This is a genomic window from Thermomicrobiales bacterium, from assembly GCA_041390825.1.
In the GTDB taxonomy this organism is placed as follows: domain Bacteria; phylum Chloroflexota; class Chloroflexia; order Thermomicrobiales; family UBA6265; genus JAMLHN01.
The window spans coordinates 57,672-115,342 of the sequence record JAWKPF010000007.1 but is presented as its reverse complement, the minus strand read 5'-3'; the positions used below and the strand labels follow the sequence as shown (position 1 = coordinate 115,342).

Sequence of the window (57,671 nt, the reverse complement as noted above, 5' to 3'; positions counted from 1 at the left end):
CGGATTCGAGGGAACCTACTTCCTCCCGAGCTACGCGCAGCTGGCCCCGGAAGAGATTTGGGAACTGAACCAGTACGGAGAGGTCTGTGGGCATTCGGTGAGCCACCAGTTCCTGGATCAGCTCAGCTGGGATGCGCAGTGGTACGAGGTCGCTGCGAACAAGGAGTGGCTGGACAGCATCCTGGGGACATCCACGACCTGCTTTGCCTATCCGTTTGGCTCCTATGGCGCCGCCACCACGGATATCGTGGCGAGCGCCGGCTATCAGATCGCCTTCGACGCAACGTACGGGGTTCAGTATTTCGATGGATCGCTCAACCGCTGGCATGTCGAGCGCATCGAGATCTCTGGCTTCCTCGATCTTCCGACCTTTGCCAGCATGGTCTCGTATTGATCTGCACCGGTCTACCTTGCTGGTGGCGGCATCAGCGAACGCGTGTACAGGTCCCGTTGCGTGTCGATCCCGATGGCTTCGTTGATTGCGTCCCAATCGTCCGCGGCCGCAGAGAGCACATCGCGCGATGTGCTGTCATCACCACCGAGGTAGGGGGTAGTCCGGTCATCGAGCGCCTGCAGGTAGCGCCGCGTTTCCGCGATACGAAGAGCGGGAAGCTGCACTGGTGACGCGTACGTATCGTGAATCGCTTGCAGCCATTCGGTCGTGATCCGAGTAGGCCAACCTCGATCGCCGAGAGCGGCAGCAAGGGCGTCGACGTCGTCGGCGCTGGCCGGAGCAGGAGTGACTCCGCTGGAGCTATCCGAGACGAGCTCGAACTGTGCTTCATGTTGTGCGAGGGTGCGGAGGAAATCGGTGACCTCTTCGGCGTCGGACGCATCCGCACCGGTCATCGTCACTCCGCCCCATGACGCGCCGGTGACATTGCCGGCCCGCGCGATCGTCCCGTCTGAACTCGCCACGCCCGGAAGCATGGCAACGCCCAGTACATCGACATTCGCGGCGCGATCGATCGCATAGGGAAGCAGATCGGCCGAGCCGATGACATAGGTAAGATCGCCTGCAAGGAAGGCGTTCCAGAGATCGCCGGTCGAACCGGAGCGGAGTTCGGGCGGCATCGTTTGGCTGAGGCGACGGTACTGCTCGAGGGCTCGCTGGTGCGCGGCGGAACCGATCGCTGGCGTCATCGTCTCGGGATCGAACCAGAACTCGTCAGGCTGTTCCTCAGCCAGCACAAAGGCCGCTGAGAAGGAAGCAAGGTGATCGACGACCTGTTGGGCATGCGATGTCGGTGTCCCGACTCCGCCGAGACCCATCTTGGTCAGGGCCTCACCTTGTTCGATCAAGGCGTCCCATGTCTGTGCCGGCTCGAAGCCGTGCGCATCGAGGAGATCGCGGCGGAAGAAGAGCAAATCGCAATCATGATCGAGATCGGTGGCGATCCATTCCCCGCCAAAGCTGCGCAACTGGGCGATCGGCGCCGGTATGGGTGTGGGTGGCGGCATCGCAGGGCGAATGAACGAATCACGCACCAGATCGGGAATGAGCCAATTTGGGACGATCGCCCCTGCAAATCGATCTGATCCTGAGCGCGCGTCCTCCAGCAGTGAGGCCGCTGCCGGTTCGGCGGGCACTACCGAGAGAAGAAGATCTGAGCCCTGGTTGCCCATTGCCCACTGATCGCGCAGTTCCTGGAGCCTCGAGACGAAGGCAAGATCTGGTGTCTGGATGCGAACAGGGATGGGGGGCGATGGCGCGCCCTTGGCAGCATGGTCGAGGCGAGCAAGTCCGGCAACAGATGCAACGGCGCCGGTTAGCAACCGGCGCCGATCGATTGACACTGAACTGCGCGCGAACGACAACCGGTTACCCCTTCACGGCTCCCAACGAGAGTCCGCGAACGATATACCGCTGAATGAGCAGCGACGCAAGCACCGGGATGGCCATCATGGCGATCATGCGTGTTCCGACGAACTGGAAATCCACCCCGCGTGTCTGTTCGGCTCCAACAAGCATGACCGACATGGGGCGGGCCTTGTCTTGCGTTGTGGAGAACGCGAAGAGGAACTCGTTCCAACTGAACGCCATCGCCAGAATCCAGGCCACCACGATGCCTGGCGCCACCAATGGCACCGCCATCCGCCAAAAGATCTCGAATCGGCTGGCGCCGTCGACCTGCGCGGCTTCTTCCAGCTCGCGCGGAATCTCACGGAACATCTGGGTCAGGATGATGACCGGAAAAATAAGATTGAACGTGGCGTTCAAAATGATCAGTCCCCAAACGGTGTCGAGCAGATTGAGCTCGCGCATGATGAGGAAGAAGGGGGTCACGAAGATGATGGGGGGCAGAATGCGCTGGGAGAGAAACCAGGTCGTCAGGCTGCCGTTCTTGGGTCGCACAAAGTCGAACCGGGCGATGCCATAGGCTGCCAGCGTTCCGAGAACCAGGGAGACCGTGGCTGCGCCGAACGAGATGAGCACGCTGTTCATGAGCGCGCGCCGGACTTCGCGCTGGCTCCACATTTCGCGCCATGGATCGAGCGTGGGCTCGAAGGTCAACCAGGGTAGCCAGTGATTGCCATAGTTGTCCGATGGATGCTTGATGGAGTTGATGAACGCCCAGTAGAAGGGGAAGAGCGACCAAAAGAGGACAATGGCAAGCAGCACCCAGACGAAGAGATGTCCGAAGCGCTCCGAAAAGCTGCGGTGCTTGTGGCCGGTGGTGCTGGCGGGTATCGTCGCGGACGCCATTAGCGCTCCTCCTCATACACACCGCGAATGCGGCCCCAGAGCACGGTGATCAAGATGGAAACGATGAGCAAAAGCAGGAATGACTGCGCCGCTGCATCGCCGTAGTTGAAGTTCTTTCGCGCGGTACGGTAGGTGAGATAGCTGTAGTACTCGGTTGCCCTGCCTGGCCCTCCCACGGTCATGGATGCGGCAATGTCGAACACCTTGAACGCATCGATGGTGCGCAAGAAGAGGATTAGCCAGAGAATCGGGGCCATGAGCGGCAGCGTGATCGTGCGGAACGACTGCCAGCTACGGGCTCCGTCGACCTGGGCCGCTTCCTGGATATCGATCGGGAGGCCTTGTAGTCCGGCAAGCGCGATCACGAACACAAATGGGGTCCAGAGCCACACATCCGCGATGATGGTCGAGATCTTCGACCAGAACGGATTCGAGAGCCAGGGAACGCCTGCGAAACCCAACGATCGAATCAACGCGTTGACCGGGCCACCTTCTTCGTAAAAGATCGTGCGTCCGAGATAGCCAATGCCCACAGGGGCGGCGAAAATGGGTAACAGGATGACGGCGCGATAGATGCCCCTGCCGCGGAGCTCGCGGTTCATCAGGAGCGCCAACCCGAAGCCGAGAATCATTTCGATCGTGACCGCGATCACTACGAAGAATGTGGTGATCTCGAACGCATTGTCGACTGGATCCCGCAGGAGTCCAGGCAGCGCCACGAAAATGAACACAGGGATGCAGAAAATCGCGAACAAGGAAATCGCCTTGTGCGCGTTGTCCCTGGTGAATGAGTGGTCGTCGAACCAGCCAGCAATCATGACAATCGCGAAGACGATTGCCGCCGCGATTGCCGCTGCAATGAGACCGTTCCAGATCGGCGTCCAGATCCATTCGCGCTCGAAGAGACGGCGATAGTTCTCCCATCCCACGAACCGGCTCACCAGCCCGTTTCGGAACTGATAGCGGCTGATCGTGATGGCGTAGGCCAGTGGGAACGCCGTCAGGAGCAGCAGCCACGCAACCGCCGGGAGAACGAAGAGCCACTTGGCGTAGTCGTTGCCCAGAAGCCGTTGTTCGCGATTGATGAAGAGCGTGATCCATGGAATGACCGCCGCAATGGCAAAGCAGATCAGTGCGCCAATCAGGCCTGGGCCGAGCTTGGATGCATCCTCGTCGACCAACGTGAGGTTTCGGTGAGTGAAGAGCGGAAACGCCATTGCCAGCAGAGCGCCGAAGGTGACACCCAGGCAGTGCACGATGCGCTCGGAATGCGGCAAGAGGAGCGCCGCCAGGATGGCGACGATGGCGCCAAACCACGAAAGCGTGAGCACCCAACCGTCACCCTTGAAGGTGAACTTGTTGCTCACCTCTTTGAGTGTGAGCGTGGATCCGTCCACCAGCTCGACCGCTGCAAGCGTGTATGCCAGCGCTCCGCCAATGACAATGGCGGCCACGGTCAAGAGGCGCGGAATCCAATATCGCGCGCCGCTGCCGTACAGAGATTTGTCTGCTGAGCGCAGCGGCGCCTCCCGGATCTCGGAATCAGCACCGAGCGGAATACTCTGGTTCACCATTGTTCACGGCCTTTGGCGATCTCGCGTGAGTCGATAGGGAACTGGGAGGGCGGCACTGCCGCCCTCCCTTGGGTTCGATCGAATTTCGACCGTGGATCTAGAGACCCAACGACGCCTTGTAGACCTCGAGCTGCAGATCGACGCCGAGACGATCGTTGATATCGCGGAAGTCGGTGGCGAGATTCGCCATGGCTTCCTCTGCGCTGCCAACCTGGCCAGTCACGAACTCGGAGAGCCGGATATCCAGGGCATTCCAGTACTCGGCCGTGCCAGGGATTCGCAGGTACGGCAGTTGGTTCGGGTTCTGGAAGGTGTCGTAGTACGCGCGGGTGTACTGGATCGCATCGGCTTCGGAGAAGCCTTGCGCGACGTAGTCGGCCAGCACACCGGTGCCGCCCTCGACCGCTTCCGGTGGCATCTGGGACATGCGGCCCGGGTCGACGCCATCGGATCCGCGAGTGGCGTAGAACTGCTGCTTCGGCTCGGTGGCCAGGAGCGCGAGCAGGTAGTACACCGCTTCAGGCGACTCCGAACCGCTCATGATCACGCCGGACCAGCTGCCGCCGGTCGTATTGCCCACCAGGTTCGGGGCCTCGGTCTCGTACGACTCGCCCGTGAGCGGGTTGGTGTACTTGAGCGTGCCAGGGAGCTGGGCGGTACCCACGTTGCCGTTCACCGGCGCGTTTTGCTCGACCGCGAGGGGAAGGACGTCGCCCCAGCTGAACGTGAAGACGGCGTTCCCTTGCAGGAAGTGATCCCACGCTTCACCGAGCGCCCATCCAGCCTGTGCTTCGGGCCCAAGATCGAAGAGCTTCTTGATCATGTTGGCCGCTTCGACGTGGCCGGCGCTCTCGACGAGCGGATCCATGGTCTCTGGATCGAACCAGTAGAGCACCGGGTTTTCGGGGCCGATGACATAGGGGGCCGACAGCGACATGTAGTGGAACATGCCCTGGCCGCCCACCTTCAGGTGCATGGAGATACCGTCGATGCCGGTGTCCTTGAAGTACGTCGCGATCTCATAGAGCTCGTCCCAAGTTGCCGGAACCGTCAGGTCCTTGCCTGTGAGCTCCTTGTAGGCCGCCATGTGATCCGGGTCCTCGAGCAGATCGCGCCGGTAATACAGCGTCTGGCCGTCCGCGTCGTAGGGAACCACGTACTTCTTGCCGTCGTACATGCGCAGCGCGCGCATGCCGGAGAACTCATCGTCGAAGTTGAACTGCGGGAACCCCGCAGCGGTGTCGTCGTAGTAGTCGTCATAGGAACGGACGAAGTTGCCGGCAACCAGGTCGCCGAGCCACCACATGCCGATGATCGAGCCGTCGATCGAGTTCGTTCCGGTGGCGGCATCTTCGAGCAGCTTCGCGAACGCCGTTTCGATCGGGTCAGCGACGATGTTGAGCTTGGCCCCGGTGGCGGATTCGTACTCCTCGCGGACTTCGTCCAGCGGCACCTTCACCGACGCATCGATCACCTGGATGGTGATCTCCTGACCGGCGAACATCGTTCCGTCGCCCTCGGCGACGACTGGCGGTGCGGTTGGAGCGTCTTGCGCACCAATGCTGGCCGCTCGCAAGAACATTCCGGCCGCAGACGCCGAAATGCCGAGCGCCGCTGCGCGACCCAGGAATTCGCGGCGGGAAAGCTGGCCGCGCACAAGCGCGCGGTACAACTCATGAACAGTCGTCTGGGACACTGAGATACCTCCTCGTACTCGGTGCTCCCGGCATCACGCCGGGGTGGCCTCGCCGGATCCGCGCGGATCCTTGCCGTGCAAGGCACGGAGCAGAACTCCCAAAGGTTGTCGGGGCGACGCTTCCATGCGTCACCAATCAAGCGAGTCGATCAACCTCCTCGCAATTGCGGATCAGATTCGTCTTTGGGAGATCGGTTTGCGCGGATGGCGAGTGTGATGCGACGGAGATGCCTTGCCTGAACAACTCGGATATCTCCATCGAAACCGACCGTTCCTCGATGTATACAAGCGAGTCATCGCATCTCTGGGCCGCACATGCACGCGAAGGAATGGCGATGTCGCTTGTTCGTTGGCATCATAGGCAGTGCCCGGCGATGCCGTCAACCTCGACCTGCACAAATGTGATTTGGGCGCGCCTCAGGAATTGGGCATCTGGCCCGATCTGCGGATTGATCTGGGTTGCTGCAGCACTGCAGGATCGAACCCGACGAGCGACGACTGGGAGCCGGATGATTGGGCGTAGCGCTCGACCTGCGTCGCGCCGCCCCGTCGCAATATGACCTCTGCCGCCTCGACGCGAGCCTGGGCGAAGACAAGAACGATCGGTCGGTCGAGCGCCGCCAGGCGAGTGACGGCCTCCTGGTCCAACCCGGCACGTCTGAGACGATCATGCGTGCGCCCGCGCTCGGGCCGGATGACCTGGGCGTTGTGGCCGAACCCTTCACGGTGGATCAGGGAGAGCACGTCTGAAAGCCGGTCTTCGGCGATCGCCGCTGCCGCGGAGTCGATGTTCGTTGGGTTCACGGTGAAAAGACTCCATGTCGGTCATCGTGTGACATGGAGTCATCATACGGCAGGGGCGCTACGACCGAACAGGTGAGGAGGGTCAGGCGATAGGGAGAATCGCCTTTGCGACCGTGAAATAGATGATGAGTCCGGTCGTGTCCACCAGACAACTGATGAATGGCGCTGACACCACAGCAGGGTCGACCCGGAGCCTGTTCAGCACGATTGGAAGAATCGAGCCGACCGTTGCCGCCCAAAGCCCAATCGAAAAGACCGTGATCGCCACCACCATGCCCACCTGTGCGTCGGCGCCATTCGTCATGAGCGCTCGAACGAACATGAGGACGGCCATGGTCAAGCCGAGCATCAATCCGGTGGAGGCTTCCTTGAGCAGCACGCGAATCGTGTGTTGCGGTCCGATTTCACCAATTGCCAACGCGCGAACGATGGTGGTGACGGTCTGCGAACCAATGTTTCCGCCGGTGCCAATGAGGATCGGGATGAAGAAACTCAGGACGGTCATGTCCGCGAGGAGTGAGTCGTACCGGCTGATGATGGAAACCGTCAGGAACTGCGCCATGAACAACACGAAGAGCCAGACGATTCGCTTGCGGTAGAGGAGGCGAGCGGGCGCGCGCAGATACGGCTCAGACAGCGGAGCCGAACCGCCGATCCGCTCGATGTCCTCGGTGACTTCCCGTTCGAGCACCTCGGTGATGTCGTCGACTGTGATGATGCCGAGAATCCGGTTTTCCGCGTCGACGACGGGAAGCGCGAGCAAGTCGTGTTCCGTGAGGATGCGGGCGGCAGCTTCCTGATCTTCACTCGCCTGGACGGTAATGGGGCGGGTGAACATCAGATCGCGCACGAGCGCATCCTGATTGGTGAGCACGAGGCGATGCAACGAGAGGACCCCGAGCAAATGGTCCTCGGAGTCGGTCACGTAAACATAGTTCACGGTCTCTGCGTTCTCGGCGACCTTGCGAAGCGCGGCGATCGCCTGGTCGGCGCGCAAAGTTGGCGCGATCGAAACGAACGCGGGGGTCATCAGTCCACCGGCAGTGTCCGGGGGATAGGCCAGCAGTTCCCGGAGCTCGGCGGCTTCCTCCGGCTCCATCTGCACGAGGATGACGTCGCTGTGTTCTGGTTCGAGCTCGCCAAAGATATCGGTGGCGTCGTCTGGATCGAGCTCTTCCAGCACATCAGCGGCATCGGGCGCCGGAATCTGCTCCAGTACGTCGGCCGCATGCTCGTCATCGAGCCGGACGATCAGCTCGGCGAACTCTTCGTCGCCTACGAGGTCAAAGAGCGCGCTCGTTTCGGAAGCGTCGAGCGCTTCAAAAATCGCCTCGGCGTCCTGATCGTCGACCCGATCGGCAAGCAGAACAGCACTGTCCCGGTCTCCGGAGGCCAACGCCTCGCGGAGCCGTGCGACAGTGTGTTCAGGGGAAAGCTCGGTCTCGTCCGGCGCCTGCCGGGGATCCAATGGGTGCGTCCTGAGCTAGGCTAGAACAATGCGAGATGCGCTTTTCGCAAAGCAGGGCGAATCCATCGGCTCTTGCCCTGGGGGAGTTCTTTCTTCTGCGGCTCGGTCTGTGGCGCCTCAGGCTGCGCAGCAGCCTGAACTGGCTCGCGCTGCACCACAAGCGCGACCGCGCGCACCACGGGCTGATTCTCGCCGTCGGCGATGTGATATCGCATGGACTTCTGCATGAAGTACCGTCCTTTCTGGTTCCAGAAACGAATATCGTCCTGGACCGCCCCCGGACTCTCCGGGGCGAACGGCACAAAATTTCAGATCAGGAAGATCGAAATCAGTGGGCTCGCATGCTCCGGGAGGCCGGGCTAGCAGGTCCAGGCTTTGTAGAACTGCCGGCGTCCAACGCCGCTCCCTTCACTGAGCCGAATGCAGACTGGGGGCGCGAAATGCGCGTCTGCATGACACGACCGCCAGCATGGCGGCCGAACTGAAGTCTAGTCGGTGCTTGTTGATTCCGTCAATTAATTGGGGCAGTAGATGAGAGCGAGAATCTGACCGCGCTCCCAAGTTCAGTCGAGCTCGGAAGCGTCCGTGGTCGGGTCTGGCCGGCGAATCGCCATCTCCACGACATGAAGTGGATCGCCATTGGGCGGGATGAACTCCGTGTGGGCGCCCGTGCGCTGAAAACCAACCTTCTTGTAGGCGGAAATTGCTCTCGGGTTGTGTCGAAAGACCTCCAGCTGCACCTCTTCGAGGCCCAGGGTCTCGAAAGCCTCGGCGATCACGAGCCGTGTGGCTTCGCTGCCGTAACCTCGATCCCACGCCCACTTCTCACCGATCACGATCCGGAAGAGCGCCGCGTTCGGATACTCCGATCCTGCGTCGGTAAGGGCGCTCGACCCGATGAGCGTCTCGCCGTCGATCGTATGGATCGCGAAGCAGTATCCCCGCAGAGAGAGCGGCATGATGATGGTGTCAAAGTACCCGCGTGACTGACGGTCGGATAGAGGAGCCAGATCATGCCGGAGGAGATAGGCGATCTCGGGGTCGGCGTACCAGCGTTGGAACGCAGCCCGGTTTGCGGTCACATGGCGGCGGAGCTGGACCTGTTCCCCCTCCCGCACCAGCGCGCCAAGGGTCGGTTGCGTGACGAGTGGGCCCTGTTCTTCGGCTTGTCCACGCCGGAAGAGCGAGCGCAGCCCGGTCCGCTTATTCTCTGGTGAATTGGCGGGTGATGTCATGACGAACCGCTAGAAATCCTGCGTTCCGACCAGTTATCCCCCGATCGCTGGAGCGGACGCCGAGCGCCAGCTAGTGTAGCGTGCGGTCAGGAACAGTGTCGGGTTCTCTCGTTGCCGGGAGCGATGACTCGATCTGCGTCACCTGGGAGCGGGGAAACAGTGGCACGCGGCGATAAGATGCCGGGTGCAAGGGGGTGCCGACGCCCATCCGGCCAGCGAAGATGGGCCTGAACCGATCATGTGGAACCACCGGCCCACCAACCCGTTCGATGGAAACACTGTCCAGACGAGAACCGCGGTCGGAATTGGCCGACCGCGGTCTGAAAGGCGATGAAGGGAGATCCGGGGCTAGTAGTCGGAATATCTCGGCTGCTGCTGGCCCCGCATCGTCTGGAAACAGTCCCGGCAGTAAACCGGTTTGTCCGTGCGCGGCAGGAATGGAACTTCCGTCTGCCGCCCGCAATTGGAACAAACGGCCGGATAGAGCTGTCGCGGGCCAGATGAGTAGCCGCTTCCTCCGTCGCCGCCGTTGCCACCATATCCGCTGTTGTCATATCCGCCGCCCGAGGCGTTGCGATCCGCTTTCCGTTTTGCGCGGCACGACTGGCACCGCATAGGCGGCGAGAACCCACGCTCTGCGTAGAACGCTTGCTCTCCCGCTGTGAACACAAACTGCTGTCCGCAATCGCGGCAGGTGAGTGTTTGATCACTCATTCCGCCAGAACTCTCCTACCGTGGCGATCCACGACTGATGGAAAAAGAACGCATGCGACGTTTCCGGCGAATCGAATCGGAAAAGGCTCGCCGAAAGGGCGTCTCCCACTCCTGGCACATTCGTTTGGATGCGTCGTCATTCTCTTATCGTATTGATCAGGAAAAGTCAACAAGTACGGAGCATTTCACGAATCATTGGACCGGAATTACCCCTTTTGGGCTATCTGGCGGGGGATCCTGGGGCATTGGAGCGAATCGAACCGGGGAGACATGCTTCGAGGAAGCGTTCGCTATTCCACTGATGAAGGTGAATCGGCAGATGAGCGACAAGCCTGTGTTAGGATGCTGGTCGTTTCTCTGTGCCGATCGCGCTGTCACCGGACGGGACGGTCAGGATTCGGCAGCGAACTGAGCGCGAGGTGCGTGACCAGGCATGAATGTTCACGAGTACCAGGCAGCAGACGTGCTGGCGTCCTATGGGATTCCAGTCAATGCCGGAGCAGTGGCAGCATCCCCCGGTGAGGCGAGAGCAATCGCGGAACGACTGGGGTCGGCTGTTGCTGTCAAAGCCCAGGTCCACACCGGTGGCCGTGGCAAAGCCGGCGGCATCAAGCTGGCAAAGTCGCCAGCCGAAGCCGAGGATGCCGCTGGGAAGATTCTTGGCATGGACATCAATGGACACACCGTCCTCAAGGTGCTCGTCGTGCCCGCGGTCGATATCCAGCGGGAGATCTATCTGGGTGTCATTCTCGACCGGGCGCGGCGTCAGATCTCATTGATGGCGAGCGCTGAGGGCGGCGTCGATATCGAGACTGTCGCGAGGGAGACGCCCGAAAAGATCGTCCGGGTGTTGGCCGATCCGTATCTCGGATTGCAGGCCTGGCAAGCACGCGAGGTTGGATTCGCGCTCGGTCTGGACGCCAAGCAGGTCGGTCAGTTTGCCGATATCGCGCTCAAGCTCTTCGAGGCATTCGTCGAGACCGATGCCACGCTTGCGGAGATCAATCCGCTCATCGTGACCGGCGCGGGTCAGGTTATGGCCCTCGACTCCAAGATGAGCTTCGACGACAACGCCCTTTTCCGCCACGCGGACATCGCAGAACTTCGCGACCTTGCGGAAGAAGAGCCAACCGAGATCGACGCCAAGGCGTCCGGCATCTCGTTCGTGAAACTCACCGGCAATATTGGCTGCATCGTCAATGGCGCCGGTTTGGCGATGGCGACCATGGACGCAGTCAAGCTGAGCGGTGGCGAACCCGCCAACTTCCTCGATGTTGGTGGCGGAGCGTCCGCCGATCAGGTGGCGAAGGCGTTTACGCTCGTCACCGCGGATCCGGCGGTGGAAGCCATTCTCATCAACATCTTCGGCGGTATCACCCGTGGCGATGTCGTGGCTCAAGGGATCCGAGAGGCGCTCGACCGAGTGACGGTCGAGGTGCCGATCGTGGTGCGCCTTTCCGGAACGAACGCGACCGAAGGACAAGCCATCCTGGCCGCAGCCGGAATAGCCGCGGTGGATTCGATGGATGAGGCCGCCCGGAAGGTGGTCGAGTCGGTCAGCCAGGCGGCCTGACGAGTCGTTCTCCAGACGAACAGGAGTAAGCGTTGAGCATTCTCGTCAATTCCGACTCTCGAATCCTGGTGCAGGGTATGACGGGCAAGGAAGGCTCGTTTCACACCACGCAGATGATCGAATATGGCTCGCCTATCGTCGGTGGCGTTACGCCAGGCGGGAAAGGCAAGAGCGTTGCCGGCGCGCCAGTGTTCGATACGGTCGCCGACGCGGTCGCCGAAGTGCAGCCGAATGTCTCGATCATCTTCGTTCCCGCCAAGTTCGCGCCGGATGCGATCTACGAGGCGGCAGACAATGGAATCCCGTTCATCATCTGCATCACCGAAGGCATTCCCATTCTCGACATGGTGCCGGTCTATCGGCATGTCAGGGATCGGGGTTTGCGTTTGCTCGGGCCGAACTGTCCTGGTGTGATCACACCAGGCGAAGCCAAGGTCGGCATCATGCCCGGATTCATTCACAAGAAGGGCCCCATCGGACTTGTATCGCGATCCGGCACCTTGACCTATGAGGTCGTGGACGCCCTGACGAAAGCCGGATTGGGCCAGTCGACCGCGGTCGGAATCGGTGGCGACCCGATCATTGGCACCTCGTTCATCGACACCCTGGCGCTCTTCGAGGCAGATCCGGAAACCGAAGCAATCGTGATGATCGGCGAGATCGGCGGCACCGACGAGGAGGAAGCCGCTGCCTACATTGCCGAGCACGTAACCAAGCCAGTCGTGGGATTCATTGCTGGGCGCACAGCGCCTCCAGGCAAGCGCATGGGGCACGCGGGCGCGATCATCTCGGGTGGGAGCGGCACTGCCGACGGCAAGATTGCTGCATTGAATGCAGCGGGCGTGAACGTCGCGGTGCGGCCATCAGAGGTTCCGGAACTGATTCGCGCAGCGCGTTAGCTTCAATCGATCCAACTGCAAACGCCCGGCGCGAAAAACCGCGCCGGGCGTTTTGATTTCACGGAAAATTCAGAAAACCATCAGTCTCACTTCAGTGCCGAACTTCAAACTCAACTCATTGAATGTGTGAGGTGCCGTTCTGTTGAGCGCGCGAAGGGTCGCGCCGCGAGAAGTTGCCGGCAGACATCAGGCATCGAGGGAGTAATGATGGATTTTCTTCACGACCGATCTACACGAGCAGCGCGCACTGGCTGGTCGCCCAAGCGAGTGCTCGCTGCCGGAATCTTGACCTTTGGATTGGCATTTGGTGTTGGCGCAGCCGGCACGATTCAGTCGATGGTGCAACCGGCTCAGGTGGCTGCCCAGGATGGAGCCACCGCGCAGCAGCGCAGCGTTGCTGATGTGTATGCCGAGGTCAATCCTGCTGTCGTTACGATCACGACCTTCGTCGATGCGTCCACGTTGCAGCAGGCGCAAGGACAGCAGCAGTTCCCGGGTATGCCGGGCGATGGTCAGCTGCCCGGTGAGGGTCAGCTGCCGGGTCAAGAGCAAGCTCCTGAAACAGACGACACCACTGGCAGTCTCGTCGAGTATGCCGCGGGCTCAGGGTTCATCGTTTCTGACGAAGGCTACGTGGTGACCAACAATCATGTGGTCGAAGGAGCGACCGCGTTCGAAGTTCGCTACGCGGATGGCGCCGTGAGAAATGCGACTCTGGTCGGTGCAGATCCGTTCCAGGACGTTGCCGTGCTCAAGATCGATCTCAGCGATGGCTCGAGTGTGCCTGGAACTGTTGCCTGGGGCGATTCTGCCGCGATGCGCCCTGGCGATGAAGTTGTCGCGATCGGCACTCCCTATGGCGAGTTCAACAACACCGTCAGCGATGGCATGATCGGCGCAGTCGACGGCGATCTCAACTCAGGAGGCGGCTACAGCCTGCCGAATCTGATCCAGCACGATGCGGCCATCTACCCTGGCAACTCTGGCGGACCGCTGCTGAACATGGAGGGCGAGGTCATCGGCATCAATGTCGCCAAGGCATATGGCGATGTCAACAGCTCCTCCGACGAGGGGTTCAACTTCGCGATCGAATCCAACGCTGCCAAGGTCATCGTGGATGAGATCATCCAGACCGGGAGCTACGCCCGTCCATATCTCGGCATCCAGGCCCAGGCAACACAACAAGGTGTTCAGGTGATGGAGATCGAGGCCGGCGGCCCTGCCTCGAGCGGTGGTTTGCAGGTCGGAGACATCATCGTCGGTGTCAATGGCGACGCTGAATCCGATCCGAGCGAAGCACTCGACACCATTCTCTTCGAGAAGAAGCCCGGCGACACGGTCACACTCGATGTGATCCGCAACGGGCAGTCCACAACGGTCGAAGTCACGCTCGGTGAGCGTCCGACCGCACTTCCTCAATAGGAGTCAATCGGGGCGGTTCCGCCTGACCGCCCCGACCAGCTCAAGCAACTCTGGCGCGGGAGGTGCCCCCGGTCGAACGATCGATCACCACCCGCGTCAGGTTGCGACAGTTGCACAAATCGACAGCCTGCGATAATCAACAGATTGGTGTAACCATGGCAAACACGCTGGAAATGGAACGGCTGATGACAGACACTCCAAACGGGGTGCGGCCAGTGCGGGTGTTGGTGGTGGAGGATGATCCCGGTGTAGCGAGTTTGCTGCGCCGTGGACTGGCATTCGAGGGCTACGAGGTTTCGCATGTTTCCGATGGGGGACAAGCGCTCGTGGCGATCCGAAACCAGGCTCCCGATCTCTTGATCCTCGATGTCATGCTTCCGGTACTGAGCGGGATCGAGGTCGCCAAGCGGATTCGCACCGCGGAGGCGCAGAGCGGCAGCAAGTCGTTGCCGATCCTGATGCTCACCGCACGAGACGGGGTACCCGACCGTATCGCTGGTCTCGATGCCGGCGCGGACGACTATCTCGTCAAGCCGTTTTCGCTCGATGAGCTCATGGCTCGTTTGCGGGCACTCCTTCGGCGAGGCGCCACGTCAGCAGACGACCGGCCCTACGAAGTGCTTTCGTTCGACGATATCCAGGTCGACCTCGGCACGCGCATCGCCACCCGCGGCTCGCGTGAGCTCCGCCTGACACCGAGAGAGTTCGATCTGTTGGTCTATTTCTTGCGAAATCCAAACTTCGTGCTCACCCGTGCCCAAATCATGCAGCGCGTCTGGGGTGACGATTTTTGGGGTGACTCGAACGTGCTGGAAGTCTTCGTTGCGAACCTGCGCAAGATGCTCGAAGCGGACGGTGAGTCTCGCGTGATCCAGACCGTGCGCGGGGTTGGCTATGTGATGCGCAAGTCCCCGGCATGACGGCAGGGCGCACCAGGTTCTTTCGGTCGATTCGCTTTCGGCTGACGGCTTGGTACGCCATCATTCTGTTCATCATCATCCTGCTCCTGGGGGCTGGGGTTGCGAAAGTGCTGGAGCGCGAACTCCGGCAAGATGTCGACGACCGGCTGCGCGCCACCGCAGTGGAGATGCTCGACCAGTTCAGATTCTCCATGGAGTTCGGCGGTCAGAACACCGTTCTTTACTCACAGTCCCCTGCGGTCTTTTCCTTCCCCAGCCAACTGATCCAGCTCGTCGACCTCGACGGCGGAATCATTTACTCCACTGACAACCTGGGGCAGCGCCGCCTTCCGACCATTCCTGCAGCGGACGGTCAGGATGCCTCCATCCGGTTCGACAACGCCGAGGTGGATGGCGCGACGCTGCGAGTGTTGACGTATCCCATCTATCTCCCGAATCGTGGTGTCATCGGCGCCATCAACGTGGCCGAGCCGCTCATCCAGATCGACTCGATGCTTTCAGATCTCCGTCGCCAGTTCCTCGCTGCGGCGCTGGCGGGGGCATTGCTCGCTGCGCTTGCGGGCTGGTTTCTGGCGGGACGCGCGCTCAAGCCGGTCGACCAGATGGTCAATCGCGCCCAGCAGATTGCCGACAGTCAAACGCAACGATTGGCGCTCGATCAACGCCTCGATGTGCCGCCCACGGAGGACGAGCTCGCCCGGCTGGCAACCACCTTCAATCATGTTCTCGGCAAGATGGAGGAATCGCTCTCCACGCAACGTCAGTTCGTGGCTGACGCATCGCACGAGCTCCGTACGCCGTTGACCGCTATCAGGGGGAATGTCGATCTGCTGGAGATGCAGCTTCGCCGTGGCAATGCCGCTGATGAGGAGATCGAGCAAACGATCCAGGATCTGAAACGTGAAAGCGGTCGCATGTCCCGTTTGACGGACGACCTCCTTACGCTGGCGCGGTCGGAAGCTCCGGGCGGTCTCGCGATCCAGTGCGGGCCTGTCGATCTCTCGGACGTTGCCAAGGACGTCGTTCGCACGGTACTTGCATCAGGCGCCCAGCCGGAGCTTTCGATCGAGGGTGACGAGCATGTGGTGGTGACCGGCGATCGAGATCGACTGGAACAGGTCATGCTCATCCTTTGCGACAACGCACGGCGATACACCCCGGCCGATGGCACGGTGACGCTGCGTGTCTCTGGCGGTCCAGCCGGCGCGCGGTTTTCCGTCATCGATACGGGCAGCGGCATCTCCGAAGAGGATCAGCAGCGTATCTTCACTCGCTTTTTCCGGGCTGATGCATCGCGCGAGCGTGCCAGCGGGGGCACCGGACTGGGGCTTGCGATCGCAAAGGCCATTGTGACCGCCCACGGCGGAGAAATCGTGGTCGCGAGCGAGTTGGGCGCTGGTTCGACGTTTACGGTGCTTCTGCCTTATGGCGGAACCTGTGAGGGAAACGCCTAGATGCGATACGCCCGGATGATGATGCGATCGGTGTACTCGGCGCCAGTCCAGACGCCCCCGCAGGTGATGAGCGTCAGCGCTTCATAGCCCACATCGTTGATGATCGTTTGCGGATCCACGGTGCGGGGAACGACCTCGATCGCGCCGACCACATAGGTCGCGCCAGCTCCATCGGCTCCAGTCAGGTAGATCTTGTCCCCTGGCTGCAGCCATCCAAGGTCCCAGAACACCACTGGGCCGTATCCCCACCAGTCGCGGTGTCCGGCGATGACGGTGTTGGTCCATTCCCCGGGGCGTGAGAAGGACTGGTACCACCCGGCTTTCCAGGGATCGACCGGGTTGGTCATCACGCCGTCCTGGACCGTCGTGATTTCGATCTGCGCGTCGACCTTGATTTTCGGAATCTGGAGACGCACCGGATCGAACGGTTCATCCTGGTTGGGGACGACTCCATCCCCGGTAAATGTCACGAAGCGCGACGGGTCGAAGAGCGGCAGATTGCCACGATCGGCCGGACCGGTCGGAAGATCGAGCTGAAGTGCAAGCTCGAGACCGACTTCGGCCAGCGTAGCTCCGTTGGTTCCGAGATCGATACGTCCGAACTCGAACCATTGCGAACGCAGTCGTCCATTCCGATACGCTGCGCTGATCGGCTCGCCCAACAGCACGCTCCCGTCCCATTGCTCCCAGTAGGGCAACAGCTCGGCGTCGACGGCAAGCAGCTGCCTCGAGCCGGTCTGGTTCGTTGTGGCGGTCGATTCCTCGGTCGGGATGCCCTGCACCGTGCGAGCACCGGGCGCTCTTCGACCCTCGATCAGCTTGGGATCGCCTTGCAAGATGCTGAGCAGCTCGGCTCCGCTTCGGGTGCGGCTGATAGCATCGTTTGCCTTGTGGACCAGCACTCCGTACTGGAACACCTGCGCCGCCCGGCCGTCGAACTCGACCACATCGGTCACTGGGAGTCCGAGCAGGCGCTCGCCATCGTTTTCGACCCAATAGCGAAGAAATGGGTCGGAAAGAATGTGCCCAGTCGATTCGACGTAGAACTGAGCCGGCGGCGAGGAAGCCGCACCGCTCCCAACCCCGAGCCCTGCCGTGACCAAGAGCACGGCGAGTACGAAGCGAGCGAGGCGAATCGAGTTGGGATGCGGCGCCTCATGCGGGGAATGAGGTTGCGCGTCCAAAATAGCGCCGGACCTCCGGTAGTGACGAGACTAGAGGTACTTCCAGATCAGAAATGCACCGAGGGCGCCAAGCCCGAAGACGATGGCGCCCGGAGCGAGAAAGCCCAGAAACGACGCCATGCTGAATCCGAAGGCATAGATGCCGGTACGCTCGCGCACGGCATCGTCGGGGCCGAAGTCCTTTTCGAGATAGCCGTTCGACTGTTCGCTCATGCGCCTCTCCAGAATCCGTTTGACCTGATCCGCGCCTGTTCGCGCGGTACGAACGATCGTTCCCTAGCGGCCACATTGTAGCGCACCAGATCATTCGCTCCCGGCGTCATCCGCTTCGCCGGGAGCCGACGGCAGGTTGCGCATGGCCGGAAAGAGGATGACGTCGCGTATCGTCGACTGATTGGCGAAAACCATGGCTGCCCGGTCGATCCCGATACCCAGTCCGCCGGTGGGCGGCATACCGTACATGAGCGCATTGATGAAGTCCATGTCGATCGGCATCGCGTCTTGATCGCCGGCATCCTTGTCCTTCTGCTGCTCGGTGAAACGCACCCATTGATCGATCGGGTCGTTAAGCTCGGTGAACGAGTTCGCTAGCTCAGCGCCCGCAATGTAGAGCTGAAAGCGTTCGGCATGTGTTGGATCGTCAGATTTCCGCTTCGCGAGAGGGGAGAGCTCGACCGGATAGTCCACGAGGAAGGTCGGCTGCACCAGGAACGGACGTACGAACTGCTTGAGCAGCTCGTCGACGATCCGTGGCCAAACGGTATCGCTCTCCACATTGGTCCCGGCCGCGCGCGCGGCGGCCAGGAGCGATGGTTGATCCGGATAGATGGCGTAATCGACACCTGAGCCATCGAGGATTGCCTGGCGCAGGCTCTTGCGCGGCCACTCTCCGCCGAGATCGATCAGATGACCCTGCGATTCGAATACGAGGCCGCCGAAGATCTTCTGCGCCGCGAGCTGAAGCATTCCCTGGATGCGGTCCATCATCGTGGTGTAGTCGGCGAATGCCTCGTAGAACTCGAGCATGGTGAACTCGGGCGAGTGGTTCTTGTCCACGCCTTCGTTGCGGAAGTCCTTGCTGATCTCGTACACCCGCTCGAAGCCACCAGCAATCAGGCGCTTGAGATAGAGCTCGTCTGCGATGCGAAGGTAGAACGTCTGGTCGAGCGCGTTGTGGTGCGTCGTGAAGGGACGTGCCGCCGCGCCGCCATAGAGCGGCTGGAGCACCGGAGTTTCCACTTCGAGATACCCATTGCTGTCCAGATACTCGCGGAACGCCGTGATCAACCTGGCACGGATCTCGAACACGCGCCGCACTTCGATGTTGGCGATCAGGTCGGCATAGCGCTGCCGGTAGCGCAGTTCGATGTCCTGCAAGCCGTGATACTTGTCGGGGGGGGCGTTGAGCGATTTCGCGAGCATCGTGACCGCGGAACTCCGCACGGAGATCTCGCCGGTCTTAGTGCGGAAGAGAGTGCCGGAGGCCTCCACCCAGTCGCCCAGGTCGAACCGATGCAGAAACGCGAGGAACGCGTCGTCGCCCATCTCGTCCTTGCGAAGATAGAGCTGAATGGTGCCGAATCCGTCGCGCAGTTGAACGAAAATGGTCTTGCCCATGTGCCGAATCGCGGCGATCCGACCACCGACCGTGACGTGGTGTTCCGCCGCTCCTTCGCCTTCGTCCGACTCGAACAGGTCGATCGCTTGCGCTGACGTGTGCGTGCGGCTCGATCGTGTTGGATACGGTTCCACACCGTCAGCGCGGAACTCATGCACCTTGTCCAGCCGGACGCGCTGCAACTCTGAAAGTTCTGGTTCCGCTGGGTTTGTTTCAGTCATTGCTCGTTCCATGGACAAAAAAATGCCGGGCGCTCTGGTTCAGGCACCCGGCAGCAATCACATCATGCGCGCCGCGGCCAGCTAGCTGACTTTCTTCACGGTGTAGGTAATGGCGCCACCGGGCGTTTCGACCGTGGTCGTGTCACCTTTCTTGCGACCGATCAACGCTGCACCGACGGGAGAGTCGGTCGAAATCGTGCCGACGCGGGTATCTGCTTCCTCCGGGCTCACCAGACGCCAGACTTCCGACTCCCCATCGTCGCTGACGATGGTCACCGTCGAACCAAGACCAATCGCACCACCGGTCGGCGGCTCGACGATCTCTGCGGTTTCGAGCAGATACTCGAGCTCGGTGATGCGCGCGTCGGTCAGCACCACTTCTTCCTTGAGATCTTCGTACTCGCTGTTGTCGGAGATATCTCCGTGCTCGTTAGCGTCCTGGATGCGGGCGGTGAGCTCGGGCATCTTCGTGTGACGAAGGTGCTCGAGTTCCTCGGCCAGGCGTTCTTTTCCTTCTGGAGTCAAGCGAACGACGTGATCGCGAACCATTGGGGGCCTCGTTTCCTGTTGAGCAGCCAGTCAAGCGGCGACCGGTCGCTGTTGCGTGGGATCACCATTGTCCCAGAAACTCGCGTTGAGACTGTGGCCCGAGAGCGGTTCAAGACGCTGATAGGAAGCGCAGGGTAAAAAAAGAACGCCATGGGGCGCTCGGGTGTCAGTCGAACGAAAACGCCAAGGGAAACATCCCTTAGCGTGTCGTGGACGTGATTATAGCGGACCACGCACCGAAACGCGTCGTTCCTGTTCTTGACGGTTCCGCCAAGCGTTCGATTCGTCTATCGACGGACATCAGGGGACGCCCTGGTTTTGGCCAACGATGAGGATGCAACGAACGTGCCGAGATACAGGCACGTTCGTCTCTCGAAAAACCGAGGGTGAACGTGCATTGACATTGCCAAGCTGCCGTGTCTACACTGACTGCGTTACCAGATCGGCGATCTTCCTCTCGATTCCCGTTGTCGGAGCGAGGATGCGGCGTGCCGATTTGGGAGGGGTGACATATCTGGGGGAGGGGAAATGTCCCAGAAGCCGGAATCTGTGGATCGCGTCGATCCACGAGACCTCGCGATTCGGCTTGCAACGTGTTTGTGTCTGATCCTTGGCGCGTTTACCGCGCTCATGCTGGTGTAGGAACAGACCAACACGGATTGCAACTCGAGAAACCAAAACGGCCGAGCCCAATCGCTCGGCCGTTTTTTCGTCTCTGGGGGAGCGGAAACTAGACGTGGGCGGCGAACTTCTGGCTGACGACTGCGATCGCCTGCTCGAGATCCCCGATCAAATCGTCGATGTGTTCGATGCCGACCGAGAGTCGCACCAGATTGTCAGCCACCGCGGCGCCGGTTCCAGCAACGCTCAAATGCGTCATCTGCCCCGGGTGCTCGATGAGCGATTCGACCCCGCCCAGGCTCTCGGCCAACTGGAAGACCCTGGTCGTCTCGACGAACGCCTTGGCGGCCTCGTATCCGCCTCTGGTCGTGAACGACACCATGCCAGAGAAATCGCGCATCTGCCGTGCGGCTACCTCGTGGCCAGGATGGCTCGCGAGTCCAGGATAGAAGACCTGCTCAATGATTTCCTGCTCCTGCAAGAACTCGGCAACTGCGCGCGCATTCGCGCAATGGCGGTCCATACGCACCCCGAGCGTCTTGATCCCTCGCAGGATGAGCCAGGTGTCGAACGGGGCAGGCACTGCTCCGGCGGCGTTTTGCAGGAACTTGAGCGTTCCGTAGGTCTCCTGGTCGTTCCCGATCACCGCCCCTCCGACCACGTCGGAGTGTCCGCCCAGGTACTTGGTGGCGCTGTGGAGCACGAAGTCGGCTCCGAGTGAGAGTGGCTGCTGCAGATAGGGCGACGCGAACGTGTTGTCCACCACCAGCCGCGCTCCGCCGTTATGGGCGAGCTCGGCAACTCCGGCAATATCGACGATCTTGAGATATGGATTTGTTGGAGTCTCGACCCAGACGAGCTTGGTGTTTGGCCGCATTGCGGCGCGCACCGCATCCAGGTCGCTCATCTCGACGAGGTCGAAATCGATGCCGTAGTTCGCGATCACCCGCGCCACGAGGCGATAGGTGCCTCCATACGCGTCGTTCGACAGCAGAATGTGATCGCCGGGACGCACCAGATAGAAGAGGTTCTGCGCGGCAGCGAGCCCGCTGGCGTACGAGAGCGCCCACGCGCCACCCTCGAGCGAGGCGAGCGCCGTCTGGAGCGCGGTTCGGGTCGGGTTGTCCGAACGGGCGTAGTCATATCCCTTGTGCTCGCCAACCGCCTCCTGCACGAAGGTCGAGGTTTGATAGATCGGGGTGATGATTGCCCCGGTCGCAGGATCGGGGTCTTGTCCAGCGTGGATCGCGCGCGTCTCGAATCGGGTGCCGTTCCAATCGTGTTCCGTCATTCCAAACCTCCGTATCTGCTACCAGTCTCTTCGTTTCGGTTGCCGGGCGGCGAATTCCAGCAAGTCTGAACGCGTCACGACGCCCACCAGTTTCCCCTCACGTTGCACGAGCACCGCGGGCGCGCCGCTGCCAAAAAGCGGGAAGACTCGCTCGATCTCCTCGCTCGCGTCGACCAGATTGAACGGGGCGTCCATGATGGTGCTCACGTGTTGCGTCACGATCTCCGGGTTCCGGAAGAGATGATCGAGCAGGGTGCGTTCCTGGATCGACCCGACGATCGACTGAATCTCAATTCCATCGGTTGGACGCGTTCGAACCACCGGCACCTGGCTGATCTCATGGAAGCGGAGCACTTCGATGGCATGCTCGATCGTGTCGTCACAGGCGACGGCGATGACATCTGGCATATCCGGGCTGAACCCCGGTATCAACTGGCCCAGCCGAGTCGGCCCGCTGAAACGCGAGAGGAAGCCGTTTTCGCGCATCCAGTCGTCGTTGTACAGCTTCGACAGGTATCCACGACCGCTGTCCGGCAGCAGAACGACCACGAGCGCGTCAGGGTCATCTATCTCGCGCGCGGCCTTCAACGCCGCCCAAACCGCCAGACCGCCCGATCCGCCGATCAGAATCCCTTCCTGGCGGGTAACCGCCCGCGCGGTCAGGAATGAGTCGCGATCGGAGACCTGAATCCACGTATCGACGCTGTTGCGGTCGAACGTGCCGGGCCAGAAGTCTTCACCGACGCCTTCGACCTTGTAGGTGTGCAACTGATCGGTGGTGTAGATCGATCCCTCGGGGTCTGCGCCAATGACCTGGACAGCCGCGTTCTGCTCCTTCAGGTAGCGGCTGATGCCGCTGATCGTTCCTCCGGTGCCGACGCCTGCCACGAAATGGGTCACCTTGCCGCCGGTTTGTTCCCAGATCTCCGGACCGGTCGATTCGTAGTGCGTCCTGGGATTCATCGGGTTGAAGTATTGGTTCGGCTGGAAGGCTCCCGGCACTTCGCGGGTGAGCCGGTCGGCCACCGAGTAGTAGCTCTCGGGCGAGTCACGCTCCACCGCGGTTGGAGTGGTGACAACCTCTGCGCCGTAGGCGCGCAGCAGAGCCACCTTTTCAGGGGCAACCTTGTCTGGCATGACAAAGATGCAGTGGTATCCGCGCACTGCCGCGGCCATCGCAAGCCCGACCCCGGTGTTGCCCGAGGTTGGTTCCACGATGGTTCCACCCGGCCGGAGCCAGCCTTTTCGTTCCGCTTCCTCGACCATGCGGATGCCAATGCGGTCTTTGACCGATCCGCCTGGATTGGTCATCTCAAGCTTGGCTGCGACCGGGGTGCGAATCCCGCGCGTGACCGCATTGAGGCGCACGATCGGCGTCCCGCCGAGCGCGGCAATCACATTCGGGAATATTTGATCGACTGCACGATTCGTCGTATCGAGCCGGTTGCCGTTTTCTTTCGTAACCACCGTCGGACTTGGTCCTTTCGTTGTGGAAGAGCCGGGTGGATCGCACGCTTCACTGGCGTGTTTGCCCGATGGTAGCACGCGTCTCGGACGCGAGTTCTTGCCGGAGATGTTGCTGCAATCGCAGCCATGCCCGCCGCATCGTGCGGGCGCTTGCGCCGCGCTGCGCCGCAATCCGTGAGAGCGGAATCCCATCGCGAACATGCAGGAGCAGGAGCTCCCGCTCGAACGGTGAGAGCCGAAGCGCAAGTTCCTCCAGAAGGAGAACCATGCCGGCGTCGCTTTGTGAGAGATCGACGTTCGCCGCGGCAACGGGACGGTCGCCCAACGGCCGATCGCGCGGGGCCAGTCTGCGAGCGGCGTCATAGAGCCGCCAGGGCACTGCGCCGTGCACATAGGCGGAGAACGAACCGGAACCCGACCAGTTGTCGAGCAGCTCGATGAAGATCAAGTAGAGCTCCTGCTCGAGGTCGTCCAGCTCGCAGCCAAACCCGGAGAGACTCCGATACCAGAGCCGAATCAGAATGTGGTGCAGCCGAGCGGCATAGGCATCGAACAATGCGTCCCGCAGGGCCGCATCGGAGGAGTCACGCGCACGGACGAGCGCGGACACGATGCGGTCGAGATCTGGTTCGATCAGCCCTCGAGCGGGAAGGACCGGCACGAGAGGTGGACGAACATTCGTGTGGATTGGATGATCTGCACGGGGCAGCATGAGCCATTCTCCCTGGTGAGCGAGCGCTGCCCACATGCGGGCAGCGCCAACTTGTCTGAAGGTCCCGCGGATGCGGGAGCGCGCTTCAGCGCTGGGGAGGCTCTTCGGAGCTCGAGCGTCGGGGATCAGGGGACTGGGGCAAAAAGCGCGTCGTCGGCTGGCAAGTCGAGAAAATGCTCTGCGCCGCACTTGGGGCAGACGGTGTGGACTGGACTGCTGACATTCCAGTAACGGTCACGCGCCTTGATATTGACGCGTCCGCTGCGATCGTAGGTGGCCAGAAGCACCGGTGGTTCCTGGCAGTGACATTCCCAGCGGGTAGGTTTCTCCCGCGGAGGCGAAAACTGCGGGGTTCGCCTCCTTGTTGGGCTGGACATTCCGTGGCCTCCCATCTTCTCGAGAAAAATAGAACACATGTTCTGTTTCGAAGTGTAGAGGGAGGCAAGGGCGATTGTCAATGCAGTTGAATCAACGTCAAAGTACGAGGAAGGTCGCAGCGACTACGCCGACCAGCGATCCAGAGACTCGTTGCGGCGTGTGAGTATCTGTGCGTGAGATGCCCGGTTGATCCGAGGAAAGGGCCGTGTGTCAGGCCGAGTACTCCCATGCGCCGATCGCGTCGCTGATAAGCGCAATCGCGTTCTGGATCGTGCGCTCTCCGCGGCGACCGCCACCCGGGTTGACGTTGCAGATCGTCCAGGTCACGACCTTGCCGGAACCGAGCGCGGTGCGCAGGGCGGCCGCAGTATCTTCCAGCGACGGCCCCTGTTCCGATGGCGTGGTCGAGCTCGGTACGAGATGGGGATCGAGCAGATCGATATCGAGATGCACCACGATCGCGTCGCAATCGTCCGCGAGGCGCTTCACCGCGCGCTCGAACTCTTCGCCACCGACAAGTTCTTTCGTCGTCATCAAGCGCACATCGGTTGCGCGGATCAGCGCTTCCTCTTGTTCGTCCAGCTCACGAACGCCCGCCAGCAGAATCCGGCTGGTCGGAATGGGCGCGGCCATGCGCGCGGCTCGACGCCAGTTTGGGCCTGAAAGTCCGGCAATGATGGATAGGGACATTCCGGCCAGGATGCCGCTGTAGCTGGTTTCGGGAGTGTTGAAATCACCATGCGCATCGAGCCAGATCACCCCGATGCGCGCATCGGCTCCCCTGGCCATCTGCACGCCAGATACAACGCCCACAGCGGCTGTGTCGTCGCCGGTTAGCACCAACGCAGGGCATTTGTCGTCGAGTGCCTGGCTGATCAGCGCAGCGGTCGAGGCCCCGAGGGTGCCGATGTTCACAGCGGTACGTCCTTCTTCGCGCGCCTCATCGGCGAGGTTGGCGGTGAGCGTCCCGCGCACGTTTGCGTTGCTGGCTCCGATTGCTCTCACCAGACCTGCGTCCAGCAGCGCGTCGGGGCCCGCTCCGAGTCCCTGGCGGGGTTGGTCATATCGATATGGAACCGAAACAATGTACAGGTCCACCCGCAACGCTCCCGCCGAAAATCCGCGTATTCCCACTTGTCATTTGATTGTACCCGGTAACAATGGCGCCTTCGACTGACGAACGCCGTCTAGAATTCCGGTCTGATGAACTGGACCGGCGTTCTTGAAGCAGATGGCAAACGCGACGACTGGACAACTCGATCACTACAAGTTGCTCGGAGTCTCCTATCAGGCGACTCCGGTGGAGATCAAGCGCGCCTATCGGGCAGCGATGAAGCGATCGCATCCAGACCGTCTCGCCGCTGATAAGCGTGTCGAAGCCGAAGCACACGCACGCGCGCTCAACGAGGCATATGCGGTGCTCTCCAAACCGGAGACCAAACTCCGCTATGACCAGCAGCTGAAATCGACGATGGTGCAGGATCAGATCATGAGCCGCTATGCCGGCGGACTCGGATCACCGGGTCAGGATCAGGATATCTACGCGCGAATTAGCGAGGCGAAACGTCTGGAGCAGCGGAAGCTGCAACGGCAAAGCGACCGGGAGGCGACCTCCAGCCTGCTGATCGTTTTCTTCGGGTTCGCCGTGATCGTACTTGCGTTGCTGATCCTGGGTTCGTTGATTGGATCAGCGTTCGGCTGGGTATTCTGACACGGACCCAGCACGACACCCGCGCTAGTCCTGGGCAAGGCCTGTGTGGCGGCCGGGACGTCGTCGCTGTCGCGGTGGCGGCGGAACGAACTCGGCAGCGAGTCTTGCCAGCAACTCCAGCTGCAAATCGGCACCCTGCAGAACAGTCCGCCGATCAGCATCCGAGAGCGGTCGGCGCTCGTCATGCGCGCGGACCAACAGGCGCCCGCACGACGGAATCGCATCGAGCGCAACCAGCCAGGGCAGGATCCGCCGCTGCACGGGTGAAATCGGACGTGCATCCACGTAACCAGTGAGCACCTGTTCGACCCGGTCGTCCGACCATGCCCCGTTCCGGCCGATGAGCTGAGCCAGATCGGTTGCAACTGGCGCGGCGCCGATCCTGGAGCAGTCCAGAAACGCATAACCGCCGTCTGGTTCGGAAACAATGTGCGCGCCCCAGAGATCCTGATGCGCGATCACCGGCTGCTCGGAGCGCAAGAAGTCCGCCTGCTCGATTGCGTGCTCGGCGTTCGCGAGCAGCGGCCGAGCAGAGGAGAGCCAACGTCGCGCGCGGGACTCCTTGCGAATCTCTCCTGCGAGCCGGCGCTCATCCAGATCGAGCGATCTGCGGGCGGCGGAGAGCGCATCCTTCAGCTTGAGATGAGGAACCCGGGCAAGAATCGACCCGTTCATGCCGGATTGGTGGAAGACTGCAAGTGCCGCAGCGATCGATCCGAGCTGTTCCAGATCGAGTGACGACGGGAGATGAATCGTCGCCCACTGGCCGTCGACGATGGCTTCGCCACAAGCGCTCCCCAGTGCCCAGGATCGAGCGTCGAAGGCGAGGGGTCCGATTCGATCACTGGCTACCAGGCGAGTCGCGTTCTGAAGCTCAGGCTGAAGCAGGAACTCCTGAATCAGCTCGACCCTGACAGCAGGAATCGCCGGATCGAGCTGCCGCACAGAAAAACGACCGGCATCCGTCGTGACGGTAGCGAGCCACGAGCGGTTGCCGATCGAATCAGGCTTGCCGCCGGGAAGGAGTCGTTCCGACGCCGCGACAACGGCTTCGCTTCCCGGCGCAAGCACTATTCCTCGTCCCCGGTGGACGCAGCAGATGACGTGCGAATCACCTCGACGACGGTCGTGTCCGCGAGTGTGGTCGTGTCGCCGAGCGGTCGGTTCTGGGCGATGTCGCGCAAGAGCCGGCGCATGATCTTTCCGCTGCGGGTCTTGGGCAGGTCGGGCGTGAACATCACGGACTTCGGACGCGCGATCGGGCCAATCACTTTGCCGACGTGCTGGCGCAGCTCGTTGCCGAGTTCCGGGTTGGCGTCGACGCCCGACTTGAGGATGACGAAGGAGAAGATCGCTTCACCAGTGAGATCGTCCGGAATTCCCACCACGGCGGCTTCCGCAACCGAAGGATGTGACACCAGGGCGCTTTCGATCTCGGTGGTGCTCAACCGATGCCCGGAGACGTTCATCACGTCGTCCACGCGGCCCATCAACCAGAAGTACCCTTCGTCGTCCCGCTTGGCGCCATCACCGGGGAAATAGGTCCCAGGGAAGCGCGACCAATACGTACGTTCGTACCGTTCCGGGTCGCCATAGATGCCGCGCAGCATGGCTGGCCACGGCTTGCGGATAACCAGATAGCCTCCGCCAGTGGGCACTGTCTCGCCGTTGTGATCGACGATATCAGCGTCGATTCCCGGGAATGGGAAGGTCGCGGAACCCGGTTTCGTGACTGTGAGTCCAGGAAGCGGCGTGATCATGATCATGCCAGTCTCGGTCTGCCACCAGGTATCGACGACGGGACAGCGCTCTTGCCCGATGTGCTTGTGGTACCAGATCCATGCTTCCGGATTGATCGGCTCGCCAACGGTGCCGAGCAGCCGCAACGAGGAGAGATCCTTCGATTCGGCGAACTGAGCGCCTTGTTTCATGTGCGCGCGGATCGCAGTTGGCGCGCAATAGAGAATGGTGACCTTGTACTTCTCGACGATGTCCCACCAGCGATCCCAGGAAGGAAAGTCGGGAGTGCCTTCGTAGATCACGCTGGTGGAGCAGTTCGCCAGCGGACCATAGACGATATAGGAATGCCCGGTGACCCAGCCGATATCGGCCGCGGCCCAGTAGATGTCGTCATCCTTGATGTCGAAGACGATTCGGTGCGTGGTCGCAACGCCAGCGAGATAGCCGCCGGTGGTGTGCAAGATGCCTTTCGGCTTGGCAGTGGTTCCGGAGGTGTACAAGAGGTAGAGCATGTCTTCGCTCTCCATCTGCTCCGGCTCACAGTCCGTCGATTGCTGCGGCACGATGTCGTGCCACCAGACATCACGCCCTTCGGACCAGTCCACCTCCTGACCAGTGCGTTGGACCACGAGCACCTTCTCGATGGTTGGGGTGGACTTCAACGCTTCGTCCACATTGACCTTGAGCCCAGAAGCAGCGCCGCGGCGATACCCTCCATCGGCTGTGATCACCGCCTTGGCCTCGGCATCGTTGATGCGATCGGAAAGCGCAGCAGACGAGAAGCCGCCGAACACCACCGTGTGGGGGGCGCCCAGGCGCGTGCAGGCCAGCATCGCCACGGCAAGCTCCGGAATCATGGGCATGTAAATGGCAACGCGGTCGCCGCGTCCGATACCAAGCTCCTTCAGGGCGTTCGCGCATCGGCAGACGTCGTCGAGCAGCTCCTTGTAAGTGATGACGCGGGTATCTCCCGGCTCACCTTCCCAGTAGTAGGCGATGCGATCACCCTTGCCGGCGTTGACGTGCCGGTCGAGACAGTTGTAGGAGATGTTGATCTTCCCGCCGTCGAACCACTTGGCGTAGGGCGCCTTCCAGTCGAGTACGGTGTCCCATGGCTCGAACCAGTCGAGCTTGGCTGCTTCCCGGGCCCAGAAACCTTCGAGGTCCTCGGCGGCCTCGGCGTAGATCGCCGAGGTGTTGACCTCCGCGGCGGCGGCGAAGCCGGCTGGAGGGGGGAAGTGCCGGTTTTCGGCCAGTAGCGCCTCGATTTCCTCGTGTCCCGTTTTCTGTTCTGTCATCTTCGCCAGTTCTCCGTACGACTGATCGAGGCGCAACCATGCGCGCGCCGGGACACGGTGTCTCCCGGCAATAGCTGAGAAAAACAGTATACAAAGGCCAACTGGCCACACCGAAAAAGCATGCGCAAGTTGCGCGGCTCTTCGTGAGCGTCAAGAATTACTGCCGTTACGGCATCGGGCGGACGGGTCCGCAAAACAAGGAGGAGCAAGCTGGCATGGTCGACTTCCACATGATCATTGGATTGGCGACGTTGGCGGCGTTCATCATTCTGACGATCGTCAACGGACTGCGAGCGTTCCGCGGCGCCGAGATGAGCTGGGCGCGTGGTCTCTCCTTCGCGGCCGCTGGCCTGCTGCTCCTCCAGTATGTGCTTGGATTTTCGTTGCTTGGCAGTGACCATAAGATCACTGCCACCCACTACATTCTGGCGCTGGTCGCGATCGTGCCCGTCGGCGCGGAACACATGATTGCCGCGCAGGAAACCGATCCGCAGCGATCCCGCCGCATCGCATTCATCTGCAACCTGGCGACCGTGATCATCCTGGTGGCGGTGTACGAAATCGGACAGCGCAACGCCTAACTGGTGCTAGACGACCGGGTTGCGGCGCGGTCGTCCCCGCTTGCGCGGAATGATGTTTCCGTTTTCGTCGTAATCGGGTCCACGCTTGCGCCGCGGCTGGGGTGTGTCGAACTCTGTCTGCGGGAGTACCCAGGCGGTCGTCGGTTTGATGATCCAGGGCATCACAAACGTCTCCGTGGAGCGAATGCCGTCGATGCCGGCGAGCCGCTGGAGGAGATTCACGAGGCCTTCCTGGTGCTCGACGACCACGTGGATCACGATATCGAAACTGCCGGTGACGAATGCCGCGAACGCAACCTCTTCCATAGCGCGCACAGTCGCAGCGATTGGCTCGAGCTCGCGGACATCCAGCTTGAGCCCGATGATCGCTCGCAGTTGGTAGCCGAGTTTGGCGGGGTCGGCGACCATCGAGAACTCGATGACGCCGATCTCCTGCAAGCGCTCCATGCGTCGCCGAATCGTCGATTCCGGTATGCCGGTCTTGCGGCTTAACTCCGCATAGGACGCGCGCGAGTTCTGTTGCAGAAGTCGAATAATCGCCCGGTCGGTGGGAGTGACGCTACGCGGCATGCCGTATCAGTCTCCATCGAGCGCACCAGGAGTGATGCGCGGGTAAATGCGAAAAAGCGGTGCGATCTGCTCGAAAATCTGCGGGCGGATCGTCCCAGCGGCAGATTCTAGCAAAGACCGCGGACAGATTTTCAAATGTCCCCATATTCGTGAAAGAAAGTTGACATCATGGTGACTTGCGGTCAACGTCGATGCCGCAGCACGTGAGGCGAAATTGCGATATCCGCAAGCGAGCTTCCTATGCTATTCTTCCTGCAATCGATAGTGAGCATTGGCGGCGTTTGCGCCGCCATCCGCAGTCTCGGTCCCGCACACATCTCGCGACCCCGCCTTCGCGCGCATGTGTTGACCAAACCTCGCGCAGGGGGTGCGCGAACGCTTTGGGAAGGCTATAGGGTGCATCAAATGAGGCGAACGCTACTGGCCGTCGTGATGGTCGTGTCTGTCCTGGGTATGGGCGGGTTCATGGCGCCGAAGGCGACGTTGGCTGCCACGCAAAGTGTCGACTCATGGATCGAGCTGTCGACTGGGAACCCGGCTCCGGGCTGCCCCATCGATGTTTCGGTCGAAGTTCGCTCACAGGGCGCTCCGGTGACCGGGGTGGCGGTCGAGCTGGCATTGCACCAGGACGGCAATCTGCTTACTGCGGTTCATGGCGTCACCAATGACGCAGGCATCGACTTTCTCACCCTCGACACGTCAGCGCTTTCGAGCGGCGTCGGCTATTGGCTCGACATCAATGTCGGCGGTGTCTATCTCACCGGGCAGTCCATCGTCACGGGTTCGACGGACTGTGGCGCGCCGAAGTCGATCAAGACATCTGGCACGATCTCGGTCGTGCCTGGGGCGTCTGGCTCGACAAGCGCCGAGGTCTCCGGCATGACCGGAACTGGCGCAGGCTCGAAGGTGTTCGTTCCGACCTATCAGCAGCAGCGTGGCCTGTCGTGCGAGTTTGCCTCGATGTATATCGCCACCAGCGCATTCGGTGACGGCGTTTCTGAGTACGCCTTCGATGACGTCGTTGGGCTTTCCCCGAATCCGCATCTCGGTTATCGCGGAAACATCACCGGAACCTGGGGCAACACCACCGACTACGGTGTCTATGCGCAGCCGCTGTCATGGGCGCTCGCGCAGTTCGGCTTCGTGGGCGATGCGTTCTACGGGGTCGGCGACGATTCGACGATCACCTCGCGCCTCGACAACGGCTGGCCGGTGGTGGTCTGGCTTGCGCTCTGGGGAGATCAGAGCTTCCGCACCGAATACGATGGACAGTCGTTCACCCTCGTTCCGGGTATGCATGTCATGGTCGCCTACGGATACGACAGCGACGGCATCTACCTGTCGGATCCGGGGTCCGGAACCTATCGGTTCTACGACTGGGCGACGTTCAATGCCATGTGGAGCGTTCTGGATGGCATGGCGATGGCAGTTCATCCTGCCTAGTTGAAATCGATCGACATGTGGGAACGCCGCTGGCCTCGGTCAGCGGCGTTTTTTCTATCAAGAAGGGGACAGGTACACGATGGGAATCACGACAACCAAGTCGGTTGGGCTGATCTTCGACGATCGCTACCTGGCGCACGATACCGGTTTGTCGTTGATCGAGGACCGGTTTTCCTATCCCTTTCCCAAACCGATCGACCATCCGTCGAGCCCGGAACTGGTTGGCCGCGCCAAGCAGTTGATGGACCTGGCTGGTGTGACCGATCTGATGACGCGGGTAGACCCATTCGAAGCAACCGATGACGATATCTTGCGCTTCCATACCCGCGACTATCTCGATCAGCTCTACAAGCTGGACAAGATCGGAGGCGACACTGGCTCAGGAGCGCCGATGGGAGTTGGCGGCTTGCGCATCGCGCGGCTTTCCGCCGGTGGTGTGATGGCGGCAGTCGACGCGCTCGTCGCCGGTTCTGTGCGCCAGGCGTATGCGCTCGTGCGGCCACCGGGCCATCACGCGATGGCCGACCGCGGAATGGGATTCTGCGTTCTCAGCAACGTCGCCCTCGCCGCAATGTACGCGCGCGCGGTCCATAAGGTCGACCGGATCGCCATTGTCGATTGGGATGTGCACCACGGAAACGGCACACAGAGCGCCTTCTCTGGAGACGCCGACACACTCTTCATTTCCTTGCATGAGGATTCGCTCTATCCATTTGGCTGGGGCACGGTCGACCAGGTGGGCGAGGACGAAGGCGCCGGCCGCACAATCAACATTCCGCTCCCCGCCGGAAGCGGAAATGCTGCCTACCGGGCGGCCTTCGAGCGGGTGGTCGTGCCGGTCATCCAGGAGTTCCAGCCGGAGTTGATCTTCGTTTCCGCTGGTCAGGACGCAAACGTCTCTGATCCGTTGGCGAGGATGACGCTCACGACGAGTGCCTATCGCGCGATGGCCGGAATCATGCTCGATCTGGCGGAGCGTATCTGTGACGGAAGACTCGTGGTGGCGCAGGAGGGTGGCTACGCACCGTACTACGCTCCTTATTGTTCTGCGGCGATCGCGGAGACCTTGACCGGGCGAGGCGAGGGTCCGTTGCCGCTTCTCGAGCCATTCAGGGAATACGACACCACCCTTCCCTCCAACACAAGGGTTGGCCTCGATGCCGAGCAGGCAATCAAGGCCGTCGAACAGGTCCAGTCCCAGTACTGGTCCTGCCTGAGGGGCTAGACACTCCCCACTGCCGAGCGATCGAGAGGTACGGATCGGCGCTCGACGTAAGCCGAGGCGCAGATTCGTCGTGCCCAAACCTCCATTTCCACAGCAATCACGCAGCGATCGGATTTCAGCGTACGTTCGGGTTGCGCACGCCAGTACGTCCATGCCGAAAGTCGAATACTCAGGAATTCTTTCAGTGATTCCCAGCCAGGTATGAGCTCAGCTCGTGATAGTGGCATCGGTCGATTCGTGACCGCCTGACAAATGACCCAAATGGTCCGGTGGTCCTCAGGGACCGACGGGGCATTCTCGATGGTGGCGGGCGCGCGTACGTTGGCATTGCAGTGCCGCGTAGGTCGCGTGGCCCAGCCCGCATCACGTTCATCCCGCTCGCAATCGAGGGAGGGGAACCCTATGTTCGTTCCGCAGGGAACGTCAGTAGCGCGTGCAGACGCCAGGACCACGGCGTCTGGACGATTGATCCTGCTGGCACTTGCTGGCGCGCTTCTCTTGGCATTGTTTTCCGTGTTCTCCCCGGCGGCGCAGGTTGCAGCTGCGTCCGACGGGTATGTCGACACGGACGTGCTCAACCTGCGTGATTCTCCGAGCACCGACGGGCAGATCATTACCCAGATGTGGCAAGGCGAGTACGTGGCTGTCATCGACGGACCGACCGGCGACGGCTGGTACCAGGTCGAATACGACGGCACAGTCGGTTGGGCCTACGGCGGTTATCTCTCGATCGATGGAGTCGGTGGCTGGGCCAGCGATGCCGGGGTGGGTGGCGTGTCATCCGCCTCGTCGGGCGAACGGTGGATCGATTTCAACCGGTCATCGCAGACAGTGACCCTCTATGAGGGGAGCGCACCCGTCGCTTCGTATTGGGGCGCCATTGGCTGGGACTCGTCGAGCGACGGATTCTATTCGACCGCGATCGGCACCTACTATGTCTATAGCAAGTACGCACCGATTGCCTGGACCGACTGGGGCCAGACCTACATCAAGTACTGGGTCGGGTTCGATCCCGGTCGTTCGAACGGGTTCCACAGCTACTCGCTCGACGCGAACGGCAATGTGCTGCCAAACGGCGCCGGCGCCACCGGTGGTTGTATCGCAACCGATCTGGGCGCGGCCGCAGCGATCTATGACTTCTCCGAGATTGGCATGCGGGTCGAGGTGCACTGGTAGGCTCGATCGCGCCACAACTCGACAGTGAACGCGAAACGCGGCCTGGACCTCCGGGCCGCGTTTTCCTGTTTGTCCCCGGGATGGTTCAGGTGTCCTGGAACGTGTCGCGCTCTGGATGGGCATAGTGCAGCCGGCGGCGGACGGATAGGGTGACGACTCCGGTCTGCGGGGCAAAGAGATAGGCAAGGATGAAGAAGGACGTCGCTACGAGCACGACGCTGGCGCCGCTCGCGAGCGAGAAGTGGTACGAGAGATAGAGGCCCAGCAATCCCGAGAGGCCGCCCAGTACCGCCGAAATCCCGATCATCGTGACAAGCCGGTCGGTCAGGAGTCGTGCCGTCGCCGCCGGTGTCACCAACAGCGCGAGCACCAGGATGTTCCCCACGGTCTGCAGCGAGATGACGATGGCCAGCGAGAGCATGATAAAGAAGAGTTGCTCATACAGCCTGACGTTGATGCCGTCGGCCTGCGAAAAGACCGGATCGAACGCAATCGACGTCAATTCTCTGCGTGTCAGTGCAACGACCAGGAGCACGATCGTGCCCACTCCTGCGGTCAGATAGAGATCCTCTCGGGAGACGCCCAGAATCGAGCCGACCAGGAACGAAGTCAGGTCGCGTGTGTACGTGCGCTGGGTGGAGATGAGCGCGATTCCGAGCGCGAACGCGCCGACGAAGAAAACCCCGATGGCTGTGTCGTTGTTGATATGCGTGTGGCTGCTGGCCATACCGATCAGGATCGAAACGACGATTGCCGCGATCATCGCGCCGATCAGGTAGTTCGCGCCGAACAGATAGGCGATCACGATTCCTGGGAAGATCGCGTGCGACAGTGCGTCGCCCATGAACGCGAGTCCCTTGAGCACGACGAAAACCCCGATGACCCCGCAGAGCAGTCCCACCAGCATTGCCGCCAGCAGGGCATTCTGCATGAACGGGTGTTCCCACGGTTGCGTGAGCCAGCTCACGGGTTGACGGCCTCTTTCCCGAGATCGATGAGATCGAAGATCGAAGACCGTCCTCCGAACGTCGCGCGCAGGTTCTCCTCCGTTGCTACCTGGCCGGGAGGGCCGTCGGCAATCACGGTGCGGTTGAGCAGGATCACACGATCCGATGATCTGAACGCTTGATAGAGATCGTGGGTGGCGTAGACGATCGTTTTTCCGCGCGCGGCAAGATCGTGCAGCACCCCGACCACAATGTCCTGGGTTGGAACGTCGACCCCGGTGAACGGCTCGTCGAGCAGATAGACGTCGCCGTCCTGAATCAACGCCCGGGCGAGAAAGACGCGCTGCTGCTGGCCACCCGAAAGCCGGCTGATCTGGACGGTCGCGAACCTCTCCATGCCGACCTGTCGGAGCGCTTCCCGAGCCGCGTCGCGATCGGCGTCGCCAAACGGCAATAGCCGGCTGCGCGCTTTCCTTTTCGCCAGCAAGACAACCTCGGTCACATCGATGGGAAATGTCCAGTCGACGGCCGATCGTTGCGGCACATAGATGATGCAGGGGCTGGGACCATGGCAGTCGACACCGTCGACCAATACCCGCCCATGTGACGGTGGCAGGATGCCCGCGAGCACGCGCATGAGCGTGCTTTTCCCGGCGCCATTCGGTCCGACCAACGCGACGATCTCCCCTGGTGCTAGAGACAGATCGATCGATTCCAGAGCCGAGCGGTGCTCAGTGAACGCTCAAGCCTTCGGTACGTATGCGAGCCATTTTGGCGGATACCAGCTCGTTCATGCGTCGCGCAGATTCTCGACGATGATCAGGGTGTCGGTTTGCATAAGGCCGATGTATGTGTCGGCTCCCGAACCCTCATCGCCCAGACTGTCGGTATAGAGATCTGGCGCAACTCGAATCCCCGTATCGGCCGCGAGTGACTCGGCCAGGGCCGGATCGACCGTGTTCTCAGCAAAAATCACCGAGACGCCGCTCTCTTCCACCCGCTCGATCAACGCGACGACGTCCTTGGCCGATGGCTCAGTACGCGAGTCGAGTCCTGGAATCACCGTGCCAACGATCGTCAGCCCATAGCGTTCGGCATAGTAGGCAAGCGCGTCGTGATTGGTCACCATGATGCGCCGGTCTTCCGGAATGAGCTCGATGCGCTCGCGAATGTCATGATCGAGACGATCGAGCTCCGCTGCGTAGGCTTCGTATCGTTCCTGGTATCCCGTCGCGCCATCCGGATCGAGCGCCGCGAGCCCGTCGCGAATGTTGGCAGCCATCTGTTTCGCGCGCATCGGATCGAACCATACGTGCGGATCGCCCATGTCGAAGTCGTGGTCGTGGTCCTCCTCGTCGTGATCCCCGCCCTCATGATCGCCACCGATCGTCTCGATTCCCACGGTTGCCACGACGACTGGAGCGTCTGTCTGCGCCGATTCGATCAGGCTGTCGGCCCAGGTATCGAGTTGCAGACCATGCAACACGATCAGATCGGCATCCTCGATTTCGATCACATCGTCCGGCGACGGCTCGAAGTCATGCGGATCGGCATTTGCCGGCAGGATCGAGGTGACTTCGACGCGTTCACCGCCAATCTGGCGAGCAAGATCCGCAAGAATGCTGGTCGACGTGCTGATCTTCAGGGCGCCATCCGCCCTCGACTCGACGACAGGCAACGCGGATGGGGTAGCGAAGGGGGGAACAGCGTCGTCCTGCGCGTGGATGGTTCGAGCGGTCAGACCCGGCCCGACGGCCACGGCCGCACTCCCCAGGAGCAACGCGCGACGGCTGAATCGACTGGACATGCTACGTGTGACTCTCCCTGGCTGCTCGGACGCGCACGGTCGCCGATGCGACCGGAAGAGCCTATCGTTTCTGAGACATTGTGTCAAATATGTGAGGATGATGCGCTTCGGCAGTCGTGACAAAGCCCGAAGATTTCCAGACTGTGTCCCTGGATAGCGAAGTCATGGCTCTTGCCAAGCTCGCTGACCACAGGTTCTACCGGGCAGGTGGTGAACGCAACCACATATCCACACCCGGAGCAGATGAGATGATGCCGGTGACCGGGCTCTCCGACGACATATGCCGGATGCCCATTGGATTGCAAGAGCCGGGAGAGAATGTCCAACGATGCCATGATCTCGAGCGTTCGATAGACCGTCGCGCGGCTGATTTCCGGCAGTTGGTGCACCATCTGCTCGGCAGTGAACGGTCGACTCTGCCGCATGACTGCTTCCACCACCTCTTTGCGAGGAGCGGTCGCCCGGTATCCATGGTCCGCAAGCATGGCAAGCGCGTCGCGGGATGTGATCGAAGGGTGGTCGGGTTCCATAGTGATCGGAGACTACCACAGCACCGCGGGATCGCCCGAAACGACCTTCGTGCGACGCGGCTTCCGTGCAATAATCCGGCACATGAAAAGGGGAATGTTGAAATCATGATCGATCGATCTGCCGAACAACCTCACCGCCGATCTCCTGGCGCGCGCATCCTGCGTGGAGCGGCAGCGCTGCTTGCCCTCTTGCTCGTTTGGCAGTTGGCAGTGGCGGTGCGTGCCCCTGATGTGTCTGCGGCGCGGTCAGTCGAATGGGCCCAATTCAATGTAGCGATCAAGCTGCTGACGGACGGCAAGCTCTCGGTCACGGAAACGCAAGTGATCGATTTCGAAGAAGGACCGTTTACCGCCGGGTCGCGCACCATTCCACTGGGGAAGGTCGACGGCATCTCTGACGTACGCATCTCCGAGATTGTGGACGGGCAGAAACTGCCGTATGCGCAAGTGAGCACGTTCGAGCGCGAGCCCGGCACGTTCACCGTCAACGAAACCTCATCCGAATTGCTGATCAACTGGGGTTTCAGTCCGACGACCGATGCGACCCGTACATTCGAAATCAGCTATCTGGTCGAAGGCGCGGTTCGCAACTATCCCGATGAAGATCCCCCCAACCAGCAAATCTGGTGGACGGCGATCAGCTCCCAACTCACCAACACCGCCCCGGTGCTCGAATCGACCACATCGATCACTCTCACGCAGCCGGTCGATCCGGCGGAAGTCGTCGTTGGGACCGAGAATCTGCCGATCGAGCCAACCACAACAGACAACCAGACCTGGACCTGGTACGCAACCGATCTCACCGATGGCGACGACCTGACGGTCCGCATTCAGTTTCCACCTCTGGTGAACGTTGCCACTCCGTCCTGGCAAACACGCGACGATGAACAGCGCGCGCAGGACGAGGTCAACGAGCAACGCAGTGCCGTTTACAACCTCGGCTTCCTTGCCCTGGGCGTGCTTGGCGCGCTCGTCGGTGGCATATCGCTCTATGGTCTCTGGTATTCCAAGGGACGCGATCCGCAGGTCGGACCGGTGGCGTCGTTCCTGGCGCATCCCCCCGGAGATTTGCCTCCCGGCGCGGTCGGCGTGTTGCTCGACGAGACTGCCGATCAACGTGACGTGGTGGCCACCCTGGTCGACCTTGGGAATCGCGGCGTGATCAAGATGGAGGAGAGCAGGTCAGAAGGCTTCCTGGGTTTCGGTTCGTCTTCCGATTACGACATCACACTAGTTGACGTTCCGGAAAATGTGCGCCCATTCGAAAAGACGCTCCTGGTTTCGCTTTTTGGCTCTGAGCTCGAAACCGGCAAGCGGGTCAAGATGAGCGATGTCGGAGCGCGTTTCCAGGGAAGCTCCGAACGGATCAAGGACCAGTTGGTCGACGAGGTGGTCGAGCGCAAGTTCTTCGACACCGAACCCGACACGGTGCGCCAGCGCTATCGATCATTTGGCATCGGCGCGCTCGTGCTCGCGATATTGCTCGGATGCATCGGCATTTCCTTCTTCTCGACTTCGGCTCCGATGGTCTGGTTCCCGGTTGTCGTGCTCGGTATCCTGGCGGTGATCCTGATCGTTATCAGCGCGCGCATGCCGAAGAAGACGCACCTTGGCGCCGAAGAAGCCGCGAAGTACCGCGCATTCCGCACCTACCTGGCCGATATCGACAAGTACGAGAACATCGAAGCCAAGAACGACATCTTCCAGCAATACCTGCCATACGCGATCGCGTTTGGTCTCGAGGAGGAGTACACGAACAAGTTCGCGCGTGCCGGTTCGGCCACGCCGACCTGGTACGATCCCGTCCCCGGTGATTGGAGCGACGGCGTGCCGAGCGGGCGGCGTGGCGGCATGGGGCCGGTCATCATCTGGGGCAACAGCCCATTTGGTGGTGGTACCTGGGGCGGTTCGGGCGGCTCCAGGAGCGATGGCGAACGAGGTGGAGGTCTCGACCTTCCTGATCTGCAAGACATGAGCGACTCCACCGCGAGGAATCTGAGCAATTCCAGCAACAGCCTGGCGGGCATGTTGACCGCGGCTGCCGCTGCATTCGGCGCCGCAGCCGCAAGTGGCGGCGGTGGCGGCCGCTCCTTCGGTGGCGGTGGCGGATTTGGCGGCGGGTTCAGTGGCGGAGGCGGCTTCGGCGGCGGCGGTGGATCAGGCGGTGGTGGCGGCGGATTCAGCTAGCACGTCACCATCCCGGGTTTCGATACTCGGAGTACCGATCGACACGATGCGGCGTTCGGAGGTCGAGCGCCGCATCGCTGCGCGTTTGCGCGAAGGCGCCGGAAGCCTGCTGCACATCGCAACCGTCAATCCTGAGTACGTGGTGGCGGCGAATCGTCGTTCCGAGTTCCGCAATGCATTGATCGACGCCAGTCTCTTCGTCCCGGACGGAGTTGGGATCGTCTTGGCGGCCCGGGTGCTGGACCACGAAGTGATCGAGCGCGTCACGGGTGTCGAGTTGGTCGATAGTGTGCTATCCCCTGAAGTGATCCCTGGGGCACGGGTATTCTTGCTCGGGAGTTCGGAGTCTCTGGCCGAACTCCAGGGTCGGTATCCCAGCCGTGTCGTCGGCCGATGGGGGGATGGGTCTTCGGGTCCTGCTGATGACACCGAGTCGATTGCGCGAATTCAGGAACGGAACGCGAACGTCGTAGTCGTTGGCTACGGGGCTCCGGGTCAGGTTCTTTGGATCGAGCGCAACCGGACGGCGCTGGAAGATGCCGGGGTCGCAGTGGCGATCGGGGTTGGGGGCGCGCTCGATTTCCTTTCGGGGAGAGTCGGGCGCGCTCCTGAACTTGTCCAGCGCGCCGGATTCGAGTGGGCATATCGCCTGGCAACACAACCGTGGCGGTGGCGACGGCAACTGGCGCTGCCTGTCTTTGCGGCCATGGTTCTGGAGTCATGGGTCCGGCAGGCTTGCCGAAACTGACATAGCTCATGCCGTATGCTTTGCAGCGATGAACCACTTCGTGAGTCCGGCCATTCATGACCTCTAGCTCGAATCTGCCTGAGTTTTCTCCCGGCGAGGCGCCTTGTAGCTACCACCCGGACGTGATGACCGGGTTGCGGTGCTCCCGCTGCGGGAAGCCCATCTGTTCCAAATGCGGGGTGCGTACCCCGGTCGGTTTGCGCTGCCCGGATTGCGCTGGCGTTCGCGGATTGCCAACATATCGCACCGATTCGAACACCCTCATCAAGTCGGCGATCGCCGGGCTTGCCGTGGCGATTCTCGTCGGCGTGATCCTTGGCTATCTTCCCGAATGGAACTTCTATCTGACATTGGTTCTTGGGTTCGGAGTTGCCGAGACGATGGCGCGGCTATCGAATGAAAAGCGTGGGCTCGACCTGCAAATCGTTGGATGGATTGCAGTGACGCTTGGGCTGGTCATCAGCCGCTGGGTGCTCATGGACCGGCTCGGGCTGCCGTGGGAAGTGGTGCGACAGATGCCTCCCGGTCTGGATCGATTCCTGAATCTCGAGCTCGTGCCCGATGGGGTCGTGGCCGTGATCCCGTTTCTGATCGTCTACCTCCGATTCCGATAGCTTCGGGTCGGAATTGGATCCCCTCGGCGACGATATCGAAGTCGGCAGTTCTGGCGCCTTTGGCGAGCCACCCGCGCCGGCACGGGGTCTGGCCGCGGTGGCGACTGTCATCTTCTTCGGGAGCCTGCTCGGCCGTGTGCTTGGCCTGGTGCGTGAGCAACTGGCAGCCAGCCGCTTCGGGGCCGGGGACCAGATAGCCGCCTTCACCATAGCCGACAACCTCAACACGCTCGTTTTCGATCTCATCTCCAGTGGAATGCTGGAAGCCGCTCTGATACCGGTCTTCGCGGCACTGGTGGCCGCCAGTCCCCGCGGGCGCGACGAATTACGCCGGTTGACCGGGTCGTTGCTGGCGCTTTCGGTCTCCGGCGCTGCGCTCCTGGCAACGTTGGGGGTTCTCTTCGCACCTGCCCTGGTGCGCTTGATGACCTCGATGGGTGATCGAGGCGACCAGCGAGACGCAGCCGCGACCGACCTTGCCATCCAGAACGTGCGGATCGTCCTGCCATCATTGGTCTTTCTGGTTGCCGGCACGGTGATGATCGCCGCGCTCTATGCGGTGCAGCGGCCGGGCGCGCCTTCACTGGGCGGCGCAGCAAGAAACCTCAGTGCAGTCGTATGTATCGTGATCCTGGGCAGTCGCTTTGGAGTCCGTTCCATGGCGATCGGCGTGCTGGCAGGGGCAATGCTGCTGGCAGGCATGCAGTGGCAAAGCCTGCGCCGGGCGCATCTGAGACCGCAACTCGGATACGACCGTTCGATGCCAGAGATACGAGAGATCGGGCGACTCTACTTGCCGGTGTTTCTCGGGTTGATCGTCTCTGCCATCGTGGTGGTCGTCGACCGCAACCTCGCCTGGCGAGCAGAAACCGACGCGGTCGGCGCGATGCGCTACGCCACGACATTGGCTCAGCTTGTGCTTGGGTTGGTGGTGGCGGCCGTCTCACTGGCGGTGCTGCCGCAGCTCTCGTACCACCATGCCAATGACGACGACGGCGGGTTTCGCGACAAGCTGGTTCAGGCGCTCAGCCTCATCACGGTGCTGCTCATACCGGCGGTTGTGGGAATGGCAGTGCTGGCGAAACCCATTGTCGCGTTGTTGTTCGAGCATGGCGAGACGGGCCCTGAGGCGTCCCGGCTGATCGTGGCCGCATTGCTGCTCTATCTCCCGGGCCACCTCTTGGCCGGGTATGACCAGGTCTTGATCTTCTCCTTCTACGCACGCAAGAACACGCTGCTTCCGGTCGCGATCGGTGTCCTCGCGAGCGCGAGTTACATGGTCGTCGCGCTCGGTTTGTTCGACCGATATCAGATGCGAGGGCTGGTGGCTGCCAACTCGGTCCAGTTTGCTGTGCACACCGCGCTCATGTTCTGGTTTGGACGGAGTTTCCTGGGGCGGACCGGGTTCTCCGCGCTCGGCAGCGTGGTCGCCCGGGCCGGTCTTGCGAGCATGCTGATGGGAGTGTTGGTCTGGTCGGTCTGGCGCGCGATCGAACGCCGAACTGTTGCGACACCGGGGGCGGAACTGATCGATGTCGTTGTGCCCGTCGGTGTCGGAATCTGCGCGTATCTGATTTTCGCGAGGTTCGTCCGGCTCGGTGAACTGAGTTCGTTCCTGTCGGTCGTCCGGCGGCGTTTCAGTTCGCAGGGGCGTTGAGCCGGCTTCCGACGAACCGCTCTCCAATGCGGTGCGCTTCGTCCCAGACGTCTGCGAATGGCACGCCATGCTCCCTTGCCAGTCGCGCGCAGTCGTCGTATTCGGGCGTCGCGTTGCTGACCCGCTCGTCGATCACCTTGAGTTTGAGGGCGACCTCACCGAATCGGGTGGCAACCGTGCGGAACGAGCGGTCGGCCTTCACGCGATCGATTGGGATGGCCCTGACGCCGAGCGACGTCGAGTTGCGCAAGATCACATCGCTGAGCTCGGCGCGGAGTCTCGCCGGCGCCAGTAGCGAAACCATGGTTCCTGGGCGCAGCTTCTTCATCTGCACTGGGGTCAGCCAGACTTCCAGCGCACCTGCCTCATAGAGACGCTCGGCCAGCAGTTCGAACGCCTGCGGGTTCATGTCGTCGATGTTGGTTTCCAGCAGCAATTCACGCTCTTGCTCGTGCGGCGTGGCGTAGTCGGCAGCGGAGAGGTAGACGCGTAGAGCGTTAGGCCAGGGGAGTTGCATCGTTCCAAAGCCGTATCCCACTCGACCGCCGCGAAATGGCTCCGTGACCGGGGCTGCGGTCGCGCCGATGATGGCGGCGCCGGTGGGTGTCAAGAGCTCCGCGCGTACTTCACTGTCGGCAGGGCCGGGCGGAACGATGGGGAGACCGGTTCGCGCAAGGATCTCCGCAGTCGCGGGCGCTGGCACTGGGAGACGGCCGTGACTCGTCATAACGAATCCATGCCCTGTTCGCAGCGGCAAGGTGGATGCTGTCTCGACGCCGAGCAACTCGAACCCAATGGCGGCTCCACAGATGTCCACGATCGAATCGACCGCTCCCACCTCGTGAAAATGCACCCGCTCGACCGGTGTCCGATGCACACGCGCCTCGGCCTCGGCCACCAGCTCGAACATCGAGATCGCGCGCGCCTTCATCCCATCGGGCAGTGCTGATGCCGTGATGAGTGTGCGAATCTCCGCCCAGTCCCGGTGCGGTTGATCTGGCTCCAGATCGACCGTGACCCTGGCGCCATGCACGCTGTTCTGCTCGACGGTCTCGGCCGAGATGTCCCAGCCGTTCGACAGGACGAGGCTTAGGTGGTCGCGAAGCGCGTCGATCGAGAGACCGAGATCGACGAGCGCGCCCAGCACCATATCACCGCTGGCGCCGGAGTAGGGGTCGAAGAGTATCGCGGGCACGAATCAGTCCATTCTTGCAGTCTGCGTATCATTCGCGACGATTGTGCCCGATTCGAGTCGACCGTGAGGAGTGTGAACCGTGTCCGCCATCAGTGATCCCGACAATCGAACATATGGCGGCCATTCGATGTGGGAGCCGCTGCGCCGGGTCATGGTGCGGCAACCCGGTCTCCCCGGTTCCGACAGCGATTGGCGCGACCTCGCCTATTTCCATCCGCCCGATCAGGCTCGGTCGGAAGCCGAACACGCTGCCTTTGTCGATCTCCTGAAGGCAAGCGGGGCTGAAGTGGTCATTGCGCCACCGGACGAACCCGGATATCTCGACGCGGTCTTCTGCTATGACCCGTCGCTGATGACCAACGGAGGGGCCATCCTGCTGCGGCCGGGCAAACCGCAGCGTGTCGATGAAGTGGCCTTTCATGCCAGGACGTATGCCGACATAGGAGTGCCGATTCTGGGAGCTATCGAGGCGCCAGGCACGGTCGAAGGCGGTGACACGCTCTGGATCGACGAGACGACGCTTGCTGTCGGCCGCGGGTATCGCACGAATCGCGAAGGGATACGACAGCTCCAGGCGATCGTCGAGCCGCTCGGCGTCACGGTGGTCAGCTATGACTTGCCGCACTATCACGGACCGGGAGAGTGCCTTCACCTGATGTCGTTCATCAGCCCTGTCGACGACAGGTTGGCCGTGGTCTATTTGCCGCTCATGCCGGTGCAACTGGTGGAAGACCTGCAGGAGCGTGGTTGGCGCTTCATCGAGGTTCCCGATGAAGAGTTCGAGCCGATGGCATGCAATGTGCTTGCGGTCGGCCCGAGCGACGTCATCACCATGGACGGGAACCCTGTGACCCGGGGACGAATGGAAACGGCGGGATGCCGGGTGCGGGTCTATCCAGGCCAGGAAATCTCGTACAACCGGGCAGGAGGTCCTACCTGCCTGAGCCGGCCACTCTGGCGAAAGGCTTGACGATTCGCCATATTTCCGCGTACCGTCAGGGAATCTCGAAAATCGAGAACGAACGGAGGCGCAGGCATCGGGCCGTCGCGCCGCCTTTGCGAAAGTCAGAATTGGAGTGACCGTTGATCGAGAACGAGCACACCGTGGATGTTTCCCGCGATCCTTTGGTTGACGAGCTTTCGCAGCTTGCGCCAGCCGAAGTTTGGAGCCGGTACAAAGACGGGCGGATCTCCCGCCGTGATCTCACCAAACTCTTTGGAGCCATCGGGCTTGCGGCCATGGGCGCCAAACTCATGGGCGGAGAGGCCCTGGCCCAGACCGAGCTGAACGCGATCGTCTGGGAGGGGTACACCGCCGAGGCATTTGCCAAGACCTGGGAAGATGCCAACGACGCCAAGATCAATTCGACTTTCATGGCATCGTCGGACGACGCATTCGCGCAGTTGCAAGCCGGCGGCGGCAGCAACTTCGACCTGGTTACAGCTTCGAACGACCTGACCCAGCGCCTCGTCGACGCGCAACTGGTGCAAGAAATCGACCCGAGCAAGCTGAGCAATTTCCCAGACCTTGTCGAGCAATTCCAGCGTCCTCCGTATATCTATTTCGGTGACAAGCTCTACGGCGCGAACTTCGCGTGGGGCCCGACCGTCATGCTGTACAACACAGAGGCCATCACGGAAGCGCCCACCTCCTGGAGAGCATTGCTCGATGAGCAGTATTCGGGGCGCATTGCCACCTGGAATGCCCCGATCCAGATCGCGCAGTACGCATTGCTGCTCGATCCCGTACCTGCAGATCCCTATATGCTCGACGATGCCCAGCTCGCGGCCGTGAAGGACATGTTGATGGCCCAGCGTCCGCTGGTGCGCGCCTACTGGAACTTCGGCGGCGAGCTGGCCGAGCTCTATGTCAACGGCGAGATCGATATCTCCGACGCATGGCCGTATGCCACCATCCAGGCGAAGGCCGGCGGAGCGCCGGTGGCAGAGGTCTGGCCGTCGGAAGGCGTGACGGGTTGGTCGGACTCCTGGATGATCACGACTGGCGCGCAGAACGTCGATCTCTGCTATTCATGGATCGACTTTATGATCGGTCCCGATGGACAGATGGGCGTACTGGAAGGGAACAAGTACGCAATCACCAACCAGAAGGTGATCGACTCCCTCCCAGAGGACCTCCGGGCCGAGCTCTACATGGACGACATCGCCACGTGGTACAACAAGATCCTCATGTGGAAGAACGTCCCGAACATGGACGCGTGGCTGCAGGTCTGGCAGGAGGCAACGGCCTCCTAGCGTGCCGCACGTACCAGTCCAGGAGCGGAGGGCGCCTGGCGTCCTCCGCTCCCTGTTTCGGCCGATCCTGTCGGAGTTGCATTGACCACCACGCTCGCGGAACCGAAGAGCACCACTGAACGTCGCCCCGGAGAGCTGGCGCGCGGATTGGCGCTGCTCGCGCCGCCAGTGGTCTGGATGCTCATCTTCTACCTGGTTCCGCTCATCATCCTGCTTGTCTACGCGTTCTGGTCGGTCGACTACCTGACCGTCGTGCGCGAATTCACGCTCGAAAACTTCGATACCATCATCAGCAACGAGCTCTATCCGCGAGTGATCGCGCGCACGATCGCCATCGCGGCGATCGTGACTTTTTTCGACATTCTGCTCGCGTTTCCGATCGCGTACTTTCTCGCCCGCAAGGTGACGCAACACCGCGAGCTGCTGCTGATGCTCGTCATTTTTCCCCTTTGGAGCTCCTACCTCGTGCGAGCGTTCGCGTGGCGCACGATTCTTGGTACCAACGGCATTCTCAACACCTTCCTCGAATGGGCGCATATCACGAACGAACCGCTCACCATTCTCCTTTTCTCGAAGGAAGCGATGGTGCTGACCTTCTCGCAGGTCTGGTTGCCCTTCATGATCTTGCCGCTCTACACCGTGCTCGACCAGTTGCCGAAGTCGCTCCTGGAAGCAGGGGCGGATCTCGGTGGGAACGGTTGGCAAACCTTCCGCCGCATCATCCTGCCATTGGCCTTGCCCGGCGTGGTGGCCGGCAGCCTGAGCGTGTTCAGTCTGACGATGGGCGACTACATCACACCCACACTCATCGGCGGACCTGGTGATCAGCTCATTGGCAAGATCATTGCCGACAACTTCGGCACTGCCAACAACTGGCCCCTTGGGGCGGCGCTCGTCTTCCCGCTGCTGATCGTCATCTTCGCGATGCTGCTGATAGCCAATCGCCTTGGCGCGTTGGGACGGAGTTCGGTATGAGCGCATCGTTGCCGATCAACAAGCCGCCGCGCGACTGGAGCAAATGGGGACTCGGCATTGCTTCGTTGTTGATCTATGGGTTTCTCTATCTGCCGATCTTCGTGGTCATCCTCTATTCGTTCAGCGCCACGAAGGTGAATGCCTGGCCAATTCAGGGATATACGCTCGACTGGTACCGCGAATTGCGGGCCGATACCGAGATTCGCAATGCCATTGGATTGTCAGTGCGGCTCGGCCTGGTGGCCGCGCTCTCGTCGCTCGTGCTCGGCACGCTCGGCGCATTAGCGCTCGACCGATACCGGTTTCCCGGCAAGCCCGCCATCCGCTTCCTTATCGTCTTGCCCATCACGTTGCCGGGAATCGTCACCGGTATCGCGTTGCTTGCGTTTTTCTCGCTGACTGACAAGCCGCTGGCGCAATGGACCATTCACATCGCCGGGCTTTCCTTCCCGATTCCTCTGATCATCGCCCACATCACATTCTCGATCACCCTGGTGTTGAGCACGGTGGCCGCACGGCTCTTTCAGCTGCCGCCATCGCTGGGCGAGGCGTCCGCCGATCTGGGCGCGTCGCCATGGCGCACGTTTCGCAAGGTCACGCTGCCGCTCATCTTTCCGGCGATGCTCTCCGGCGCAATACTGGCGTTTACCCTTTCGTTCGACGAAGTGGTGGTTTCGCTCTTTCTCAAGGGGCGAGACAATACATTGCCATTGTTGATCTGGGGTCGATTGCGTCTTGGGCTTTCGCCCGAGATCAACGCCGCGGCCACCATCATCACCGCGGTTTCGCTGGTCGGCATCGTGTCGTCGACCGTTCTCTTGGGACGCACCTTCTGGTCAGGGGGACCGGGCAATGAGTGAATCGACCGTCAATCCTCCTCGTTCGACTGCGACCGGTGTGCCGAGTGTGCAGATCGATCATCTCTACAAGGATTACGGATCGACACGCGCGGTCGATGGAATCTCACTCACGGTCGGGCAAGGAGAGTTCTTGACGCTGCTCGGACCATCCGGGTGTGGGAAAACCACGACGCTGCGCATGATTGGCGGGTTCGAGTACCCGACCGCCGGCAGTATCGCCATCAATGGCGAGCCTATGGGCAACCGGCCACCGTATCGGCGCCCGGTCAACACGGTCTTTCAAAGCTACGCGCTCTTTCCCCACATGTCCGTTGGCCAGAATGTCGGATACGGGTTGGAAATGGCCGGGGTTCCGAAGAAAGAACGTCAACGCCGCGTGGGGGAGGCGCTCGAACTGGTGCGTCTGCCGCACGTCGAAAACCGCAAACCGTCCCAACTCTCTGGTGGGCAACAACAGCGAATCGCGCTTGCGCGAGCGCTTGTGAATCGTCCGCATGTCCTGCTTCTCGACGAGCCGCTCGGCGCGCTCGACCTCAAGCTTCGCAAGGCAATGCAGCTGGAGTTGAAGAGCCTGAACCGGGAGGTTGGCATCACCTTCATCTACGTCACGCACGACCAGGATGAAGCCCTGACGATGTCGGACCGGATTGCAGTCATGAATGCCGGCAAGATCCTGCAGCTCGGCGATCCCCGCGAGATCTACGAGCATCCCAGAAGCCGTTTCGTGGCGGACTTCATTGGCGAAACGAACATGTTGCGTGGAACGCTGTCTTCAGTCGACGGCAGCACCGCCACAATCGAGCTTCCGTCCGTCGGGGCAATTCGCGCGCTGGCCAATCAGGTCGCAGTTTCAGCCAAACCAGGAGATTCGCTCGAGGTCTCGATCCGGCCCGAGCGGATGTCGTTGCATCGTCCCGAGGATGTGCACGGGGACCATGCCGGGGAAAACCGGCTCGACGGGGTCATCGCCGATGCGATCTATCTTGGAACCCACACGACGCTCATAGTTCGCTTTGCGGACGGTCAAAGCGCGGCAGTTCACCTTCAGAACAGTGCCGTGCAACCGCGCGAGTTTTCGCTCGGTGATGGAGCCACCGTGCTCTTCTCACACCAAAGCGCTGCCGTGCTCGAAGGCGAGTGAAAGAAAGTCAGAATCGGCTTCTGGCGCCCCTAACGCGAACTTCTTGATCGAAAACAACGAAAAAGTGCGGTTTGGAACGCTCCTATTTGGAGCTTGACATGTCGCGATTTCACTGTACAATCCTGCCACCTTGAAAAAATTCACAGGGCTTTGTTCGCCTTTCCACATCGTCTGTGGGGTAGGGGTTGGGATGAATGGATAGTTCTGCTCGGTATCGTTCTGTCGACTGTTTGACCATCATCGAACAGCGGCTGCCGGCTTTGCACGGAGCATCGCGCCGTGTGGCCGAGGCCATTGTTCGGGACCCCTGGTCGATTCTCGGAATGACTATTTACGACGTGGCTGCCGCTGCTGGCGTCTCGCTTCCGTCGGTCACCCGCTTCTGCCGCGCGGTCGGTTACACCGGCTTCCGCGAGCTGGTGCAAGGTATCGCTCAGTCGCTCGGGCGTCTCGAAGCAAAAGACCTGGAGAACGCCGAGCAGGCGGCCGATTCGCCAAACGCAATTCCAGATGTGGTTCGTGCGGTTGTCCGGCAACAAGTCGAAGCACTGCAGGTGACCGCTCGCACGATCGATCTCGAAGCGATCAACGCGGCAACCCAGGCCATTGCGAAAGCCCAGCATGTCTATGTGCTCGGTCATGGCGCCGCTCATGTGCCGGCGCTCGGGATGGCCGTCAAGCTGAACTGGGCCGGTGTAGCCGCAGTGGCTACTCCACTCGACATGTTCACGAACCAGGTCGTTGCACTTGGGCCGAACGATGTGGTGGTTGGTCTCTCACATCAGGGCCGCACACGGGACACGATCGACATGTTGGCGCTGGCGCACGATTTGGGCGCGACGACGATCGGCATTTCCACGGTGCCGCAGTCGCCGCTCGGCGCGGTTTCGGACATTTCCATCGCGGTGCTGACACCAGAGGCGGCTCGGGCCGGGACGTTCCTGATTGCATTCGACACCCTGATGGTGATCGCCGACGTGCTCGCGGCGCTCGTTTCCGAGACAAAGTGGGCCGGTTCTCCGCCGAATCGCGGCGACGTGGTCGAGTGGATCGAGACGAAGCTGCGTGTTGGACCGCTGCCGCGTGACAAGAGCGGGATTTCCCGCTACGAACGAGTCGAAACGCCGGAGGCCGAGCTCGTTGTCGGATGACGCGCAGGGAGGGTCGGTTCGAACGGACGTCGAGGAACTGCTCCAGGAGCTGACTGAACGTGATGACGACGTCGTCCAGCTGACAATCGATCTGATCACCGCTCGGAGTCCGAATCCTCCCGGAGACGAAACAGCGCCCGCGAACGTCATCATCGATACGTGCCGGGCGCTCGGCTTGCCGCAACCGGTTGTCGTGGAAGCCGACGTCACGCGCCCAAACCTGATGCTCACGCTCGAGGGGAATGGCCCGGGACCGCACCTGGCGTTTTGCGGTCACACGGACACTAAGCCCGCTGGCGACGCCATATCTGAATGGCGAACCGACCCATATGTCGGAACGACAATCGGGGACCGGCTCTATGGGCTCGGTTCGACCGACATGAAGGGCGCGCTGGCCGCGATGCTCTATGCAGCGGAGTGGTTGCAGCGTCACGCGAATCTCTGGTCAGGAAAAGTCAGTTTCTTGTTCAGCGCGGACGAAGAATATGGCAGCGCCTATGGCGCCCACTTCCTTGCCAAGGAGGGGGTACTGGCCGGCATCGACGCGATCATCCTGGGAGAACCTTCGGGCATCCACGAAGACTGGGACGCAATTCGCATCGTTTCTCGAGGCGCGTCCTGCTTCGAGGTCGTGGTCCGCGGAACTCAGATGCATTCATCGCTTTCTGATTCGCTCGGTGCGATCAATGCCGTCGAAGCGATGGCGCGACTCATGGTTTGCTTCCGGGATGAACTCGAGCTGCGCTATCCCGAGCATCCGCTCTGCCCTGCGGGCCCCACGATCAACATTGGTGTCCGCACAGTGGGCGGCGTCGGGTACGGAGTCGTGCCAGGCCAGGCGACCTTCTACTCTGACATCCGCACACTCCCTGGCATGGACCAGGAGACATTTCGTGAGGACATCCAGGCTGCAATCGACCGATGCTCGCCGGTACTGAATGGCGCAACGGCGACGGTTGTCTGGCCGGAGGGAATGAGCTGGTCGGCTGCGACCGAGGTGGCTCCCGATCATCCGGCGGTTGTCGCGTCTCGCCGGGCGGCCCGTGCTGTGCTCGGGCATGAGGCGCCGATTGCTGCGTTTACTGGTGGAACCGACGCTATTGCATTTCAGGGTCTCGCCGGCATCCCGACCCTGGCGGCGCTAGGGCCCGGCTTGTTGCCGCTTGCGCATGGACCCAACGAGTGGGTGAGCCTGATCAGTCTCCGCCAGGCGATGCGCATCTACGTGCTGACGGCCATCGAGTACAGCAGGTTGGTGTAAGCGAGCGGCATTGGCGAGGGCGCATGGGAGTCGAACCCACCGGCGCCGGGATCACCGCCGCCCGCACAGTTTTGAAGACTGGGAAGGCCACCGGGCCCTTTCCGCCCCCATACCGCGGTGTAGCATATGCGCAAGCGGACGCTGAGTCGACAGCGCGCCCGTGGGCGTGAGCGTCTGCGATCGAATCGACATCATTCGCTGAGTGCATGAATCAATGGGCAAATTCAAGAGCGGTGGCGGAATCCCATTTTACTACTGGTTTCTGAGCGGACTTGTCCTCGGTTTGCTGATGGGCTGGTTCTTTCACGGCACGATCAACATGATCCTGCGCATGCTCCTGTTGGTGGGTGTCATTGCGGTCATCGTGCTCGGGGTCTACCTCTGGCAAAAATCGAGTGGCTCGAACAGTTCGAGTGGGGTAGTGTCGGATATCCCCGAAGCAAATTGGCGAGACATCGACCCGTCGGGTCGAAAGTAGGAGCCATCGTCTGGCGTCCTGGATCGTATTGATCGGCGTTCTCTTTGGCGTCGGCATCTTGCTCGGGTTCATCGGCGCCGGTGGTGGAGGCGTGCTGATCGGGTTGCTCAGCGGGGTTTTCGGGCTCGAGATCGATAGGGCCATCGGCACCGCCCTGGCTGCCATGTGCGTTGTCACAATCTTTGGCGCGGTTTCCCACTATCGCGAAGGGCACGTTGCCACCCGGATCGGACTCATCGTCGGCATCACGGGAGTCCTCGGCGCCGCCATGGGCGCCGAGTTCGGTCAGCTCGTGCCCAATCGGGTGCTCGAGCTCGGCGCCGGACTGACGCTTTGGTCATTGGCGGGCCTGGTTTGGTACCGCACGCGCATCGTCGCCCGTAGCCCCCGCACAGAATTTGACCGGCCCCCATTGACGCGGGGAGAGGAGCTCGTCCGCGGCGTTGCGCTTGGAGGAACCGGAGGGATTGCAGCCGGGTTCTTCGGTGTCGGGATGGCGCCGTATCTCCAGTTAGGCTTTCTGACGGCGTTGCGGCTCACGCTCGTGCAAACGATTGGCACGACTATGCTGACGCTTGTGTTCATCAGCGGGTCGGCCGCGACGGTGCTCGCACGACACGGAGACGTTTCCGGACGTCATCTCGTTGCGGCGGTGATTGGCCTGTCGAGCGGATCGTATCTCGGCGCGAAGTTCACCGCGCGGGCTCCGTACCGGCTGTTGCGGGCGACGGTCGTGGCGGTGCCACTCATTGCCGGCGCGATGGTCCTCTTTCTCTAGCCCGGAACGGGACACAGATCACCAGGCGGGTACAATCGGGAGGGATGGCCGGGCGAGAGCCCTGTCTCCAAAGGTTCGAATTGTTCAGGAGCTCATGCGCATGACCGTTGCGTTCACAAAAGAGGACGTTCGCGAAGGCCTCAAACAGGTCTACGATCCGGAGATCGGTATCAACATCGTCGATCTCGGTCTTGTCTACGACGCCGACATTTCCGAAGCGGGTGACGTGCTCGTTACGATGACATTGACGTCGCTGGGATGCCCACTTGGACCAGTCATTGTTCAGGAAGTCCAGGGAGCGTTGCGCGAGTTTCCGAACATCGGGGACATCGATGTCAAACTGGTTTGGAGTCCGCCCTGGTCGCCTGACATGATGAGTGAGGACGCGAAAGACGAGCTGGGGATGTGGTAGCCGTCTGCGAGCGAAGGCATTCAGCTATTTCGCGGTTGTTTGTGCCACGCGCCGAGCCGTTCCCGACTACAATGCACGCGGCACGGAATCATTACCGGACCGCGGTCCAGTTGTGCGTGTCGTTTGGCGCTTCTACGGGAGCGGCAGTGGGAGGATCCTCGGGCGTGTTGTCCGGATTGGGAGGGCGAGCGTAGATGGCGAAGCGATTTTTCTCGATGACGGGCATTGCCGTTGTCGTCTTGATCGTTCTCGCGGCGTGCGGATCGCCGAATGACGACGAGCCGCATCCAACCGTGACCCGCATCGCCAGCCCGATCAATGCTCCCGTGCTCAGTCCCACTCCGGAGGAGGGGGCAGAGCCAACTGCCGCGCCAACCGAAGAAGCCGGTGGAGATTCAGGGAACGCAACAGCCGATGCGGGTGATGGCAGTCAGGAAGTAACCATCGTCGGACATGACATCTACTTCGATCCAGCTGAAGTCAAGGTTAAAGCCGGGAAGGTGACCTTCATTCTTCCGAACGAAGGCGCTGCCGAGCACGACTTCAGCATCGATGCGTTGGATATCCACGTGAATATGCCTGCAGGAACCACACAGACACTCGAAGTGGACATCCCGGCAGGCACGTATGACTTCTACTGCAACATTCCTGGGCACAAGGACGCAGGAATGGTTGGCACCTTGGTGGTCGAGTAATTCCACCTTCGTAGTACGAATCAGCGTGGTGATTGTCTGACGGAGCGCACAACGTGCGCTACACTAGCGCTGATAACGAAACGTATGCCCTGTTAATGTCCGTATTCAATCGATGTGGGGAGGAAAGCGGATGTCTCAAAAATCTGGTCCCGGTTGGGTCCGGGGCACCGGCAGGCGAGATTGCCCTGTCGGTTACCCGGTAAAGGGCAACGAGCCCTCGAACGTCTACTACGAGCCGGGAGACCCAGGGTATCCCCAGGTTATTCCGGAGATGTGCTTCGAGGACGCTGCCGTTGCCGAGAAGGTCGGCTTCACTCATGTGAAGGGTGGAGGCGCCGAAGCCGCTGCGGCTCCTGTTGGCTTCATGCGCGCAACCGGTGGACGCGAGTGCCCGGCCGGGTATCCCATCAAGGGCAATGAGCCGTCGAATGTCTACTACCGCCCCGAGGATGCCGGCTATGCCCAGGTCATCCCCGAGGTCTGCTTCGCCGACGTCTCGGAGGCCGAGAAGGCTGGTTTCACTCGCGTGAAGCATGAGGCCGCAAAGAAGACCGAGCCAGTTGCCGCTGTCCGCAAGGAAGAGGCAGCCGTCGCTGGCGCAGCTGCCGCGGCCGGCGTCGCCGCTGCCAAGGCCGCTGACACAGCGAAGGCCGAACCGGCGAAAGCCGCTGAGGCAGCTCGGGTTGCTGCTCCGCCGCCCCCGCCGCCCCCGCCGCCCCCGCCCCCGCCCGTTGCTGAGGCCTCTGGTGGCGGATGGATGAAGTGGTTGCTGCCGCTGCTTGCGCTTGCCGCGCTCGCCGCCGGTATTTGGTACTTCACCCGCGACGACGATAAGAAGGACGAGACCCCAACTGCGGCGCCTACCGTTGCAGCCACGGTCGAAGCTGAAGCCGAGGGCTCTGTCGAGGCGATTGCGACTGAGGTCGTGGGCGCCGAGGGCACCGCTGGATCGGTCGTTGGTGATATCGAGGGCAGCGTCGAGGCCGGTGTTTCTGCGGCCGAAGGCACTGCAGAAGTGATGGCGACCGATGTTGCCGGCACCGTCGAAGCCTCTGGCATCGAAGGGACCGTTGAGGCCGCAGCTGGTGCTGTCGAGGGCACGGTCGAGGCCGTGGCGACGACTGCCGCGGGCACGGTCGAAGCTGGCGTGGCCGCGGTCGAGGGCTCGGTCGAAGCTGAGATCGCTCCCGTCGAGACTGGTGTTGCCGAAGGCGAGGCTACGGTCGAATCCGCAATGGCAACCGGCGCCGCGTCTCCAGTCGCATCGCCTGCCGCTTCTCCGGCTGCTGCCGGCGGCATGAAGCTCATCGCCAAGGACATCGCGTATGATCCGACCGCGCTGACGATCAAGGCATCTGACTTGCCGGTGACGATCACGTTCGAGAACACCGGCGCCGCCGAGCACGACTTCGTGATCGACGCGCTCGATATCAAGGTCACCGCCGCTCCGGGCGAAACCGTCGATATCGTGATCCCGGCTGGAACTGCTGCGGGCGAGTATGCCTTCTACTGCTCGGTTCCTGGTCACAAGGAAGCCGGCATGGTCGGCACCCTGACCGTCGAGTAGATTTCGCGAACATCGATTCGAACGAACCCCGGGCACTTGCCCGGGGTTCGTTGCGTTTCAGCCGACCAGAGAGGCACCGAGGAAGCCCGGCAGGATCGCGTTTCTGCGGAAGGTTACGGCCGCGCCGCCTCGACGATCAGCCAGGAGCCCAGCGGGCCCAACGGCACGCGACGATCGAGCGAACGTGCAGCGTACCGGATGCGGATAATGTCCAGATCGACATTGGCGGTCGTTTGAGAGCGCCGTTCGTCCAGGAGTCTCCCGACGAACCATCCGAGCTCGGACAGGCCCGTACCACGCTGATCGACGGATGTTAGCGAAAAGCCGCTTTCGACGATCAGCGCATCGAGATCCGCTTTTCGATAGCGGCGACGCCAGCCTGATTCAGAGAGCTCAGGCAGGAGAGAGTCGGAGCCGCGCAGGTCGTGCAAGTAGCGGTGCCAGTTCGCCCCGTCCATCCATGTGGTGGGACCAAGATAGGGCGCCAGGACGGTCAGTCGTCCGCCGGGCGCAATCACGCGGTGCACTTCGGAGAGCGTCGCGCGCTCATCACGCACATACTCGAGCAGATCGGCGAGCACGATTTGTTCGAACGAGCGATCGGCAAAGGGGAGTCGGCTCGATGAGACGGAGACGACGCCGAACGGTGTGGTTGCCTTCCACCCGATGTCTCGATCCGCGACGCCGTGACGGTTCAACTCCGGAGGACCAGCGTCCCCCGGTGGATTTCGGTCCCAGGCTTCGAGACGGAGCGACTTCTCGTCGGTCACAATTGACTGGACTCCGGTTGTGCTCCGCGGATCCTTGCGCGCGAGCATTCGAATCATCGATAGGTACGCTCGCACATGGAGCTCTATTCGCTACATCCATTGCCGGAAACCGAGGTTTCGGAGTTCCTCCAGCGCATCGAGCTGGACCGCCGGACTACTGATGGTACTACCCCGGATCGCCTGACTTCGCAGTACTGGTATCGCCAAATCCTCGAGCGTGCAAGTCTGCGGCCGAGCGACATCTCCTTTGGACTCGCCGGATGGCTCGCTATGCGGCAACCGGTGTTCGCGCGGCAAGGGTTGAGTCTCTCGAGTTGGGAAGCACGGGTAGATCGAGGATCCGGCATGCTGCTTCGGCCACCCTCGCGCTTGTTTGGGGATGCCGGTCTCGACATCACCGTCGCGCGTGCAATGCCGATCCGAATTGGGGGAGGGGACGCGATGACCGGCGGCGCATACGTACCGGCACGCCTGATGGGCGACTACCTCGAACGTCTCGACCAGCACAGCCTTCGCTCGGTGCGGCGCTTGAACGAGGCCGAGATGGACGGGCCTGAGCAAATGGCGCTGTTGCTGGAAGCTGCTCGCTATGCCAACGCGAAGGGTTTTGGGCTTTTCGAGGCGGTCGACTTGCTCGATGGAAGCGACCCGGGAACCTGGCCGAGTGGAGCTCGCGTGGTTACGCGCGCAACCGATCGCGCCGAGGTGGAGCGGCTGCGACAAGCAAGCTTACCGCCCAAAGAGCCTGGCCTGATCGCGAGGCTCCTCGGGCGCAAACGATAGCTCCATCCATCGACCTCGTTTCTGAATTGTGCTGTGACCTTGACACGCATCGTTTAGGCTTGTTTTGCGGCGTGAGTTAGCACTCTGCCGCCGAGAGTGCTAAAATTGCCCAAGGCAAGAAACGATGACTGACAACTTTCGATCGAAACCACCGCAAGAGCACCCACCGATCACCGAGCGCCAGCAGCAGGTGTTGCGGTTGATCGTGCGCGAGCATGTCTCGAACGGAAGACCAGTCGGTTCGAAGTCGTTGGCCGATCGGTATTCGATAGGCTACTCCGCCGCCACCATTCGGAACGAGATGGCCGAACTGGAAGCGGCTGGCTATGTCGGTCACCTGCATACGTCGGGCGGACGTGTACCGACCGATGCAGGCTATCGGTACTTCGTCGGTCACTTGATGGACGATGTCGATTTGCCGGCGGGCGATCAGATCATGATTCGGCACCAATTCCGCCAGGCGGAAACGATGCTGGACGATTGGCCCGAGCTTGCCGCTTCGGTGCTGGCGGAAATCGCCGGAAATGTGTCGGTTGTCACTTCGCCCAAGGTCAATACCGCGCGTATTCGGCATCTGGAGCTGATCTCGCTGCAACCGCAGCTGGCGT

General features: G+C 61.5%; 56 protein-coding genes and 1 tRNA gene (2 of these 57 cut by a window edge). 29 read left to right on the top strand and 28 right to left on the bottom strand.

Translation table 11 applies throughout. From position 1 onward, the window contains the following. Nucleotides 1-394, top strand: the 3' portion of a protein-coding gene (locus R2855_03980) for an SH3 domain-containing protein (GenBank protein ID MEZ4530169.1). 881 nt of this gene lie to the left of the window's left edge; 394 of the gene's 1,275 nt are visible here — the last part of the coding sequence; its start codon lies off the left edge, out of view; its stop codon occupies nt 392-394. Between the two features lie 11 nt (nt 395-405). Here R2855_03980 and R2855_03975 read toward each other — a convergent pair whose 3' ends face one another. The 9 genes from R2855_03975 to R2855_03935 all read right to left on the bottom strand — a co-directional run bounded on the left by R2855_03975 (nt 406) and on the right by R2855_03935 (nt 10,198). Further along, nucleotides 406-1,797: an ABC transporter substrate-binding protein gene (locus R2855_03975; GenBank protein MEZ4530168.1), complete on the bottom strand. Its 1,392-nt coding sequence runs from the start codon at nt 1,795-1,797 to the stop codon at nt 406-408. 25 nt (nt 1,798-1,822) lie between these two features. Next, nucleotides 1,823-2,707 carry a carbohydrate ABC transporter permease gene (locus R2855_03970; protein MEZ4530167.1) on the bottom strand — a complete coding sequence of 295 codons (885 nt, stop codon included), beginning with the start codon at nt 2,705-2,707 and terminating at the stop codon, nt 1,823-1,825. Then, the gene (locus tag R2855_03965) at nt 2,707-4,281 is read right to left on the bottom strand and encodes a sugar ABC transporter permease (GenBank protein ID MEZ4530166.1); all 1,575 of its coding nucleotides are present in this window, start codon (nt 4,279-4,281) and stop codon (nt 2,707-2,709) included. The genes R2855_03970 and R2855_03965 overlap by 1 nt, the downstream gene beginning before the upstream one ends. Nucleotides 4,282-4,378: 97 nt before the next feature. Further along, nucleotides 4,379-5,977, bottom strand: coding sequence for an extracellular solute-binding protein (locus R2855_03960; GenBank protein ID MEZ4530165.1), 1,599 nt, complete (start codon nt 5,975-5,977; stop codon nt 4,379-4,381). Between the two features lie 417 nt (nt 5,978-6,394). Continuing rightward, the gene (locus tag R2855_03955) at nt 6,395-6,781 is read right to left on the bottom strand and encodes a hypothetical protein (protein MEZ4530164.1); all 387 of its coding nucleotides are present in this window, start codon (nt 6,779-6,781) and stop codon (nt 6,395-6,397) included. An 82-nt stretch (nt 6,782-6,863) separates the two neighbouring features. Continuing rightward, nucleotides 6,864-8,249 (bottom strand): magnesium transporter, encoded by a 1,386-nt coding sequence (gene mgtE / locus R2855_03950; GenBank protein MEZ4530163.1) that lies wholly within the window; start codon nt 8,247-8,249, stop codon nt 6,864-6,866. Nucleotides 8,250-8,269: 20 nt separating this feature from the next. Continuing rightward, nucleotides 8,270-8,476: a hypothetical protein gene (locus R2855_03945; GenBank protein MEZ4530162.1), complete on the bottom strand. Its 207-nt coding sequence runs from the start codon at nt 8,474-8,476 to the stop codon at nt 8,270-8,272. 336 nt (nt 8,477-8,812) lie between these two features. After that, on the bottom strand, nt 8,813-9,484 hold the full coding sequence (locus R2855_03940) for a GNAT family protein (GenBank protein MEZ4530161.1): 672 nt from the start codon (nt 9,482-9,484) through the stop codon (nt 8,813-8,815). 348 nt (nt 9,485-9,832) lie between these two features. Further along, nucleotides 9,833-10,198, bottom strand: coding sequence for a zinc-ribbon domain containing protein (locus R2855_03935; protein ID MEZ4530160.1), 366 nt, complete (start codon nt 10,196-10,198; stop codon nt 9,833-9,835). 433 nt (nt 10,199-10,631) lie between these two features. Between R2855_03935 and sucC the strand changes: the two genes are divergently transcribed. The 5 genes from sucC to R2855_03910 all read left to right on the top strand — a co-directional run bounded on the left by sucC (nt 10,632) and on the right by R2855_03910 (nt 16,466). Continuing rightward, nucleotides 10,632-11,771 carry an ADP-forming succinate--CoA ligase subunit beta gene (gene sucC, locus R2855_03930; GenBank protein MEZ4530159.1) on the top strand — a complete coding sequence of 380 codons (1,140 nt, stop codon included), beginning with the start codon at nt 10,632-10,634 and terminating at the stop codon, nt 11,769-11,771. A gap of 32 nt (nt 11,772-11,803) precedes the next feature. Next, nucleotides 11,804-12,670: a succinate--CoA ligase subunit alpha gene (gene sucD, locus R2855_03925; GenBank protein ID MEZ4530158.1), complete on the top strand. Its 867-nt coding sequence runs from the start codon at nt 11,804-11,806 to the stop codon at nt 12,668-12,670. A gap of 204 nt (nt 12,671-12,874) precedes the next feature. Further along, entirely contained in the window at nt 12,875-14,092 is a 1,218-nt protein-coding gene (locus tag R2855_03920; GenBank protein ID MEZ4530157.1) for a trypsin-like peptidase domain-containing protein, read from the top strand. 185 nt (nt 14,093-14,277) lie between these two features. Then, complete coding sequence (locus tag R2855_03915; protein MEZ4530156.1) at nt 14,278-15,012, top strand: response regulator transcription factor; 735 nt, start codon at nt 14,278-14,280, stop codon at nt 15,010-15,012. After that, nucleotides 15,009-16,466 (top strand): HAMP domain-containing sensor histidine kinase, encoded by a 1,458-nt coding sequence (locus R2855_03910; protein MEZ4530155.1) that lies wholly within the window; start codon nt 15,009-15,011, stop codon nt 16,464-16,466. Before R2855_03915 ends, R2855_03910 begins: the two co-directional genes overlap by 4 nt. On the opposite strand, the gene R2855_03905 is transcribed toward R2855_03910, so the two are convergent. From R2855_03905 to R2855_03865, 9 genes are all read right to left on the bottom strand, one after another. Beyond that, nucleotides 16,463-17,650 carry a class F sortase gene (locus tag R2855_03905; GenBank protein MEZ4530154.1) on the bottom strand — a complete coding sequence of 396 codons (1,188 nt, stop codon included), beginning with the start codon at nt 17,648-17,650 and terminating at the stop codon, nt 16,463-16,465. The two genes, R2855_03910 and R2855_03905, sit on opposite strands and share 4 nt — an antisense overlap. Before the next feature lie 30 nt (nt 17,651-17,680). Beyond that, nucleotides 17,681-17,863, bottom strand: a complete 183-nt coding sequence (locus tag R2855_03900) for a hypothetical protein (GenBank protein MEZ4530153.1) — start codon at nt 17,861-17,863, stop codon at nt 17,681-17,683. A 90-nt stretch (nt 17,864-17,953) separates the two neighbouring features. Continuing rightward, on the bottom strand, nt 17,954-19,489 hold the full coding sequence (gene lysS / locus R2855_03895) for a lysine--tRNA ligase (protein ID MEZ4530152.1): 1,536 nt from the start codon (nt 19,487-19,489) through the stop codon (nt 17,954-17,956). Between the two features lie 81 nt (nt 19,490-19,570). Continuing rightward, a complete protein-coding gene (gene greA / locus R2855_03890; GenBank protein MEZ4530151.1) occupies nt 19,571-20,038 on the bottom strand; it encodes a transcription elongation factor GreA in 468 nt (155 codons plus the stop codon). Between the two features lie 730 nt (nt 20,039-20,768). After that, entirely contained in the window at nt 20,769-21,950 is a 1,182-nt protein-coding gene (locus R2855_03885) for a cystathionine gamma-synthase (protein MEZ4530150.1), read from the bottom strand. An 18-nt stretch (nt 21,951-21,968) separates the two neighbouring features. Further along, the gene (locus R2855_03880) at nt 21,969-23,417 is read right to left on the bottom strand and encodes a cystathionine beta-synthase (GenBank protein ID MEZ4530149.1); all 1,449 of its coding nucleotides are present in this window, start codon (nt 23,415-23,417) and stop codon (nt 21,969-21,971) included. A gap of 49 nt (nt 23,418-23,466) precedes the next feature. Continuing rightward, a complete protein-coding gene (locus R2855_03875; protein ID MEZ4530148.1) occupies nt 23,467-24,129 on the bottom strand; it encodes a sigma-70 family RNA polymerase sigma factor in 663 nt (220 codons plus the stop codon). Nucleotides 24,130-24,254: 125 nt separating this feature from the next. Then, the gene (locus tag R2855_03870; protein MEZ4530147.1) at nt 24,255-24,416 is read right to left on the bottom strand and encodes a hypothetical protein; all 162 of its coding nucleotides are present in this window, start codon (nt 24,414-24,416) and stop codon (nt 24,255-24,257) included. 301 nt (nt 24,417-24,717) lie between these two features. Then, nucleotides 24,718-25,605, bottom strand: coding sequence for an arginase family protein (locus R2855_03865; protein ID MEZ4530146.1), 888 nt, complete (start codon nt 25,603-25,605; stop codon nt 24,718-24,720). Between the two features lie 133 nt (nt 25,606-25,738). Here R2855_03865 and R2855_03860 point away from each other — a divergent pair, with 133 nt between their 5' ends. Beyond that, nucleotides 25,739-26,218 carry a J domain-containing protein gene (locus R2855_03860; GenBank protein ID MEZ4530145.1) on the top strand — a complete coding sequence of 160 codons (480 nt, stop codon included), beginning with the start codon at nt 25,739-25,741 and terminating at the stop codon, nt 26,216-26,218. 24 nt (nt 26,219-26,242) lie between these two features. Here R2855_03860 and R2855_03855 read toward each other — a convergent pair whose 3' ends face one another. Together R2855_03855 and acs are read right to left on the bottom strand one after the other, a co-directional pair. Further along, nucleotides 26,243-27,289 carry a phosphotransferase gene (locus R2855_03855; protein MEZ4530144.1) on the bottom strand — a complete coding sequence of 349 codons (1,047 nt, stop codon included), beginning with the start codon at nt 27,287-27,289 and terminating at the stop codon, nt 26,243-26,245. Beyond that, nucleotides 27,289-29,256, bottom strand: a complete 1,968-nt coding sequence (gene acs, locus R2855_03850) for an acetate--CoA ligase (protein MEZ4530143.1) — start codon at nt 29,254-29,256, stop codon at nt 27,289-27,291. Before acs ends, R2855_03855 begins: the two co-directional genes overlap by 1 nt. A 215-nt stretch (nt 29,257-29,471) precedes the next feature. Between acs and R2855_03845 the strand changes: the two genes are divergently transcribed. Beyond that, on the top strand, nt 29,472-29,837 hold the full coding sequence (locus R2855_03845; protein ID MEZ4530142.1) for a hypothetical protein: 366 nt from the start codon (nt 29,472-29,474) through the stop codon (nt 29,835-29,837). Nucleotides 29,838-29,843: 6 nt separating this feature from the next. Here R2855_03845 and R2855_03840 read toward each other — a convergent pair whose 3' ends face one another. Continuing rightward, on the bottom strand, nt 29,844-30,407 hold the full coding sequence (locus tag R2855_03840; GenBank protein MEZ4530141.1) for an Lrp/AsnC family transcriptional regulator: 564 nt from the start codon (nt 30,405-30,407) through the stop codon (nt 29,844-29,846). 405 nt (nt 30,408-30,812) lie between these two features. Here R2855_03840 and R2855_03835 point away from each other — a divergent pair, with 405 nt between their 5' ends. The 3 genes from R2855_03835 (at nt 30,813) to R2855_03825 (ending at nt 34,251) form a co-directional block, all read left to right on the top strand. After that, on the top strand, nt 30,813-31,850 hold the full coding sequence (locus R2855_03835) for a C39 family peptidase (protein ID MEZ4530140.1): 1,038 nt from the start codon (nt 30,813-30,815) through the stop codon (nt 31,848-31,850). Between the two features lie 79 nt (nt 31,851-31,929). Continuing rightward, entirely contained in the window at nt 31,930-33,075 is a 1,146-nt protein-coding gene (locus tag R2855_03830) for a class II histone deacetylase (protein ID MEZ4530139.1), read from the top strand. Between the two features lie 402 nt (nt 33,076-33,477). Then, complete coding sequence (locus tag R2855_03825) at nt 33,478-34,251, top strand: SH3 domain-containing protein (GenBank protein ID MEZ4530138.1); 774 nt, start codon at nt 33,478-33,480, stop codon at nt 34,249-34,251. Between the two features lie 85 nt (nt 34,252-34,336). Here the strand turns inward: R2855_03825 and R2855_03820 are convergent, their stop codons facing one another. From R2855_03820 to R2855_03805, 4 genes are all read right to left on the bottom strand, one after another. After that, nucleotides 34,337-35,218 (bottom strand): metal ABC transporter permease, encoded by an 882-nt coding sequence (locus tag R2855_03820; protein ID MEZ4530137.1) that lies wholly within the window; start codon nt 35,216-35,218, stop codon nt 34,337-34,339. Beyond that, complete coding sequence (locus R2855_03815; protein MEZ4530136.1) at nt 35,215-35,907, bottom strand: metal ABC transporter ATP-binding protein; 693 nt, start codon at nt 35,905-35,907, stop codon at nt 35,215-35,217. The genes R2855_03820 and R2855_03815 overlap by 4 nt, the downstream gene beginning before the upstream one ends. An 81-nt stretch (nt 35,908-35,988) precedes the next feature. Then, a complete protein-coding gene (locus R2855_03810) occupies nt 35,989-37,005 on the bottom strand; it encodes a zinc ABC transporter substrate-binding protein (protein MEZ4530135.1) in 1,017 nt (338 codons plus the stop codon). 83 nt (nt 37,006-37,088) lie between these two features. After that, a complete protein-coding gene (locus R2855_03805) occupies nt 37,089-37,490 on the bottom strand; it encodes a Fur family transcriptional regulator (GenBank protein MEZ4530134.1) in 402 nt (133 codons plus the stop codon). Nucleotides 37,491-37,640: 150 nt separating this feature from the next. Between R2855_03805 and R2855_03800 the strand changes: the two genes are divergently transcribed. The 4 genes from R2855_03800 (at nt 37,641) to murJ (ending at nt 42,741) form a co-directional block, all read left to right on the top strand. Beyond that, nucleotides 37,641-39,722 (top strand): DUF2207 domain-containing protein, encoded by a 2,082-nt coding sequence (locus R2855_03800; protein MEZ4530133.1) that lies wholly within the window; start codon nt 37,641-37,643, stop codon nt 39,720-39,722. Between the two features lie 46 nt (nt 39,723-39,768). Continuing rightward, complete coding sequence (locus tag R2855_03795) at nt 39,769-40,470, top strand: WecB/TagA/CpsF family glycosyltransferase (protein MEZ4530132.1); 702 nt, start codon at nt 39,769-39,771, stop codon at nt 40,468-40,470. A 230-nt stretch (nt 40,471-40,700) separates the two neighbouring features. Next, nucleotides 40,701-41,084, top strand: a complete 384-nt coding sequence (locus tag R2855_03790; protein ID MEZ4530131.1) for a hypothetical protein — start codon at nt 40,701-40,703, stop codon at nt 41,082-41,084. A gap of 13 nt (nt 41,085-41,097) precedes the next feature. Next, a complete protein-coding gene (gene murJ / locus R2855_03785) occupies nt 41,098-42,741 on the top strand; it encodes a murein biosynthesis integral membrane protein MurJ (GenBank protein MEZ4530130.1) in 1,644 nt (547 codons plus the stop codon). On the opposite strand, the gene larC is transcribed toward murJ, so the two are convergent. Further along, nucleotides 42,722-43,936 (bottom strand): nickel pincer cofactor biosynthesis protein LarC, encoded by a 1,215-nt coding sequence (gene larC / locus R2855_03780; protein MEZ4530129.1) that lies wholly within the window; start codon nt 43,934-43,936, stop codon nt 42,722-42,724. The genes murJ and larC overlap by 20 nt on opposite strands. Nucleotides 43,937-44,015: 79 nt before the next feature. On the opposite strand from larC, the gene R2855_03775 reads away from it, so the two are divergent. The 7 genes from R2855_03775 (at nt 44,016) to R2855_03745 (ending at nt 51,580) form a co-directional block, all read left to right on the top strand. Further along, a complete protein-coding gene (locus R2855_03775; GenBank protein ID MEZ4530128.1) occupies nt 44,016-44,906 on the top strand; it encodes an arginine deiminase family protein in 891 nt (296 codons plus the stop codon). A 113-nt stretch (nt 44,907-45,019) separates the two neighbouring features. Then, nucleotides 45,020-46,192 carry an extracellular solute-binding protein gene (locus R2855_03770; GenBank protein MEZ4530127.1) on the top strand — a complete coding sequence of 391 codons (1,173 nt, stop codon included), beginning with the start codon at nt 45,020-45,022 and terminating at the stop codon, nt 46,190-46,192. 81 nt (nt 46,193-46,273) lie between these two features. Next, a complete protein-coding gene (locus R2855_03765) occupies nt 46,274-47,167 on the top strand; it encodes an ABC transporter permease (protein MEZ4530126.1) in 894 nt (297 codons plus the stop codon). Further along, nucleotides 47,164-48,027: an ABC transporter permease gene (locus R2855_03760; protein MEZ4530125.1), complete on the top strand. Its 864-nt coding sequence runs from the start codon at nt 47,164-47,166 to the stop codon at nt 48,025-48,027. Before R2855_03765 ends, R2855_03760 begins: the two co-directional genes overlap by 4 nt. Further along, nucleotides 48,020-49,168, top strand: coding sequence for an ABC transporter ATP-binding protein (locus R2855_03755; protein ID MEZ4530124.1), 1,149 nt, complete (start codon nt 48,020-48,022; stop codon nt 49,166-49,168). Before R2855_03760 ends, R2855_03755 begins: the two co-directional genes overlap by 8 nt. A gap of 194 nt (nt 49,169-49,362) precedes the next feature. Continuing rightward, nucleotides 49,363-50,319: a MurR/RpiR family transcriptional regulator gene (locus R2855_03750; GenBank protein MEZ4530123.1), complete on the top strand. Its 957-nt coding sequence runs from the start codon at nt 49,363-49,365 to the stop codon at nt 50,317-50,319. Next, entirely contained in the window at nt 50,309-51,580 is a 1,272-nt protein-coding gene (locus R2855_03745; protein MEZ4530122.1) for a M20 family metallopeptidase, read from the top strand. The genes R2855_03750 and R2855_03745 overlap by 11 nt, the downstream gene beginning before the upstream one ends. 11 nt (nt 51,581-51,591) lie before the next feature. Here the strand turns inward: R2855_03745 and R2855_03740 are convergent. Continuing rightward, a tRNA-Sec gene (locus R2855_03740) sits at nt 51,592-51,689 on the bottom strand. 105 nt (nt 51,690-51,794) lie between these two features. On the opposite strand from R2855_03740, the gene R2855_03735 reads away from it, so the two are divergent. The 5 genes from R2855_03735 to R2855_03715 all read left to right on the top strand — a co-directional run bounded on the left by R2855_03735 (nt 51,795) and on the right by R2855_03715 (nt 55,510). Beyond that, nucleotides 51,795-52,058, top strand: coding sequence for a hypothetical protein (locus tag R2855_03735; GenBank protein ID MEZ4530121.1), 264 nt, complete (start codon nt 51,795-51,797; stop codon nt 52,056-52,058). 28 nt (nt 52,059-52,086) lie between these two features. Continuing rightward, nucleotides 52,087-52,836, top strand: coding sequence for a sulfite exporter TauE/SafE family protein (locus R2855_03730; GenBank protein MEZ4530120.1), 750 nt, complete (start codon nt 52,087-52,089; stop codon nt 52,834-52,836). Between the two features lie 100 nt (nt 52,837-52,936). Next, on the top strand, nt 52,937-53,248 hold the full coding sequence (locus tag R2855_03725) for a metal-sulfur cluster assembly factor (GenBank protein MEZ4530119.1): 312 nt from the start codon (nt 52,937-52,939) through the stop codon (nt 53,246-53,248). Nucleotides 53,249-53,442: 194 nt separating this feature from the next. Further along, nucleotides 53,443-53,943 (top strand): cupredoxin domain-containing protein, encoded by a 501-nt coding sequence (locus R2855_03720; protein MEZ4530118.1) that lies wholly within the window; start codon nt 53,443-53,445, stop codon nt 53,941-53,943. 130 nt (nt 53,944-54,073) lie between these two features. Beyond that, entirely contained in the window at nt 54,074-55,510 is a 1,437-nt protein-coding gene (locus R2855_03715; protein ID MEZ4530117.1) for a cupredoxin domain-containing protein, read from the top strand. A gap of 113 nt (nt 55,511-55,623) precedes the next feature. Here the strand turns inward: R2855_03715 and R2855_03710 are convergent, their stop codons facing one another. Beyond that, on the bottom strand, nt 55,624-56,280 hold the full coding sequence (locus R2855_03710) for a methyltransferase domain-containing protein (protein MEZ4530116.1): 657 nt from the start codon (nt 56,278-56,280) through the stop codon (nt 55,624-55,626). Between the two features lie 75 nt (nt 56,281-56,355). On the opposite strand from R2855_03710, the gene R2855_03705 reads away from it, so the two are divergent. Together R2855_03705 and hrcA are read left to right on the top strand one after the other, a co-directional pair. Beyond that, nucleotides 56,356-57,063 (top strand): hypothetical protein, encoded by a 708-nt coding sequence (locus R2855_03705; GenBank protein MEZ4530115.1) that lies wholly within the window; start codon nt 56,356-56,358, stop codon nt 57,061-57,063. 124 nt (nt 57,064-57,187) lie between these two features. Then, nucleotides 57,188-57,671, top strand: partial view of a heat-inducible transcriptional repressor HrcA gene (hrcA, locus tag R2855_03700; protein MEZ4530114.1) — the start only. 581 nt of this gene lie beyond the right edge of the window; only the first 484 of its 1,065 coding nucleotides appear in the window; its start codon is at nt 57,188-57,190; the stop codon falls past the right edge of the window.

Bases quoted from the DNA above. Each gene is read 5' to 3' on its own strand.
- R2855_03845 (MEZ4530142.1), top strand. From the start codon at position 29,472: ATGGTCGACTTCCACATGATCATTGGATTGGCGACGTTGGCGGCGTTC.
- R2855_03945 (MEZ4530162.1), bottom strand. From the start codon at position 8,476: ATGCAGAAGTCCATGCGATATCACATCGCCGACGGCGAGAATCAGCCC.
- R2855_03900 (MEZ4530153.1), bottom strand. From the start codon at position 17,863: ATGAGCGAACAGTCGAACGGCTATCTCGAAAAGGACTTCGGCCCCGAC.
- R2855_03705 (MEZ4530115.1), top strand. From the start codon at position 56,356: ATGGAGCTCTATTCGCTACATCCATTGCCGGAAACCGAGGTTTCGGAG.
- R2855_03935 (MEZ4530160.1), bottom strand. From the start codon at position 10,198: ATGAGTGATCAAACACTCACCTGCCGCGATTGCGGACAGCAGTTTGTG.
- R2855_03915 (MEZ4530156.1), top strand. From the start codon at position 14,278: ATGACAGACACTCCAAACGGGGTGCGGCCAGTGCGGGTGTTGGTGGTG.
- R2855_03805 (MEZ4530134.1), bottom strand. From the start codon at position 37,490: ATGCTTGCGGACCATGGATACCGGGCGACCGCTCCTCGCAAAGAGGTG.
- R2855_03760 (MEZ4530125.1), top strand. From the start codon at position 47,164: ATGAGCGCATCGTTGCCGATCAACAAGCCGCCGCGCGACTGGAGCAAA.
- R2855_03795 (MEZ4530132.1), top strand. From the start codon at position 39,769: ATGCGGCGTTCGGAGGTCGAGCGCCGCATCGCTGCGCGTTTGCGCGAA.
- R2855_03755 (MEZ4530124.1), top strand. From the start codon at position 48,020: ATGAGTGAATCGACCGTCAATCCTCCTCGTTCGACTGCGACCGGTGTG.
- R2855_03725 (MEZ4530119.1), top strand. From the start codon at position 52,937: ATGACCGTTGCGTTCACAAAAGAGGACGTTCGCGAAGGCCTCAAACAG.
- R2855_03885 (MEZ4530150.1), bottom strand. From the start codon at position 21,950: ATGACGGAACACGATTGGAACGGCACCCGATTCGAGACGCGCGCGATC.
- R2855_03800 (MEZ4530133.1), top strand. From the start codon at position 37,641: ATGATCGATCGATCTGCCGAACAACCTCACCGCCGATCTCCTGGCGCG.
- greA (MEZ4530151.1), bottom strand. From the start codon at position 20,038: ATGGTTCGCGATCACGTCGTTCGCTTGACTCCAGAAGGAAAAGAACGC.
- R2855_03750 (MEZ4530123.1), top strand. From the start codon at position 49,363: ATGGATAGTTCTGCTCGGTATCGTTCTGTCGACTGTTTGACCATCATC.
- R2855_03830 (MEZ4530139.1), top strand. From the start codon at position 31,930: ATGGGAATCACGACAACCAAGTCGGTTGGGCTGATCTTCGACGATCGC.
- R2855_03720 (MEZ4530118.1), top strand. From the start codon at position 53,443: ATGGCGAAGCGATTTTTCTCGATGACGGGCATTGCCGTTGTCGTCTTG.
- R2855_03940 (MEZ4530161.1), bottom strand. From the start codon at position 9,484: ATGACATCACCCGCCAATTCACCAGAGAATAAGCGGACCGGGCTGCGC.
- R2855_03835 (MEZ4530140.1), top strand. From the start codon at position 30,813: ATGAGGCGAACGCTACTGGCCGTCGTGATGGTCGTGTCTGTCCTGGGT.
- R2855_03910 (MEZ4530155.1), top strand. From the start codon at position 15,009: ATGACGGCAGGGCGCACCAGGTTCTTTCGGTCGATTCGCTTTCGGCTG.
- R2855_03810 (MEZ4530135.1), bottom strand. From the start codon at position 37,005: ATGTCCAGTCGATTCAGCCGTCGCGCGTTGCTCCTGGGGAGTGCGGCC.
- lysS (MEZ4530152.1), bottom strand. From the start codon at position 19,489: ATGACTGAAACAAACCCAGCGGAACCAGAACTTTCAGAGTTGCAGCGC.
- R2855_03825 (MEZ4530138.1), top strand. From the start codon at position 33,478: ATGTTCGTTCCGCAGGGAACGTCAGTAGCGCGTGCAGACGCCAGGACC.
- R2855_03970 (MEZ4530167.1), bottom strand. From the start codon at position 2,707: ATGGCGTCCGCGACGATACCCGCCAGCACCACCGGCCACAAGCACCGC.
- R2855_03965 (MEZ4530166.1), bottom strand. From the start codon at position 4,281: ATGGTGAACCAGAGTATTCCGCTCGGTGCTGATTCCGAGATCCGGGAG.
- R2855_03840 (MEZ4530141.1), bottom strand. From the start codon at position 30,407: ATGCCGCGTAGCGTCACTCCCACCGACCGGGCGATTATTCGACTTCTG.
- R2855_03715 (MEZ4530117.1), top strand. From the start codon at position 54,074: ATGTCTCAAAAATCTGGTCCCGGTTGGGTCCGGGGCACCGGCAGGCGA.
- R2855_03735 (MEZ4530121.1), top strand. From the start codon at position 51,795: ATGGGCAAATTCAAGAGCGGTGGCGGAATCCCATTTTACTACTGGTTT.
- R2855_03920 (MEZ4530157.1), top strand. From the start codon at position 12,875: ATGATGGATTTTCTTCACGACCGATCTACACGAGCAGCGCGCACTGGC.
- R2855_03860 (MEZ4530145.1), top strand. From the start codon at position 25,739: ATGGCAAACGCGACGACTGGACAACTCGATCACTACAAGTTGCTCGGA.
- R2855_03875 (MEZ4530148.1), bottom strand. From the start codon at position 24,129: ATGCTGCCCCGTGCAGATCATCCAATCCACACGAATGTTCGTCCACCT.
- sucC (MEZ4530159.1), top strand. From the start codon at position 10,632: ATGAATGTTCACGAGTACCAGGCAGCAGACGTGCTGGCGTCCTATGGG.
- acs (MEZ4530143.1), bottom strand. From the start codon at position 29,256: ATGACAGAACAGAAAACGGGACACGAGGAAATCGAGGCGCTACTGGCC.